The sequence below is a fragment of the Hydrogenophaga sp. FW305-3-2-15-A-LB1 genome (assembly GCF_058787875.1).
The window spans coordinates 1-54,720 of sequence record NZ_JBYTAE010000017.1 but is presented as its reverse complement, the minus strand read 5'-3'; the positions used below and the strand labels follow the sequence as shown (position 1 = coordinate 54,720).

At 61.8% G+C, this 54,720-nt stretch carries 59 protein-coding genes and 5 pseudogenes (1 of these 64 only partly in view); 22 read left to right on the top strand and 42 right to left on the bottom strand.

What is annotated here, in order from left to right:
- From AC3WPZ_RS07375 to AC3WPZ_RS07365, 3 genes and pseudogenes are all read left to right on the top strand, one after another.
- A protein-coding gene (locus tag AC3WPZ_RS07375) for a TolC family protein (protein ID WP_492438912.1) crosses the window boundary here: on the top strand, nt 1–1,230 show its 3' portion. It extends 207 nt beyond the left edge of the window; 1,230 of the gene's 1,437 nt are visible here — the last part of the coding sequence; its start codon lies off the left edge, out of view; its stop codon occupies nt 1,228–1,230.
- 17 nt (nt 1,231–1,247) lie between these two features.
- Complete coding sequence (locus tag AC3WPZ_RS07370) at nt 1,248–2,660, top strand: multicopper oxidase family protein (RefSeq protein ID WP_492438910.1); 1,413 nt, start codon at nt 1,248–1,250, stop codon at nt 2,658–2,660.
- A gap of 200 nt (nt 2,661–2,860) precedes the next feature.
- Nucleotides 2,861–3,001, top strand: a pseudogene (locus tag AC3WPZ_RS07365) (IS66 family transposase); the annotation flags it as partial.
- A 161-nt stretch (nt 3,002–3,162) separates the two neighbouring features.
- On the opposite strand, the gene AC3WPZ_RS07360 reads toward AC3WPZ_RS07365, so the two are convergent.
- The 9 genes from AC3WPZ_RS07360 to AC3WPZ_RS07320 form a co-directional block, all read right to left on the bottom strand.
- On the bottom strand, nt 3,163–3,498 hold the full coding sequence (locus AC3WPZ_RS07360) for a plasmid pRiA4b ORF-3 family protein (RefSeq protein WP_492438937.1): 336 nt from the start codon (nt 3,496–3,498) through the stop codon (nt 3,163–3,165).
- Nucleotides 3,499–3,901: 403 nt separating this feature from the next.
- A complete protein-coding gene (locus AC3WPZ_RS07355; protein WP_492438908.1) occupies nt 3,902–4,414 on the bottom strand; it encodes a DUF305 domain-containing protein in 513 nt (170 codons plus the stop codon).
- 392 nt (nt 4,415–4,806) lie between these two features.
- On the bottom strand, nt 4,807–7,926 hold the full coding sequence (locus AC3WPZ_RS07350; protein WP_492438906.1) for an efflux RND transporter permease subunit: 3,120 nt from the start codon (nt 7,924–7,926) through the stop codon (nt 4,807–4,809).
- Nucleotides 7,923–9,536, bottom strand: a complete 1,614-nt coding sequence (locus tag AC3WPZ_RS07345) for an efflux RND transporter periplasmic adaptor subunit (RefSeq protein ID WP_291121295.1) — start codon at nt 9,534–9,536, stop codon at nt 7,923–7,925. The genes AC3WPZ_RS07350 and AC3WPZ_RS07345 overlap by 4 nt, the downstream gene beginning before the upstream one ends.
- Nucleotides 9,533–10,825, bottom strand: coding sequence for a TolC family protein (locus AC3WPZ_RS07340; protein WP_291121297.1), 1,293 nt, complete (start codon nt 10,823–10,825; stop codon nt 9,533–9,535). Before AC3WPZ_RS07340 ends, AC3WPZ_RS07345 begins: the two co-directional genes overlap by 4 nt.
- Nucleotides 10,826–10,922: 97 nt before the next feature.
- The gene (locus tag AC3WPZ_RS07335) at nt 10,923–11,291 is read right to left on the bottom strand and encodes a hypothetical protein (RefSeq protein ID WP_291121298.1); all 369 of its coding nucleotides are present in this window, start codon (nt 11,289–11,291) and stop codon (nt 10,923–10,925) included.
- A gap of 40 nt (nt 11,292–11,331) precedes the next feature.
- Entirely contained in the window at nt 11,332–12,315 is a 984-nt protein-coding gene (gene dmeF, locus AC3WPZ_RS07330; RefSeq protein WP_291121299.1) for a CDF family Co(II)/Ni(II) efflux transporter DmeF, read from the bottom strand.
- A gap of 200 nt (nt 12,316–12,515) precedes the next feature.
- Nucleotides 12,516–13,169, bottom strand: a complete 654-nt coding sequence (locus AC3WPZ_RS07325; RefSeq protein ID WP_492438903.1) for a transmembrane anchor protein — start codon at nt 13,167–13,169, stop codon at nt 12,516–12,518.
- Between the two features lie 20 nt (nt 13,170–13,189).
- Entirely contained in the window at nt 13,190–13,927 is a 738-nt protein-coding gene (locus AC3WPZ_RS07320; RefSeq protein WP_492438901.1) for a HupE/UreJ family protein, read from the bottom strand.
- 546 nt (nt 13,928–14,473) lie between these two features.
- On the opposite strand from AC3WPZ_RS07320, the gene AC3WPZ_RS07315 reads away from it, so the two are divergent.
- The 3 genes and pseudogenes from AC3WPZ_RS07315 (at nt 14,474) to AC3WPZ_RS07305 (ending at nt 15,845) form a co-directional block, all read left to right on the top strand.
- Nucleotides 14,474–14,752: a metal-sensing transcriptional repressor gene (locus AC3WPZ_RS07315; protein ID WP_492438899.1), complete on the top strand. Its 279-nt coding sequence runs from the start codon at nt 14,474–14,476 to the stop codon at nt 14,750–14,752.
- Between the two features lie 46 nt (nt 14,753–14,798).
- Nucleotides 14,799–15,059 (top strand): annotated as a pseudogene (locus AC3WPZ_RS07310) (MFS transporter); the annotation flags it as partial.
- Nucleotides 15,060–15,443: 384 nt separating this feature from the next.
- Nucleotides 15,444–15,845: a DUF305 domain-containing protein gene (locus AC3WPZ_RS07305; protein WP_492438897.1), complete on the top strand. Its 402-nt coding sequence runs from the start codon at nt 15,444–15,446 to the stop codon at nt 15,843–15,845.
- A 52-nt stretch (nt 15,846–15,897) separates the two neighbouring features.
- Here the strand turns inward: AC3WPZ_RS07305 and AC3WPZ_RS07300 are convergent, their stop codons facing one another.
- The gene (locus tag AC3WPZ_RS07300; protein ID WP_492438895.1) at nt 15,898–17,286 is read right to left on the bottom strand and encodes a heavy metal sensor histidine kinase; all 1,389 of its coding nucleotides are present in this window, start codon (nt 17,284–17,286) and stop codon (nt 15,898–15,900) included.
- Nucleotides 17,286–17,969, bottom strand: coding sequence for a heavy metal response regulator transcription factor (locus AC3WPZ_RS07295; RefSeq protein WP_492438894.1), 684 nt, complete (start codon nt 17,967–17,969; stop codon nt 17,286–17,288). Before AC3WPZ_RS07295 ends, AC3WPZ_RS07300 begins: the two co-directional genes overlap by 1 nt.
- A gap of 542 nt (nt 17,970–18,511) precedes the next feature.
- Between AC3WPZ_RS07295 and AC3WPZ_RS07290 the strand changes: the two genes are divergently transcribed.
- The 4 genes from AC3WPZ_RS07290 (at nt 18,512) to AC3WPZ_RS07275 (ending at nt 20,927) form a co-directional block, all read left to right on the top strand.
- Nucleotides 18,512–19,003 carry a cupredoxin domain-containing protein gene (locus AC3WPZ_RS07290; RefSeq protein ID WP_492438893.1) on the top strand — a complete coding sequence of 164 codons (492 nt, stop codon included), beginning with the start codon at nt 18,512–18,514 and terminating at the stop codon, nt 19,001–19,003.
- Nucleotides 19,004–19,035: 32 nt separating this feature from the next.
- On the top strand, nt 19,036–19,398 hold the full coding sequence (locus tag AC3WPZ_RS07285) for a copper-binding protein (protein WP_492438892.1): 363 nt from the start codon (nt 19,036–19,038) through the stop codon (nt 19,396–19,398).
- 209 nt (nt 19,399–19,607) lie between these two features.
- Nucleotides 19,608–20,378, top strand: a complete 771-nt coding sequence (locus tag AC3WPZ_RS07280) for a MauE/DoxX family redox-associated membrane protein (RefSeq protein ID WP_492438891.1) — start codon at nt 19,608–19,610, stop codon at nt 20,376–20,378.
- A gap of 264 nt (nt 20,379–20,642) precedes the next feature.
- Entirely contained in the window at nt 20,643–20,927 is a 285-nt protein-coding gene (locus AC3WPZ_RS07275; RefSeq protein ID WP_492438889.1) for a CopK family periplasmic copper-binding protein, read from the top strand.
- A 393-nt stretch (nt 20,928–21,320) separates the two neighbouring features.
- Here AC3WPZ_RS07275 and AC3WPZ_RS07270 read toward each other — a convergent pair whose 3' ends face one another.
- From AC3WPZ_RS07270 to merR, 4 genes and pseudogenes are all read right to left on the bottom strand, one after another.
- A complete protein-coding gene (locus tag AC3WPZ_RS07270) occupies nt 21,321–21,770 on the bottom strand; it encodes a hypothetical protein (RefSeq protein WP_492438887.1) in 450 nt (149 codons plus the stop codon).
- 383 nt (nt 21,771–22,153) lie between these two features.
- On the bottom strand, nt 22,154–24,523 hold the full coding sequence (locus AC3WPZ_RS07265; protein WP_492438885.1) for a heavy metal translocating P-type ATPase: 2,370 nt from the start codon (nt 24,521–24,523) through the stop codon (nt 22,154–22,156).
- 317 nt (nt 24,524–24,840) lie between these two features.
- Nucleotides 24,841–26,040: pseudogene (locus AC3WPZ_RS07260) on the bottom strand (IS3 family transposase).
- Between the two features lie 124 nt (nt 26,041–26,164).
- Nucleotides 26,165–26,617: a mercury resistance transcriptional regulator MerR gene (merR, locus tag AC3WPZ_RS07255; RefSeq protein WP_492438883.1), complete on the bottom strand. Its 453-nt coding sequence runs from the start codon at nt 26,615–26,617 to the stop codon at nt 26,165–26,167.
- Nucleotides 26,618–26,659: 42 nt separating this feature from the next.
- Between merR and merT the strand changes: the two genes are divergently transcribed.
- The 3 genes from merT to AC3WPZ_RS07240 are packed head-to-tail and all read left to right on the top strand — an operon-like array spanning nt 26,660 to nt 27,551.
- Nucleotides 26,660–27,034, top strand: coding sequence for a mercuric ion transporter MerT (gene merT, locus AC3WPZ_RS07250; protein WP_492438881.1), 375 nt, complete (start codon nt 26,660–26,662; stop codon nt 27,032–27,034).
- Complete coding sequence (merP, locus tag AC3WPZ_RS07245; RefSeq protein ID WP_492438879.1) at nt 27,034–27,330, top strand: mercury resistance system periplasmic binding protein MerP; 297 nt, start codon at nt 27,034–27,036, stop codon at nt 27,328–27,330. The genes merT and merP overlap by 1 nt, the downstream gene beginning before the upstream one ends.
- Complete coding sequence (locus tag AC3WPZ_RS07240) at nt 27,327–27,551, top strand: GDCCVxC domain-containing (seleno)protein (protein WP_492438877.1); 225 nt, start codon at nt 27,327–27,329, stop codon at nt 27,549–27,551. Before merP ends, AC3WPZ_RS07240 begins: the two co-directional genes overlap by 4 nt.
- A gap of 226 nt (nt 27,552–27,777) precedes the next feature.
- Here the strand turns inward: AC3WPZ_RS07240 and AC3WPZ_RS07235 are convergent, their stop codons facing one another.
- The 23 genes from AC3WPZ_RS07235 to AC3WPZ_RS07125 form a co-directional block, all read right to left on the bottom strand.
- The gene (locus tag AC3WPZ_RS07235; RefSeq protein ID WP_492438875.1) at nt 27,778–28,410 is read right to left on the bottom strand and encodes an SCO family protein; all 633 of its coding nucleotides are present in this window, start codon (nt 28,408–28,410) and stop codon (nt 27,778–27,780) included.
- Nucleotides 28,407–29,063, bottom strand: coding sequence for a DsbA family protein (locus AC3WPZ_RS07230; protein WP_492438873.1), 657 nt, complete (start codon nt 29,061–29,063; stop codon nt 28,407–28,409). Before AC3WPZ_RS07230 ends, AC3WPZ_RS07235 begins: the two co-directional genes overlap by 4 nt.
- A complete protein-coding gene (locus tag AC3WPZ_RS07225) occupies nt 29,060–29,476 on the bottom strand; it encodes a disulfide bond formation protein B (protein WP_492438871.1) in 417 nt (138 codons plus the stop codon). Before AC3WPZ_RS07225 ends, AC3WPZ_RS07230 begins: the two co-directional genes overlap by 4 nt.
- Nucleotides 29,473–29,658, bottom strand: coding sequence for a signal peptidase II (locus AC3WPZ_RS07220; protein WP_492438869.1), 186 nt, complete (start codon nt 29,656–29,658; stop codon nt 29,473–29,475). Before AC3WPZ_RS07220 ends, AC3WPZ_RS07225 begins: the two co-directional genes overlap by 4 nt.
- A 270-nt stretch (nt 29,659–29,928) precedes the next feature.
- The gene (locus tag AC3WPZ_RS07215) at nt 29,929–30,417 is read right to left on the bottom strand and encodes a copper chaperone PCu(A)C (protein WP_492438867.1); all 489 of its coding nucleotides are present in this window, start codon (nt 30,415–30,417) and stop codon (nt 29,929–29,931) included.
- Between the two features lie 30 nt (nt 30,418–30,447).
- Complete coding sequence (locus AC3WPZ_RS07210) at nt 30,448–31,194, bottom strand: cytochrome c biogenesis CcdA family protein (protein ID WP_492438865.1); 747 nt, start codon at nt 31,192–31,194, stop codon at nt 30,448–30,450.
- Between the two features lie 38 nt (nt 31,195–31,232).
- Complete coding sequence (locus AC3WPZ_RS07205; protein WP_492438863.1) at nt 31,233–31,400, bottom strand: TlpA family protein disulfide reductase; 168 nt, start codon at nt 31,398–31,400, stop codon at nt 31,233–31,235.
- A 62-nt stretch (nt 31,401–31,462) separates the two neighbouring features.
- A complete protein-coding gene (locus AC3WPZ_RS07200) occupies nt 31,463–31,849 on the bottom strand; it encodes a TlpA family protein disulfide reductase (protein WP_492438861.1) in 387 nt (128 codons plus the stop codon).
- Nucleotides 31,850–31,871: 22 nt separating this feature from the next.
- Nucleotides 31,872–32,723, bottom strand: coding sequence for a c-type cytochrome biogenesis protein CcmI (gene ccmI, locus AC3WPZ_RS07195; RefSeq protein ID WP_492438859.1), 852 nt, complete (start codon nt 32,721–32,723; stop codon nt 31,872–31,874).
- Nucleotides 32,720–33,196: a cytochrome c-type biogenesis protein gene (locus AC3WPZ_RS07190; protein ID WP_492438857.1), complete on the bottom strand. Its 477-nt coding sequence runs from the start codon at nt 33,194–33,196 to the stop codon at nt 32,720–32,722. The genes ccmI and AC3WPZ_RS07190 overlap by 4 nt, the downstream gene beginning before the upstream one ends.
- The gene (locus AC3WPZ_RS07185) at nt 33,193–33,717 is read right to left on the bottom strand and encodes a DsbE family thiol:disulfide interchange protein (protein WP_492438854.1); all 525 of its coding nucleotides are present in this window, start codon (nt 33,715–33,717) and stop codon (nt 33,193–33,195) included. The genes AC3WPZ_RS07190 and AC3WPZ_RS07185 overlap by 4 nt, the downstream gene beginning before the upstream one ends.
- Nucleotides 33,714–35,675, bottom strand: coding sequence for a heme lyase CcmF/NrfE family subunit (locus AC3WPZ_RS07180; protein WP_492438852.1), 1,962 nt, complete (start codon nt 35,673–35,675; stop codon nt 33,714–33,716). Before AC3WPZ_RS07180 ends, AC3WPZ_RS07185 begins: the two co-directional genes overlap by 4 nt.
- Before the next feature lie 5 nt (nt 35,676–35,680).
- On the bottom strand, nt 35,681–36,127 hold the full coding sequence (gene ccmE / locus AC3WPZ_RS07175; RefSeq protein ID WP_492438850.1) for a cytochrome c maturation protein CcmE: 447 nt from the start codon (nt 36,125–36,127) through the stop codon (nt 35,681–35,683).
- Nucleotides 36,111–36,305, bottom strand: a complete 195-nt coding sequence (gene ccmD, locus AC3WPZ_RS07170; protein ID WP_492438848.1) for a heme exporter protein CcmD — start codon at nt 36,303–36,305, stop codon at nt 36,111–36,113. Before ccmD ends, ccmE begins: the two co-directional genes overlap by 17 nt.
- Nucleotides 36,302–37,039, bottom strand: coding sequence for a heme ABC transporter permease CcmC (gene ccmC / locus AC3WPZ_RS07165; protein ID WP_492438846.1), 738 nt, complete (start codon nt 37,037–37,039; stop codon nt 36,302–36,304). Before ccmC ends, ccmD begins: the two co-directional genes overlap by 4 nt.
- An 11-nt stretch (nt 37,040–37,050) precedes the next feature.
- Nucleotides 37,051–37,734, bottom strand: a complete 684-nt coding sequence (ccmB, locus tag AC3WPZ_RS07160; RefSeq protein ID WP_492438844.1) for a heme exporter protein CcmB — start codon at nt 37,732–37,734, stop codon at nt 37,051–37,053.
- Nucleotides 37,731–38,363 (bottom strand): cytochrome c biogenesis heme-transporting ATPase CcmA, encoded by a 633-nt coding sequence (gene ccmA / locus AC3WPZ_RS07155; protein WP_492438842.1) that lies wholly within the window; start codon nt 38,361–38,363, stop codon nt 37,731–37,733. The genes ccmB and ccmA overlap by 4 nt, the downstream gene beginning before the upstream one ends.
- Nucleotides 38,360–38,974, bottom strand: a complete 615-nt coding sequence (locus AC3WPZ_RS07150) for an SCO family protein (protein ID WP_492438840.1) — start codon at nt 38,972–38,974, stop codon at nt 38,360–38,362. Before AC3WPZ_RS07150 ends, ccmA begins: the two co-directional genes overlap by 4 nt.
- Nucleotides 38,971–39,255, bottom strand: a complete 285-nt coding sequence (locus tag AC3WPZ_RS07145; RefSeq protein ID WP_492438838.1) for a disulfide bond formation protein B — start codon at nt 39,253–39,255, stop codon at nt 38,971–38,973. Before AC3WPZ_RS07145 ends, AC3WPZ_RS07150 begins: the two co-directional genes overlap by 4 nt.
- A complete protein-coding gene (gene lspA, locus AC3WPZ_RS07140; RefSeq protein WP_492438836.1) occupies nt 39,252–39,776 on the bottom strand; it encodes a signal peptidase II in 525 nt (174 codons plus the stop codon). The genes AC3WPZ_RS07145 and lspA overlap by 4 nt, the downstream gene beginning before the upstream one ends.
- A 95-nt stretch (nt 39,777–39,871) precedes the next feature.
- Nucleotides 39,872–40,285 (bottom strand): hypothetical protein, encoded by a 414-nt coding sequence (locus AC3WPZ_RS07135; protein WP_492438834.1) that lies wholly within the window; start codon nt 40,283–40,285, stop codon nt 39,872–39,874.
- Nucleotides 40,269–40,640 (bottom strand): DUF3703 domain-containing protein, encoded by a 372-nt coding sequence (locus tag AC3WPZ_RS07130; RefSeq protein ID WP_492438935.1) that lies wholly within the window; start codon nt 40,638–40,640, stop codon nt 40,269–40,271. Before AC3WPZ_RS07130 ends, AC3WPZ_RS07135 begins: the two co-directional genes overlap by 17 nt.
- A 159-nt stretch (nt 40,641–40,799) precedes the next feature.
- Nucleotides 40,800–43,697: a heavy metal translocating P-type ATPase gene (locus AC3WPZ_RS07125; RefSeq protein ID WP_492438832.1), complete on the bottom strand. Its 2,898-nt coding sequence runs from the start codon at nt 43,695–43,697 to the stop codon at nt 40,800–40,802.
- A gap of 92 nt (nt 43,698–43,789) precedes the next feature.
- Between AC3WPZ_RS07125 and cadR the strand changes: the two genes are divergently transcribed.
- On the top strand, nt 43,790–44,188 hold the full coding sequence (gene cadR / locus AC3WPZ_RS07120; RefSeq protein WP_492438830.1) for a Cd(II)/Pb(II)-responsive transcriptional regulator: 399 nt from the start codon (nt 43,790–43,792) through the stop codon (nt 44,186–44,188).
- Nucleotides 44,189–44,191: 3 nt separating this feature from the next.
- On the opposite strand, the gene nadE is transcribed toward cadR, so the two are convergent.
- Nucleotides 44,192–45,025, bottom strand: coding sequence for an NAD(+) synthase (gene nadE / locus AC3WPZ_RS07115; RefSeq protein ID WP_492438828.1), 834 nt, complete (start codon nt 45,023–45,025; stop codon nt 44,192–44,194).
- A 10-nt stretch (nt 45,026–45,035) separates the two neighbouring features.
- Nucleotides 45,036–46,271, bottom strand: coding sequence for a sterol desaturase family protein (locus AC3WPZ_RS07110; RefSeq protein ID WP_492438826.1), 1,236 nt, complete (start codon nt 46,269–46,271; stop codon nt 45,036–45,038).
- 176 nt (nt 46,272–46,447) lie between these two features.
- Between AC3WPZ_RS07110 and AC3WPZ_RS07105 the strand changes: the two genes are divergently transcribed.
- The 6 genes and pseudogenes from AC3WPZ_RS07105 (at nt 46,448) to AC3WPZ_RS07080 (ending at nt 51,420) form a co-directional block, all read left to right on the top strand.
- The gene (locus AC3WPZ_RS07105; protein ID WP_492438824.1) at nt 46,448–48,616 is read left to right on the top strand and encodes a protein-disulfide reductase DsbD family protein; all 2,169 of its coding nucleotides are present in this window, start codon (nt 46,448–46,450) and stop codon (nt 48,614–48,616) included.
- 17 nt (nt 48,617–48,633) lie between these two features.
- Entirely contained in the window at nt 48,634–49,269 is a 636-nt protein-coding gene (locus tag AC3WPZ_RS07100) for a cation efflux transmembrane domain-containing protein (protein WP_492438822.1), read from the top strand.
- Nucleotides 49,270–49,772: 503 nt separating this feature from the next.
- Nucleotides 49,773–50,635: pseudogene (locus tag AC3WPZ_RS07095) on the top strand (IS3 family transposase); the annotation flags it as partial.
- Nucleotides 50,636–50,672: 37 nt separating this feature from the next.
- Nucleotides 50,673–50,786 carry a hypothetical protein gene (locus AC3WPZ_RS07090; RefSeq protein ID WP_492438820.1) on the top strand — a complete coding sequence of 38 codons (114 nt, stop codon included), beginning with the start codon at nt 50,673–50,675 and terminating at the stop codon, nt 50,784–50,786.
- Between the two features lie 3 nt (nt 50,787–50,789).
- Nucleotides 50,790–51,344, top strand: coding sequence for a DinB/UmuC family translesion DNA polymerase (locus AC3WPZ_RS07085; protein WP_492438818.1), 555 nt, complete (start codon nt 50,790–50,792; stop codon nt 51,342–51,344).
- Complete coding sequence (locus AC3WPZ_RS07080; protein WP_492438817.1) at nt 51,304–51,420, top strand: DUF4113 domain-containing protein; 117 nt, start codon at nt 51,304–51,306, stop codon at nt 51,418–51,420. The genes AC3WPZ_RS07085 and AC3WPZ_RS07080 overlap by 41 nt, the downstream gene beginning before the upstream one ends.
- A gap of 436 nt (nt 51,421–51,856) precedes the next feature.
- Here AC3WPZ_RS07080 and AC3WPZ_RS07075 read toward each other — a convergent pair whose 3' ends face one another.
- Complete coding sequence (locus AC3WPZ_RS07075; protein WP_492438816.1) at nt 51,857–52,225, bottom strand: hypothetical protein; 369 nt, start codon at nt 52,223–52,225, stop codon at nt 51,857–51,859.
- Between the two features lie 175 nt (nt 52,226–52,400).
- Here AC3WPZ_RS07075 and AC3WPZ_RS07070 point away from each other — a divergent pair, with 175 nt between their 5' ends.
- Nucleotides 52,401–53,102: a YkgJ family cysteine cluster protein gene (locus AC3WPZ_RS07070; protein ID WP_492438814.1), complete on the top strand. Its 702-nt coding sequence runs from the start codon at nt 52,401–52,403 to the stop codon at nt 53,100–53,102.
- A gap of 107 nt (nt 53,103–53,209) precedes the next feature.
- Nucleotides 53,210–54,301, top strand: coding sequence for an IS630 family transposase (locus AC3WPZ_RS07065; protein ID WP_492438812.1), 1,092 nt, complete (start codon nt 53,210–53,212; stop codon nt 54,299–54,301).
- Between the two features lie 194 nt (nt 54,302–54,495).
- Here AC3WPZ_RS07065 and AC3WPZ_RS07060 read toward each other — a convergent pair.
- A pseudogene (locus tag AC3WPZ_RS07060) lies at nt 54,496–54,720 on the bottom strand (copper-transporting ATPase); the annotation flags it as partial.

Below are 54,720 nucleotides of genomic sequence, written 5' to 3'. Positions count from 1 at the left end.
AGTAAGCCGCTGGAGCAGAAAGACGCCGTTCAGCTCGCGCTCGTCAACAGTCCGTCAATGCAGGCCATGGTGGCTCAAAGTTGGGCTGATGCTTCCATGGCAGCCCAAACCGGCCGCATTGCCAATCCAATTCTTAGCCTCGAGCGTATGCGCTTGGGAGACGAAACCGAAATTGGGCGACTTCTGTCCTTCGGCCTGCTGGACTTATTGATGTTGCCTGCGCGCAAAGGCATTGCAGAAGGGCGCATCAAGCAGGCCCAACTACGCCTGTGCAGCGACGTGGTCGATCAAGTCACTCAAGTTCGCCAAGCCTGGGTGCGTGCTGTCGCGGCCCAGCAGACTTTCTCGTACACCCAGCAAGTCTTTGCTAGTGCCCAAGCCAGTGCCGAATTGGCCAAGAGGCTGCAAGCAATCGGCAATTTTAACAAGCTCGACCGTGCACGCCAGCAAGCCTTCTATGCGGATACGGCGACCCAATTAGCCGGTGCTCAGCAACAGTCCACAGCAGCTCGTGAAGAGTTGATCAGGTTGCTGGGCCTTGATGACGACCAAGCAGTGATGCTTAAGCTGCCAGAGCGTTTGCCTATATTGCCCAAAGAGCCTTTTTCTCCTCAGGAAGCGGGCCGTCAAGCGTCCCAAGGTCGCTTGGACCTTCAGATCGCTAAGGCGGAATATGACGTTGCCGCCCGTGCGCAAGGCTGGAACACTGTGTCGACGTTCACAGACATTGAGTTAGGAATTCGAAAAGATTCCGTTTTTGACGCGGCAGACAATTCCAAGCAGACACGTCGCGGTTTTGAAATTAGCTTAGAGTTGCCGATTTTTGATTGGGGAGGCATGCGGCGCGACTCGATGAATGCACAGACGTTGGTCGCCGCTAACCGCTTGGAGGCGACGGCTCGCGCGGCTGGATCGAGTGTTCGAGAAAGCTATTCCGCCTACCGAACCGCTTATGACGTCGCTCGGCACTACCGCGATGAGGTGATCCCGCTTAGGAAAATCATCTCAGAAGAAAATCAGTTTCGTTACAACGGAATGCTTATTAGTGTCTTCGAGTTGCTGGCCGATTCTCGCGATCAAGTGAACTCTGTTATGGCGGCCCTAAACGCCGAGCAGCAGTTCTGGCAAGCGCACGCTGCACTCCAAGCCTCCCTCATCGGCAAGCCTACAAGCGCTGGAGCCTCGGGCGGCAATGCTGGAGTCGCCGCTGAATCTGGCGCAGCTCATTGATCCCAAAGGAAAACAAAATGACCTCGAGAAGAGATTTTTTTCGCGTTGCTAGTATTGCCGGAGGGGCCGTGGCCGCCGCGAGCGTGAGCCGTGTGGCGATGGCGGCGCTGCCTGAACCTGTCATTCAAACCAGTCCCGACACCATGGCCCCCTTAGTGCCGAATTCGGGCCGCCCCTACAACCCGGTGGTTACCCTCAACGGCTGGACGATGCCCTGGCGGATGAACCAAGGCGTTAAGGAGTTTCACTTGGTGGCTGAGCCCGTGGTGCGAGAAATGGCTCCTGGCTTCAAAGCCCATCTTTGGGGATACAACGGCCAGAGCCCCGGCCCCACCATCGAGGTTGTCGAGGGTGATCGCGTTCGGGTGTTTGTGACCAACAAGTTGTCTGAACACACCAGTATTCATTGGCATGGGCAACGACTCCCCAATGGAATGGATGGGGTGGCGGGGTTGAACCAGCCCGCCATTCAGCCCGGAAAGACTTTCGTCTACGAATTCGTGGCGCGCCGCCCCGGCACGTTTATGTATCACCCTCATGCGGATGAAATGACTCAAATGGCCATGGGAATGATGGGCTTTTGGATTACGCATCCCAAGACGAAAAACCCGCTGATTGACGAGGTGAATCGCGATTTTTGCTTCCTTCTCAACGCCTACGACATCGATCCTGGAAGTTACACGCCAAAAATCATGACGATGCTCGACTTCAATTTGTGGAGTTGGAACAGTCGCATCTTCCCCGGCATTGACTCTCTGAACGTACGTCTAAACGACAAGGTCCGCATTCGGATCGGCAACCTGACGATGACCAATCACCCGATGCACCTGCACGGCCACGAGTTTCTCGTGACTGGTACCGATGGAGGTCCCACGCCCAAGAGTACACGGCTTTATGAGGTCACCGCGGACGTGGCAGTCGGTCAGATGCGTCAGATCGAATTCTTGGCGGATGAGGAAGGTGACTGGGCCTTCCATTGCCATAAGAGCCACCACACGATGAACGCAATGGGTCATGACATTCCCACCATGATCGGCGTCGATCACCGTGGGGTGGCAAAGAAGATCAACAATCTCATTCCCGATTACATGGTGATGGGAGAGCGCGGCATGGCGGATATGACCGAGATGGAAATGCCTATTCCAGACAACACGATCCCTATGATGACGGGCGACGGCCCCTATGGATCGGTCGAGATGGGCGGCATGTTCAGCGTCGTGAAAGTTCGCCGGGACCAAAAGCCGGGGGACTACAAGAACCCCGGTTGGTACAGGCACCCCGAAGGCACGGTGGCTTATGAATATACTGGTCCGATGGCCGAACCAGCCCGCTTCAAGGCCGAGGGAGGACAGTCCATGCCTCGCAAGGAAAAGCCCTCAACGGATACCGTTGTGAAGATCAAGAAACCCTCTGTGCGTGGCAGCCACTGAAGTATCGTTTTGCCGGATTCACGCCCTGTCGATGTCTTGCGACAGCTTCGTAAGTAGCGCGTATGGCCCACCGGGGCGGGAGCAAGTGCCCGAAGGTGGCGGGCGGGTTAACCGTCCTCCTATCCCACGCTTGGCTGGCAGCGCGGCACGTGAACAGTGGCAAGTTCGTGTGGCCACGTGAGGCCGCCACCACTGCCAAGCCCGGAAACGGCAGAACACATCGAGCTTACCTCTGGGCCTACTGCGCCTTCGAGAACACCAAGTCGGTGGTCTATGACTTATGCGAAAGCCGTGCGAGCGAGCATGCCCGAACTTTCCTGGGCAAGTCAAAGGGCGGCCTGGCTCTTAGACGCCCTCATACCCCAAGCATTCGGGATGCAGTGCAATTGACCTGTACGGTACCAGGCGCGACGATACGCTTGGCGCACGGGACGCCTGACGACGTCGGCGGCTACTGGTTCATCTACTGTAAACGTCCGGTCATCCCATCTTTACGGACGCCCTACAGGCGCAGCTTATGCATCGCGGCGTTCACGGCATTGAGGTCGAAGCCAGCGGGATCGAAGAGTCCGCCATTCCACTCCCACATTGCCAGGTGCTCAGGATGCATCGGGTCGATAGCCTGCAAGAAGTCGCTGTAGCCCGGTGGCCCGCCCACATCTTCAGGAGGACAGGCGTTGGCTCCGGCTATGCAAAGCGGGCGAGTGTTCTTCGCGCCGGGCTCCAAGGCGCCCTCGACATGGATCCGGTGGCGCCATTCGTCGTCAAAAGTCGTAGGTGTAGACGAACTCGGTGGTGGCGTCGGCGAGCACCGCCGCCAGATCGAACACCCCTTCATCCCGCGTCTCGATTCTGGACCGCTAATCGGGGTGATCTCAATCTCGGTGCAGAAAACCGGGTTAGTAGCCGAGGGTTGACCAGCATTCAATCGCACCTTGTGGAACCAATGCGGAAAGGCTTAGAGCTGACCAGGCCATAGGGGGAACCAGCTTACCAAGCGTTTATCTGCGTTTTGTCGACTCCGACACCTTGGCCAAGTCTCTATCCAGGCGCGAGGTAGAAGCATGTTTTGGGAGGTACCAATCGAAGACTGCCCCTGTCCCTTCGTTTTGGGATGTGCCAAGCGAGAACTGATGCGATTAGCGGCGGTGCACAGCCGCCAGAACAGACTTCAGTACCACGGCATGTAGGCACACCACATTGATTGCGTGCACGACGAACTGATGTTGATCAGGACCAAACTACGAGTTCTGCGCCCTTAACTCCAGCCGAGCCCGGATTGCATTCATCTGCTCAATCTCCTTGCGCTGAGCATTTGCGATTTCCTCACACAGTTTAATAAGCTCCACGTCCTGGATGCGGGCTTCACGACACATCAGGATGGCGCCGGAGTGGTGCGGGATCATGGATGCAATGAACTGTCTGTCGCCAATCGCGCTTTGTTGACGTGTGGCGGCCAATGCGACGACGAAAATCAGGGCGAGGACGACATGAAGCGCCCAATTGAGCAGCTTTCTCTGATACATGCCGCGCATGGTCAAGAGCATGATGATGCCCATCGGGGCGACCATAGTCAGTGCCATGTAGAGCATGTTCAGGTTATTGCGGAAATCAGACCAGCCATCGATCATGGAAAACATGACGAAATACATGACTATTAGGCTGAGGACCATGTTGACCGCGAACAACGTGTAGTGACCCATGCTTTCATGTCGCATGGCCGAATCTGGGGAGCCGTGGTTGCCGTTTTTCATCATTTCTCCTTGCCGTGTGAAATACGGGCCAAAGGGCTGTCGCGATTTTTTGTAGCCCGTAATCCAAAAATTGGACCACCCTCCAAAGTCCAAGTCTGTAGGAGATTGCCGGCGAATGAAGTAGGCATCGACCGCACAAAATCAAACCGATATCTGCCGTCCACTCGCACCTCAAAAGCTTGCTTTCGGCAACCGCGTCACACTCCACATCGCACGCGCAGATTCAGTGAAAGCTTCGAAGAAGTGCTGCGCATCCAGACGGGGACCGACGCTAGTGCGCGCGCGGAGGATGCTCAAGAGGGATGGACAGCGTGCCCCTGCTGTCGGCCTCCGAAGCGCTTTGCGGCTGGCACGGTTGTAAGCAGCGGTCTACGGCCAAATCCGAGACAGCGTCAACGCGGCTTCCGCATCAGCCGGTAGGCCACCGGCACCACAAACAGCGAAAGCAGCGGCGCGCTGATCATGCCGCCGATCATGGGTGCCGCGATGCGCTGCATCACCTCGCTGCCGGTGCCCAGGCCCCAGAACAGCGGCAGCAACCCAGCCACGATGGTGGCCACCGTCATGGCTTTGGGGCGCACCCGCAGCACCGCGCCTTCCCGGATCGCGTCCAGCAGCGAGGCGTCGCCGTCCAGCCCGGCGTCCAGCCGTTCTCGCCAAGCCTGCTTGAGGTAGATCAGCATGATCACGCCGAACTCGGCCGCCACCCCCGCCAGTGCGATGAAGCCCACCATGCTCGCCACCGACAGGTTGTGCCCCAGCAGCCACAGGAACCACACACCGCCCACCAGCGCGAATGGCAGCGTGGCCATGATCAGCAGCGCCTCGTCGAAGCGGTGGAAGATCAGGTACAGCAGCACGAAGATGATCAGCAGCGTGACCGGCACCACCAGCTTGAGCTTGGCCGTGGCGCGTTCCAGGTATTCGAACTGCCCCGACCACGACACCGAGTACCCCGCAGGCAAAACCGCCTGCTGAGCCACCGCTCGCTGCATGTCCAGCACCGCGCCGCGCAGGTCGCGCCCGCGGATGTCCACATACACAAAGCCGGCCAGGCGCGCGTTCTCGCTGCGCAGCATGGGAGGCCCTTCAGTGATGCGCAGGTCGGCCACATCGGCCAGCACCAGGCGCTGGCCGCCGGGTGCCACGATGGGCAGTGCGCGCAGTTCGGGCAGCGAGTCGCGCAGCTCGCGCGGGTAGCGCAGGTTGATCGGGAAGCGCTGCAGGCCCTCCACCGTCTCGCCGATGTTCATGCCTCCCACGCTGCCGGCCACGATGTCCTGCACGTCGGCGATGTTCAGGCCGTAGCGCGCTGCGTCTGCGCGGCGGATATCCACGTCGATGTAGCGCCCACCCGTCAGGCGCTCGGCCAGCGCGCTGCTCACACCGGGCACGTTCTTCACCGCCTGCTCGATCTGGCGGGTCAGGCGGTCGATGGTGGCCAGGTCGGGCCCGGCCACCTTCACGCCCACCGGGCTCTTGATGCCGGTGGCCAGCATGTCGATGCGGTTGCGGATCGGTGGCACCCAGATGTTGGAGAGGCCCGGCACCCGCACGGTGCGGTCGAGTTCTTCAATGAGTGCCTCGGGGGTCAGGCCGGCGCGCCATTCGTTGCGCGGCTTGAGCTGGACCGTGGTCTCGAACATCTCCAGCGGCGCCGGGTCGGTGGCGGTCTCGGCGCGCCCGGCCTTGCCGTACACGCTCTGCACCTCGGGGATGGTCTTGATCAGGCGGTCGGTCTGCCGCAACAGCTCGGCCGCCTTGGCGGCCGACAGGCCGGGCAGCGCGGTGGGCATGTAGAGCAGATCGCCTTCGTCCATCGGCGGCATGAACTCGCTGCCGATGTGCTGGAGCGGCCACAGGCTGGCCAGCAGCACCAGGGCCGCTACCACCAGTGTGAGTTTGGGCATTTTCAGCACCGCGTCGAGCACCGGTCGGTACAGCGCGATCAGGGCACGGTTCAGCGGGTTGGCGGTCTCGGCCGGAATGCGCCCACGGATCAGGTAGCCCATCAGCACCGGAATCAGCGTGACAGCCAGGCCGGCGGAGGCCGCCATGGCATAGGTCTTGGTGAAGGCCAGCGGCGCGAACAGCCGGCCCTCCTGCGCCTCCAGCGTGAACACCGGTATGAAGCTCAGCGTGATGATGAGCAGCGAGAAGAACAGCGCCGGACCGACCTCGGCTGCGGCGTCACCGATCACGCGCCAGCGCGGCTCGCCCTGCAGCGTCTCACCCGGGTGCTGGTGGGCCCAGCGCTCCAGGTGCTTGTGGGCGTTCTCGATCATCACGATGGCCGCGTCCACCATCGCGCCGATGGCAATGGCGATGCCACCCAGCGACATCACGTTGGCGTTGATGCCCTGGTGTTGCATCACGATGAAGGCCATCAACACGCCCAGCGGCAGCGAGATACTGGCCACCAGCGCGCTGCGCAGATGGAACAGGAAGGCCAGACACACCAGCGCCACCACGATGAACTCCTCCAGCAGTTTTTCGCCCAGGTTCTTCACCGCGCGTTCGATCAGGCCCGAGCGGTCGTACACCGGCACGATCTCCACACCCGCCGGCAGGCTGCGCTGCAGTTCGGCCAGCCGGGTCTTCACCGCCGCGATGGTCTGCAGCGCGTTCTTGCCTGAGCGCATCACCACCACACCGCCGACGGCCTCGCCTTCGCCGTTGAACTCGCCGATGCCGCGCCGCATTTCGGGCCCGATCTGAACGCGCGCTACATCGCCCAGGCGCACCGACACACCGGCGCTGCTGGTGATGAGCGGGATGGCGCGGAAGTCGTCGAGCGTCTTCAGGTAACCGCTGGCGCGCACCGCGTACTCGGCCTCGCCCAGTTCCAGCACCGAGCCACCGGCCTCCTGGTTGCCGCGCGCCACCGCCTCGGCCACCATGGCCTGTGTCACGCGGTAGGCGGCCATCTTGTCGGGGTCGAGCACGATCTGGTGCTGCTTGACCATGCCGCCCACACTGGCCACCTCGGCCACGTCGGGCACGGTCTTGAGCTCGAAGCGCACGAACCAGTCCTGCAGCGCGCGCAGCTGCGCCACGTCTTGCTGGCCGGTCCTGTCCACCAGCGCGTACTGGTAGATCCAGCCCACGCCGGTCGCGTCGGGTCCCATCGACGAACTCGCGCCACGCGGCAGGCGTGCCTGCACCTGATTCAGGTACTCCAGCACGCGCGAGCGCGCCCAGTACGGATCCACCTCGTCTTCAAACAGCACGTAAACGAAGCTGTCGCCCAACATCGAAAAACCACGCACCGCGCGCGCGCCCGGCACCGAGAGCATGGTGGTGGTCAGTGGGTAGGTGACCTGGTTCTCCACGATCTGCGGCGCCTGTCCCGGCCAGGTGGTGCGGATGATGACCTGCGTGTCGGACAGGTCGGGCAGCGCGTCCAGCGGCGTGCGCTGCAGCGCCACCACGCCCCAGGCACTCAGCAGCGCAGTGGCCAGCAGAACCAGAAAGCGGTTGTTGATGCTCCAGCGGATCAGCCCGGCGATCATTTGCCGATCCCCGGTGCGACGCGCTGCAGGCTGGTGATGCGCGGCACCTGGCCATCCTGCATTTCAAACTCGATCTTTAACCGATCGCCTGCCTTGAGATCGCGTGGTTGTTCCGAGCGTGGCGGCAACTGAAAGCCCATCTGCATCTGCGGCCACTTCAGAGCGGGGATCGGTGGGTGGGTGAGCGTGACCGTGTCGCCGCTCAGCGCGTCGATCACCGCATCGGTGGTGTAGCGCTGTTGCGTGGGGGTGGGCGTGGTCGCGGGCTCCTGATTGAGCCGGGCCTCCAGCCCGCGCAGGCTGGCTTCGGAGTCGATCAGGAACTGCCCCGAGAGCACCACGCGCTGGCCCAGCTGCAGGCCGGCGCTGATCTCGGTCTGGCCTCCCACCTCCAGGCCCGCAGTCACCTCCACCGGGCGAAAGCGTCCCCCGTCTTCGGCCACCATCACCACGCTGCGCCGACCGGTGTGGATCACCGCGTCGCTGGGCACCAGCAAGCTTGCTGCTGTCTTCGGGAGGGCCAGCCGCATGCTCACCAGCATGCCCGGCACCAGCCGGCCCTGCGGGTTGGCCAGCTCGACCCGCGCGCGGATGGTGCGCGTGACCGCATCCACCTCGGGCAGCAGCGCCTGCACCTGGCCTTCAAACGTCTGGCCCGGCGCGCCCGGGCTGGTGGTGCGCACCCGCGCACCCGGTTGCAACAGCGCGGCCTGGCTTTCGGGCACCGCCCCCTCGGCCCACACCGTGCGGGTGCCCTGCAGCCGCATCAGCGTGGCACCGGGCATCACCGTGGCACCCTCGCGCACCAGGAGTTCGCTCACGATGCCGGCGATGGGCGCGGTGATTGTGAAGCGCGACTGCACCCTGCCCGAGGCCACCGCGCGCTCGATCTGGGCGGTCGTCATGCCGGCCTGGCGCATGCGCTGGCGCGCGGCATCCTGCAGCGCCTCAATGCCCGGGCCGCTCAGACGGGCCAGCGCCAGGTACTCCTCCTGCGCGGACACCCAGTCGGGCACATAGAGTTCGGCCAGGGGCGCACCGGCGGCCACGCGGTCGAGCGCGGCTTTCACATGCAACTTCTCCACGAAGCCCATGGCGCGTGAACTCAGCTCCACACGTTCGCGTTCGTTCCAGGCCACATTGCCCACCGCCGTCACTTCCGACACCAGCGCGCCTTCAACCACCGGCGCGGTGCGCAAGCCCAGGTTCTGCTGGATGCGCGGGCTCACCGAGACGCTGCTGGTATCCGCCGCGTTGCTGCCGACATAGCGCGGCACCAGCATCATGTCCATGAACGGCGACTTGGCGGGTGTGTCGAAGTTCTTGCCCGGCACCATGGGGTCGTGGTAATTCAGGATGCGCCGGCCGGTGACGGGGTCCACGTCACCAGCCTTGAGTGCATCCCGGATGTGCCGGCGCGTGGCCGCTTCGCCCTGCGGGATGGTCCACTGCGACGGGTCGTCGAGGGCGCTGGTGCTTACCGCCTGTTGCGCGGTGGCCGAAGTGGTGTCGCCCCTGCCTTGCTTCATGCCCAGCCACCAGGCGCCAACGCCCACGCCAGAGAGAGCGGCCACAGTGGCCAGTGCGATGAGGGATCTTGTCTTGTTCATGGCTTCACTCCAGTCGTGGTGTCGGGGAGCAGGTATTCGAGTTGCGCCCACAGGCCCGCGGTGTCGCGCTCCAGGGCCAGGCGTTCCAGGGCAAGGTTCAGTGAGTCGCGGCGCGCCTGCAGCACGGCGCCCAAGCCTTCACGACCGCCTCGGTACGCGGCCAGCGCAGCGTCAACACGTTGTGTGGCGAGCGGCTGGCGCTGCGCATCCAGGTAGGCCAGTCGATCCCGCCCTGCGCGCCAGTCCTGCTGCCAGCGCTGCACTTGCAGCGCTCGCTCGCGGGTCTTTTCTTCGCGCTCAGCCTCCAGTTCGTTCACACGGGCCAGGCGCGCAGCCAGTTCGCGTTGCTGGCGCTGAGGCTTGTCCCACTGCAGCGGGACGGAAATACCGATTGACACCATGTTGGAGAACTGCGAGCCGCGCTGGCTGAACATGACCTCGGCGCTCCAGTCGAGGTTGAGTTCTTGGCGGGCCACCTCGGCCTCGGCCCGGGCTACGGCTTCGCGGGCCTGCAGCACGGCAAGATCAGGCAAGAGGGCCATTTGAACGATCGTGGCCGTGCTGCGTTGCCATGGTGGGGGATCGGCGAGCGGTTGGTCGGGCGGGCCGCCGGTGAAGCGCGACAGCGTGAGGCGTGCGTTGGCGCGCTCGGCCTGTGCACCGATCAAGCCTTGCTCCAACTGAGCCAATGCCTCGCGCGCGCTCAGCGCATCGGCCGTGGAGCCTCGCCCGCCGCGCAGGGCAGCCTCGGTGGTCTGCACCAGCACACGCGCTTCGGTGATCTGCGACTGCAGCAACAACAAACGCTGCTCCTGCATGCGGCGCTCCAGCCAGGCTTGGGCCACTTCGGTTTGCAGCAGAGTGGCGCGCTGCGCGCGTTCGCTCAGCGCCGCATCGGCCTCGCGCTCGAAACGCTCACCGCGGGCGCGCCGCTTGTCTGCGTTGGGCAGCGTTTGCATGAGCGCGACCGAGCGCATGGTCATGAAGTCGCGCGTGGTGCTGAAGCGGTCCGGCCCGTTCACGGGCAGGTTGTCGAGCGAGAGGCGCAGCACGGGGTCGGGCCGCTGCGCGGCGGCCACCGCCATATCGCGCGCGCCCGCAGCGGCGGCATTGGAGGCCTGCAGGCCGCGCGAATGCGCCAGCGCCGAGCGCACCGCCGCGTCCAGGCTCAGTGGTTCGGACGGGTTCGCTGCGGCGGGCGTTGTTGCGATGGCCAGCCAGGCGATGGCGGCTGCCAGCGCGTGCCACAGGGCCCGCGAGCGGGTTGTCGAGAGAAGGTGTTGTTCCATATCTGAGCTCCAGAGCGTGCGCGCACGGGCAGCAGCCCGGTCCACGCGCGATAGCAGGAACCGCCCAGGTCGGGGCGGTCTGCGCTGTGCGGGGAGGTCAGATCAGAGAGGGCGGGCGCCAGAGACTGGCGGGCGCGCCGGGGGCCCGGGCGCGAAGGATCGGCGTCGGCGGGGCCGCGGCCGCAAGGGACTCGAACCGCGGCACGCCGACCGGTGGCATCCAGACGGCGGGTGCCGTGCAGGCCTGACCGGTCTTGCAGGCCTGGCCGGTGTGTTCGAAGGTAGCGAGGTCGTTGCAGCAGTCGGGCATGCCGTCCGCCTGGGCGGTGGCGTCGATTGCGTCACCGGCGTCCGCCTGCATCGCCATCATGGCTTGCATGGGGCACGGCAGGTCCTCGGTCTGCGGCGCAGCGAATCCCTGCAAGGGGATCAGCAGACACAGAACGAGGGCTAACAGACGGCGCATGAAGGGATTCTATGGTGAGAGAGCCGTGCCGGGACAGCTTTCAGATGCCATGAGGCGCCGCGACCCGTGTTTCGGTTCGGTGATGAATCTCGATCGTTGCGTGAACGATTTCTTCGTGAACACCCAATCGCTCGCGCAATTGTTGGGGGGAGAGGTCTTTGTCATCTGTCACAACACTGAGCGCACAGGCAAATGCCTGTTTCCCCACACGCCACACGTGCAGGTCCGTCAGGCGTGTCATGTATTCAGCTGACCCACCTTCGATGGCTTCGCGAATCTCGTCCACCACGAGATGGTCCATTTCTCGATCCAGCAGCACACGGCTGGTGTCGGCAATCAACCCCTTGGCCCAATAAGCCACGAGTCCGGCACCCACAATGCCCATCACCGGGTCCAGCCACGACCAGCCATACACCCAGCCGCCCACCAGAGCCACAATGGCCAGCACAGACGTGGTGGCGTCTGCGATCACATGCAGGTAGGCCGATTTGAGGTTGAGGTCCGTGCTGGCTTCGTGGGCGTGGCCACCGCCGTGGTCATGGTGACCATCATGGCCGTGTCCATGGTGATGGGCCTTTCCCAGGATCATCGCGCACACCACATTGACGATCAACCCAAGCACCGCCACGGCGATGGCCTCCTGATACTGGATAGGCTGGGGCGAAAACATCCGCTCCATGGAAGCTACCACCATGAAGACGGCCACCCCCAGCAAGAAAATGGCGCTGGCAAAGCCGCCGAGCACTTCGATCTTCCAGGTGCCGAAAGCAAAGCGGGGGTCTCGTGCATAACGACGGGCTGCTGCATAGGCGAAGGCGCTTACACCAATGGCCGCGGTGTGTGAGCTCATGTGCCAGCCGTCCGCGAGCAGCGCCATCGAGTTGAACCACCAGCCCGCCACGATCTCGACCACCATCGCCACGGCGGTGATCATCATCACGGCGCGGGTCCCGCGCTCGGCCATCGGGTTGCTCTGGTCGAAGACGTGGTGGTGCTGCCAGGGGGAAAGGTCATCGGTTTTCATGGTCGGGTGCGGGTTGTTCAACGAATCAGTTCCCTGTGAAGTTGGCGGCAATGAAGTTTTTCGCATGCTGCCAGTGCAGACAACAGGCAGGTGACCACAAGGGTTTTAACAAAGGAGCGTGGCGCTTTCAGCCTGATCCAGGAAGGTTTTGTGATTTGAATGGCGGGGCGCCGCACTGGTCAAATGAGGTGTCCCGGTCTTCACATGGCGCGTTTGATGTCGGTGTATTCGCCACGGGTGCGCAGTACGACCTTCACGTCGGATTTGCCGCGGTTGCGCCAGTACCAGCCGTGGTTGCCGGTGAAGGCCGCCACAAGCTGTCCGTCATCCGCAGGCACGTCACGCCCCTTCTCATAGCTGATGTTCTTTCCGCCGCCGTCGCCATGCGTGTCGAAGTTGACTCGGCCTCCTTGCACCTCCCAGGCGTATTCGGCCTTCCCACCCTCGGTCATGCGCATCTTGATCTCAAGTCCTTCGCCTGGGGTCAGGATGAACGTCATTTCATCTCGCCACGGGGCCTCTTGAACGGCCGGTTTGGTCGCTGAAGCAACGGCCTGCGCCGGCGCACTGCGTGCATCCACCGGGGGTTGCTGCGCTGCGGTTGATGTCACCGAGGAGTTGCCAGATGCGGCCGCTGTGTCGGCTGCAGCCTCCGCCGCTAACTGGGTCTTGATCTCGCCCATGTCGGTCAGGCGCAGAACGCGGCCCACACCTGTCGGGTCAATGCCGTACTCAGCTGGCAGCACGACGGCAACGAGGAGGACGACGGCCGAGACCGCGGCCAGAACGGTGGAGCGCAACAACTGCTTGGAGGAAGGCAGCTCAACGCGCAAAGGGGGTTCACTGTTGTACATGGTTCAGATTCCTTGGGTGTTCAGGACACGACGTAGCCAGTGAGCTGAATGCCCACAAGAATGAAGCCGGCGCTCATCATGGCGACATTGGCGGTGTAGGCGTTGCGAGCAAAACTGGGCGTGCGACGCCAGTAGCCCATGACGATCAGGATGACAGCCAGAGCCAGCAGCTGCCCGATCTCCACGCCCACGTTGAAAGCGAGCAGGTTGGGCACCAGTCCATCGGGCGAGATCTCGTACTCCAGAATCTTGGTGGACAGACCGAAGCCATGGAACAGGCCAAACACCAGGGTAGCGATTTTGGTGTTGGGCTGGAACCCCAACCAACGTTGGAACGCACCGATGTTGTCCAAGGACTTGTAGACCACGGACAAACCAATGATCGCGTCGATCAGGTAGCTGTTGATCCCGACATTAAAGTAAACGCCCAGGATCATGGTGGTGGAGTGACCCAACGCAAACAGGCTGACGTAAATGCCGATGTGCTTGATCCTGTAGAGGAAAAAGATGACCCCGAAGAGGAACAAGATGTGGTCGTACCCCGTCATCATGTGCTTGGCACCCAGGTACACGAACGGCAACAGGTTGACACCCGAAATTTCCTGGATATAGCCCTTGTCGCCCTCGGTCACCGCATGGGCCAGCGCCTCGGTGGTACCGAGGAGCAGCGAAAGAAAAAAAGCAGATAGAAGCAACAGGCTTGTTTGCCAGATCGCCCATGGCGAACGTGGCAGCCTGTCTTGAAGAAAGCCGTGCATGGAGACTCCGATGGTCTGAAAACAAGATGGCTGCACTCGGCAGCGACTGATTGTCAGGCGTGGGTCTGCGCCATCGGAGGCCGGTCAAGCCGTGATGGCACCATCCTCTCGACCCTGGGTGCGGCGATGGCCTGCCAGTGGGTGGGTCGGGGCATGGGGAGGCTCAGAGCGCCACGCAGCACATAGGCCTTGTCGTGCGCGTGGTCTGCGCTGTGTTGCGCATGCTCGGCGCTGGCGGAGTGGTGCACAACGTCTGTGGCCGTGTCGTCAGCCGCGTGCTCGTGTGAATGTTCGCAGGCCCCGGCCACGTCGCAATGAGTGCCGTGTTGAACCGAAGTGATCTCAGCCAGGCCGTGGGAGTTCAAGGTGCCCACCGGTGACAGCACGGCGCCGAGCACAAGCGCCATCGCCACGAGCCACCACACGGCAAGCGGCAGGCACGTTCTTGTGGGCAGGGCAGTTTCGCGATGCGTCATGCGGATTGAGGCGGGACCAGGAGTCGGTGAATCGGGATTATAGTATCCCCCCCAGGGGCATAGGATCATCATGACGGAACAGCACACACACGCCTCGCATCCCGCCATCATCAAGCGATTGAAGAGGGCAACGGGGCATCTCGCCAGCATCGTTGACATGATCGAACAGGGTCGCACCTGTCTGGACGTCGCCCAGCAGCTGCAGGCCGTGGAGAAGGCTGTTCAACAGGCCAAGAAGACACTGATCCAGGACCACCTGGACCATTGCCTGGAAGATCTTGTGGGGCCACTGCAGCGCGACCAACGTCACTCGATGGAACAGTTCAAGGAAATCACGCGCTACCTGTAGTGCGCGGCCAAGCGATCTTCCAAGCAGGACCACCGAGGCTTGCAGCATGATCGACGTCCTTGCGCATCGAACCTATCGGCATCTGTTCGCCGCTCAGATGATCGCCTTGGTGGGCACCGGTTTGGCCACCAAGGCGCTGGGCCTTCTGGCATACGACCTGGCGGGCGATGACGCCGGCGTCGTGTTGGGCACGGCGCTGGCCATCAAGATGGCGGCGTACGTGGGCGTGGCGCCGGTGGCGGCCGCTTTTGTGAACAGCTTTCCGCGCCGCGCTGTGCTGGTGTCTCTGGATCTTGTACGCGCGGCCCGCAGGGAACGGCCTGCGACACGCGCATCCCTATGTGGTGGAGACCACCTTCCCCGGTGGCCTGGACGAGGCGGTTGATGCCCACGCCTTGCAGCGGCCCTCCGCCATGCTGCTGGTCGCCTTGCCTGGCCTCCGTGCGAAAACGAGTCACGAATTCGACCTTGGAATGGGTCTTGTCGATGGGTGAGCGGGGCTCCTCACCCTTCAGCCGGCCCGACAAAATCAGCACGGCTCGCACCGCGACCACTGGCTGCGTTTGCGGCGCTGATGTCGCTTGCCGTCCGGTCTGAGATGCCTCGTTGCGCCGATTCACTGTGCGCTTCCGCACAGTCAGGCAGCGTCGCGTTGGCAATGATCAGTCTCACACAATCTCAGGAGATCGCGATGAAATGCATCAAGCTTGTTCCTTTGCACGCGTTGTGCTTCGCCTCGTTGACCGCTCTCGGTGGATTATCGGCTTCTGTACAAGCCCAATCTACACCTGCAGCGAGCCCTTCTGTGAGCGAGCCCATGGCGGGCATGCACAAAGGTGGAGCTGGTGCTGCAGACATGAAAGCTTCCATGATGATGGGCATGGAGGAAATGCAGAAGATGCCGATGACCGGCAACACTGACAAGGACTTCGCAATGATGATGAAAATTCACCATCAGCAAGCCTTGAACATGGCCGAGATGGAGCTGAAGCATGGCAAGTCTTCAGAAATGAAAACCATGGCCAAGCAAATCATCGCGGCGCAAAAGAAAGAGATCGCACAGTTCGACAAGTGGCTCGCCAAACAGAAGTGAGCAGCAGGTGCCTTTAACTAGGTCGCTCTAGAGGGAGAAGGAAGAACGACCCTCAGTGTTGACGCGGAAACCGCAAACAAAACGTCGTTTTTTCTATTGTCGAGGTGACGGATACGCCGCCGTCATGAGCGAGCATGATGGCCTTGGTGATGGCCAATCCCAACCCGGCGCCGTCCGATGAAGGATGGGTGCGCGACTTGTCCACCCGATAGAAGCGATCAAACAGCCGGGGCAGATCGATCGCTTCAATAAGGTCACCCGTATTGGACACACACAAGGCGGTGCTATCGTCTTGGTGGTGAAGGATGAGTTCGACATCAGAGCGCGGATGAGCATGCCGCAGTGCGTTTGAAAGCAGGTTGCTGATGGCCTGCCTGATCATCAGTCGGTCTCCCGCCACTGTGCCCGTTCCAACCACCCGCAGACGAACCTCTTTTTCTTCGGCGATCGCATCGTAGAAATCCAGCAGGCTGGCCACCTCGGCTTCCAGCTCGACATTTTCTCGATTCGGGAGTTGGATGCCATGGTCTGTTTTCGCGAGAAACAGCATATCGGACACCATGCGCGAAAGGCGCTGGAGCTCCTCGGCATTGGAGGCGAGGATGTCGCGATAGGTATCCGGATCACGGCGTTGCGAGAGAGATACCTGGGTCTGGGTCATCAAATTGGTGATGGGGGTGCGCAGTTCATGCGCGAGGTCGCTTGAGAAGTCCATCAGCTTTGAAAAATCCAGTTCCAGTCGCTCCAGCATCGTGTTGAGGCTGTTGGCCAGTTCTGCCATTTCCACGGGCACCGCCTCGATCGGCATACGCTGGTCTAACTTGTGGGCGGTCACCGAGAGTGCCTGTGCCTTCATGATCCGCAGCGGGGCCAGACCGCGGCGAGCAGCCCACCAACCCAGCAATCCGCTGAGCAGGGTTGCGACCACCGCGTAAACCGCCAACTGCTGGCGCAGCACCTGCATGAAATGGGCGTGGTGCTGCGTGTCCAGCGCCAGTGTCAATCGAACGCGATCACCTGGGTTTCCAACGGCGCGAAGCACATAGGCCAAAGGTAGCTCTTTGCTGATGCCGCGCAGCTGACGCTTCCCATCGGTCCAGTCGATCGGCTGGCCATCGGTACTTTGAACAGCAAGCTGGCTTGGGAAGGTATTGGTGTCCGGTCCATACATGCGCTCGTCACCGCGCGTGATCGCGACGACCAGGCCATGGTGGCTGTCCAGCAGCTCATCGAGCTTCGTGGAGAGCTTCGCTGCATCGGGCGTCTCTTCCACCATCTTCTGAATCAGGTGCACCTTGTCCTCAAGGTAGTGGCGGTCGAGGTCGATGAAGTGAACGTGGGTGGACCAGGCCACCATGACCCCCAGACCCAGGAGAACCGAGGCGGAAACCAGGGTGTATAGAAGAGTCAGGCGTGCTGTGAGGGTCAAGCGCCGGATCATCAGAGGGACTCCGGCCCTTCCAATACGTAGCCCATGCCTCGCACAGTCCGCAACAGGCGGTATTCGAACCCATCGTCCACCTTGGAACGCAGCCGGCGCATGGCCACCTCGATGACGTTGGTGTCGCTGTCGAAGTTGACGTCCCATACATGAGAAGCAATCAACGAACGAGGCAACACTTCACCGGCTCGGCGCATCAATAACTCCAGCAAACCGAACTCCTTGGCGGTCAAGTCGATGCGCTTACCTGCGCGAATAGCCCGGCGGCGCAGCAAGTCCAGCTTCAGATCCGCGACCTGCAGGGAGGTCGGTTCCATTCCAGAGCGCCCTCGGCGCAGAAGGGTGCGCACTCGGGCCAGAAGCTCGGAGAACGAAAACGGCTTGACCAGATAATCATCCGCACCCAGATCCAGCCCCTTGACGCGGTCATCGACATGATCCTTGGCGGTCAGCAACAGCACCGGCATCTCGCGGCCCTGCGCACGCAGACCCTTGAGAATTTTCCAGCCGTCCATTCCGGGAAGCATGACGTCCAGGATGACGAGGTCGTGGTCGCCCTCCAGAGCATGGTGCAGCCCGTCAACCCCATTAGTGAGCCATTCAACGGCGTGGCCGGCCTCGCGCAACCCCAGGCGGAGGTAGTCGCCAGTTTTGGGTTCGTCTTCGACAATCAGAATTTTCACGTGCACTCCGAGTCAACATTTTCGCTTCCATTGGCTGTCCAGAACCGTAACTGACAACTATGTAATGTGACAGAAAGGTTTGCGACGGGGGGCCTTTTGCAAACTGCGTGCAGCGTGAACCGGTTGAAAAGGAGCAAATCAGTGATTCATCGACTTTATCCCCCCCTCGGTACTGCGAGCCATTGCGCTGGGTGTGCTGGCCCTCCCCTTGTTCGTGTCTGCCCAGATTGCACCGGCACCCGCCGAGAAGAATTGGCGTGAAGCCAACGACGCCGTGGGGCAGTTCAAGCGAGGACATGCAGAAATTCTCAAATGGGAAAGAGAAACCTCACCCAATGTGCAACGTCCGGAACAGGCGGCCTGGTCTGAGCTTGTTGTGCTCAGAAGACTCTGTGCGCCAAGCTTGGCGGGCACACCGCGAACTGGTCAAGCCCATGGCCCGGCAAGTGCAGACACGGCGCCCGCCAATGGCGGTGCCACGAAGCACTGTTCAATTCTTCTACTCCCTCCATCAACCCAACCAGCCGATAGGAACCTCTGTCATGCGCATCACTCAAACCTTGATCATGGCCGCAATTCTTGCCGCCTCAACCGCCTCCTTCGCCCACGGCGATGAAAAGCACATCAAAGGAAATGCTCCTGTGAAAATGGAGCAAAAAGCATGGGGCATCGGCGGCCAGCCGAATGCCGTCAAACGTACCGTGGAGATCGGCATGACGGACAACATGCGCTTCACACCCGATTTCATCGAGGTCAAGCAAGATGAAACGATCAAGTTCGTGCATGTCAACAACGGCAAGGTGATGCACGAATTCGTCCTGGGAACCAAGAAGGTACTCGACGAGCACGCCGCGCTGATGAAGAAGTTCCCTGGCATGGAACACGACGAGCCCTACATGGCGCACGTGGCGGCTGGGAAAAAAGGGGAGATCATCTGGAACTTCAACAAGGCCGGTGAGTTTGACTTCGCCTGCCTGCTGCCTGGTCACTACGAGGCGGGCATGGTGGGCAAGATCAAGGTGGTTGCCAAGTAGTCCCTCGGACATCTCGATTAAGGATAGACATCATGAACAGATATACCCAAACCGTGGTGCAACTTCTCGCCGCCGCAGCGCTTTCACTGTCTTTGCCCGCAATGGCACAGATGACCATGGATCACAGCAAGATTGGCATGGATCAAGCCAAGACAGGCACGGTGGCTGCACCGGGGCTGACTGACGGCGAAGTTCGCAAGATTGACAAGGAAAACGGCAAGATCACGATCAAGCATGGCGAAATCAAGCACATGGACATGCCCCCCATGACCATGGTCTTCAATGCCAAGGACAAAGCCTTGCTGGACAAGGTTCAAGTGGGCGAGAAGATCCAGTTCATCGTCATCCAGGACGCCGGAAAGATGGTCGTCACCGACATCCAGCCTGGCAAGTGAGCTGACACGCGCACTCACCGGCTTCTCTCGTACAGGGCTCGGTTTTGCAACCGGGCCCTGTGCTATTTTTGATGTAAGGTCGCCCCCACATGCTGCGGTAGCTCGGGATGCCATGAGATTCGACACCGTGAGAGAAGATTTCTGCGATCAAGAGCTAGGCCCATCCAACAATGAGCTTGTACGTAGGCCCTATCACTCAGGAGACACATGTGACATCTGCAAGCCAGTCGCAAAGAGCAACGCTCTACCGCATGGTCATGGACAAGCACGTGTGCCCCTATGGGTTGAAAGCGAAGGATCTTTTGCGCCGCAAAGGGTTTGAGGTGGAAGACAAGTGGCTGACCACTGAGCAGGCGACAGACACATTCAAAGCCGAGCATGGCGTGAAAACCACGCCACAAATCTTCATTGATGGGTTTCGGGTCGGCGGATACGACGACCTTCGCCGCCACTTTGGTATGACTGTCGCCGACCCGAAGGCCACGACGTACCGTCCGGTCCTCGCGCTTTTCTGCATGACGGCGTTGATGGCCCTCGCGGTGAGCTACGCTGTATTCGATAACCCTTTCACTATCCGAGCAGCGGAGTGGTTTGTCGCCTTCAGCATGGCTGCGTTGGCACTGCTCAAGCTTCAGAACGTCGAGAGCTTCGCGACGATGTTCCTGAACTACGACTTGTTGGCTCGGCGGTGGGTGCCGTATTCATACATCTATCCGTTCGCGGAGGGCCTGGCCGGGGTCTTGATGATCGCGGGTGCGTTGAACTGGTTGTCGATCCCAGTGGCCTTCTTCATTGGGACAGTTGGCGCCGTCTCCGTTATCAAGGCCGTCTACATCGAACGACGCGAGTTGAAGTGCGCCTGCGTCGGCGGAGCCAGCAATGTTCCGCTGGGCTTCGTGTCTCTCACCGAAAACCTTTTGATGATCGGTATGGGCCTGTGGATGGCCTTCTATTCATCAAGAGCTGCTATTACCATGTAGGCCCCAGCAGTATGTATGTCTGGGTCTGAGCGATGCCGAGCTTGAGACTGAGAGTGACCTGCTGATACTGGTGCGGTGTAGGCGAATCTCAGAGCCAGATCCGTATGCGGCTGGAACTTTTCGTCGCCTCCTGACTTTGCCCTGACCAAGATGTAATGCACTCGCAAGCTGTGGGTCAGGGGCATATCAATACATTGAGTCCGTACGCAGTACCACATCGATTCAGTTGAACTGATGTGATTTTTGTTCTCAAAGGAGACCTCCATGATTCGCAAGCTCAGCATCCTCGTCCTTTCACTGGCCGCACTGGCCCCAGCATTCGCCATGGACGCAGCCCAGTCCGAGGCCAAGCAAGTCATCGCATTGCAAAACGGCGAAAAGCTCTATGTTTTCAAGGACGGCTTGATGGCCAAGGAAAGCAAGTTTGGACGTGTGGTTCACCTCAGCAAGGGTGAAGTCGTCCAGACGGCCGAGGGCAAAAGCATCACAACGACGGGCAACGAGGTCGCGCGTCTGTACGTCTTGCTGAACAAAGGCCACCAGAATTAAAGCTGGGCCACTTGCACTCGTGCGGTCAAGATTTCTCTGATTTTGAGACCGCCGTCCAAGAGCTTCTTGCCAGCAATGGCGAGAAGCTCTTTTCAATTGGTTGCCTGAGACTTCGTCAACCGTTCTTGAACATCGATGCTGAGCTCTGACTCATGGCTAACGCGGCGAAGACGGGTGATAGCATCCAGCTGGTGAAGGGGTGCAACAAGGCTGCGGCCTACGAAATGCCCACACTTCTGCTCCACTTTCGAAGAAGCAGCAGCTTAAAGCTAGACGTACAAGCAGACCGACTTTCCTAATCGCCCTTTGCTCGATGCGTGCGCCCGTCGCGAGGTCATCCTCCTGAGGTGACCGCCCGGTTATTGGTTGTACGAATCCTGGACGGTCGTCGCATCAATGAAGGTGGCGAGCAAGCTGAAGCCTTGCGAGCATGTGCACGTTCCACTCCGCGGGGCCTCCACTCTCCAATGCGAACTGGCGCGTGTGGTCGACGACAACATTGGGTCCTTGGGCGAATCCTGTCGGCGTGGCAAACAACGTCGACACCCGCCCACCGTCTTCCACGGCCTGCAGGACGTCGTTCACTTCGGCGACCTCCGGACCGGCGAGCCAATCGCACAGCCACTTGTCGATGATGCCCCACTCAACGTATGTAACGACGCCTACGGTGTCCTGGGCGACACGAGAGACGACACACAGGCAGCCGTTGTGCTTCCTCGCCTCCATCACACGCCGGAACCCCTCCGGCCATGCAACTCCGTCCTTACCTGCGACTACATCGCGCGAAGGCACCTCATTCCTCTTAGGATTCTTCATTTGTTGCTGCTCCTCAATCGCGGGCATCGACGTGAGGTCCGCCCCGACCAGGGGGCCATGGCGTCGGTGGATAGTCGACCGTTTACAACTACAGTTGCATGCAGTGCGTCAGTATGCCTGCTTCGGCGTGCGCGATGGCGGGCACCTACCCGTGGGAGCATGGTATCTCTCGGTGGGGATGGCGTCCACCCTTCGTGAGGCCTGTGGGCGGCCAGGGTGGTCTGCAAGCAAATCCCGGCCGCTGCTACGGTCAGTCAGTGAATCGGGTGTGGCTGCCGCAGCGTTGGTCTCCAGCCAACCTCAATTTGCTGACTTGCTGCACGAGGTCAACTTTTTGAGCGGCATCACGCGCTAGGAGCTTCCGAGGTATGCCGATGACATCGGCGGTGCGTTGACGTTGCGGTGTAACGTCATTGTTCCCGGATCGCTGCGCCGCGCAATCGCAACGCGTTGCCGATCACCGACGCCGAGCTCAGGCTCATGGCCAGCGCGGCGACCATCGGTGACAGCAGCCAGCCGGTGAACGGGTACAGCAAACCCGCGGCCAGCGGAATGCCCAGGGCGTTGTAGAAGAAGGCGAACGCCAGGTTTTGCTTCATGTTCGCCACCGTGGCCACCGAAAGCGCGCGGGCCGTGGCAATGCCACGCAGGTCGCCTTTGACCAGGGTGAGCTGTGCGCTGTTCATGGCCACGTCGGTGCCGGTGCCCATGGCAATGCCCACATCCGCGCGGGCCAGCGCCGGCGCGTCGTTGATGCCGTCGCCCGCCATCGCCACCACGCGGCCCTGCGCCTGCAGTTGCTCCACGAGCCGGAGCTTGTCGGCGGGTTTCACTTCACCGTGGATCTCGTCGATGCCCAGGCGCTGGCCGACGGCGCGTGCGGTGGTCACACCGTCGCCCGTGGCCATGACCACGCGGATGTTCGCCTGGCGCAGCGACGCCAGCGCGTCGGCCGTGGTGGCCTTGACCGGGTCGGACACGGCGAGCAGACCGGCCAGGGCCTTGTTCACCGCGAGATGCATGACACTGGCGCCCTGTGCGCGCAGCGCCTCGGCCTGGGTGGCCAGCGGCGCGACATCCACACCTTGCTGCTGCATCAGCGCCGTGTTGCCCAGGGCGAGGGCCTTGCCGCCCACCACGCCCTTCACGCCGATGCCGGACTCGGAGTCGAACTGCTCGGGCTTGTCCAGCGTGAGCCCTTGTTGTTTCGCGGCGGCCACGATGGCGGCGGCCAGCGGGTGTTCGCTGCCCTGGTCCAGGCTGGCGGCGAGGCGCAAGACCTCGTCTTCGGGGAAGCTCCCGTGGCCCACGGCGCGTTCGAAGGTCGGCCGGCCTTCGGTCAGCGTGCCGGTCTTGTCGACGATCAATGTGTCGACCTTGCGCAGGTTCTCGATGGCGGCGGCGTCGCGGAACAGGACCCCGTGGGTGGCGCCGCGCCCGGTCGCCACCATGATGGACATGGGCGTGGCCAGGCCCAGGGCACAGGGGCAGGCGATGATCAGCACCGCCACCGCGTTGATGAGGGCATAGACCCAGCTCGGCTCGGGCCCGAACAGGCCCCAGCCGAAGAAGGTGAGCAGCGCCGCCACCACCACACCCACCACGAAGTAGCCCGCCACCTGGTCGGCCATGCGTTGCATGGGCGCGCGCGAACGCTGTGCCATGGCGACCATCTGCACGATCTGCGCGAGCACGGTGTCCGAGCCCACGTGTTCGGAGCGCATCACCAGCGCGCCGCTGGTGTTGAGCGTGGCGCCGATCAGCTTGTCACCGACGCGCTTGGTCACCGGCAGCGGCTCACCGGTGAGCATGGATTCGTCGAGCGCGCTGCTGCCTTCGACCACGGTGCCGTCGGTGGGCACCTTCTCGCCGGGGCGCACGCGCAGCAGGTCGCCCACGTGCACGTGGGCCAGTGGCACGTCTTCTTCCTGGCCGTCGGCCGAGATGCGCCGCGCGGTCTTGGGCGCCAGGCCCAGCAGCGAGCGGATCGCCGCCGAGGTTTGTGAGCGCGCCTTGAGCTCCAGAAGTTGGCCGAGCAGGGTCAGCGAGATGATCACCGCCGCCGCTTCGAAGTACACCGCCACCCGCCCCATCGAGACAAAGGAGTCGGGGAACACCTGTGGCGCCACCGTGGCCACCAGGCTGTACACGAACGCCGCGCCCGTGCCCAGGCTGATCAGCGTCCACATGTTGGGGCTGCGGTTCGCGATCGACTGCGCGCCGCGCACGAAGAACGGCCAACCGGCCCACAGCACGATCGGCACGGTCAGCACCAGCTCCACCCAGCTCTGCGTGGCCATGTCGAACCAGCCGAGGTCGTGGCCGAACATCGCCAGCACGGTGACCACCACCGTGAGGGGCAAGGTCCACCAGAAGCGCCGCTGGAAATCCACCAGCTCCGGGTTCTCGTCGGCGCCCAGTTCGGGCATGACCGGTTCGAGCGACATGCCGCATTTGGGGCAGTTGCCCGGGTGGTCCTGCCGGATCTCCGGGTGCATGGGACAGGTGTAAACCGTGCCCGGCTTACCTGGCGGCGCGGGCGTTGGAGTCGCGTGATGCTTCGGATCGGTTTGAACGAACCGGGCCGGTTCGGCCGCAAACCGGATCTGGCACTTCGCACTGCAGAAGTAGTACGGTCGCCCTGCGTGCTCCAAGCGGTGTGGCGACTGCTCAGTGACGGCCATCCCGCACACGGGGTCTTTCGGTCCAGGGGACGGATGAGGCGGGTTGGACACGCCGTGGCGGTGGCCCGCATGGTCGTGTTGTCCTTGTGTGTCCATTTCTTTCCCTTCTTGGAAGTTACGTAACCCCTTGGTCCGCATAACCATCTTCCGCCAATTTGCGCGGGACTGTCTTGTCGCGATCGGCGGGGTATGGCTAAGTTGGGGAAAGGATGTGTCTTGACACCATGGTAAGGTCAAGGTCTGTGTACGGACTTTCTGTAAGTTCGCCTGGCCTAGGGGCAATGCGGGTTCGCTGAGCGTCGAGCCCGTCCTGCAGGACTTGTGGCGGTGCGTTGCAGTCGTCCTGACATAGCAATAGATCACCCTAGTCACGATGCTGACTTTGCCCCCGAGCCGCGAATCCCATAACCGATTCACATGTTCGCTGCTTTCGGGCGAGCCACGAGCCAGCGTTGCTCGAATTGCATCGGGCTGATGTAGCCCAGTGTTGAATGCAGCCTGCGCGCGTTGTACCAGAGCAGCCAGTCGATGGCCTCATCCTTGGCGCGGCGACGGGTCTCGAATCGCATGCCCTGCAGCCGCTCCACCTTGAGCGAGCCGAACAGCGTCGCGCTGCACGCGTTGTCCCAGCAGTTGCCCTTGCGGCTCATCGAACTGCGCATGCTCCAGCCTTCGAGCAGGCTCTGGACTCCCTGTTGCAGTATTGACTGCCCCTGCCCCTGCCCCTGCCCCTGTCGCTGTGGAAGATGAGGCCCGCCTCCTTGGCCGGGCGACGGCGGAACCATGCCATGCGCAGCGTCCATGATCCACTGGCGCGTCATGCGCTCGCTCAGGCTCCAGCCCACCGCTTGGCGGCTGAACAGCTCGATGACCACCGCCAGGTACAGCCAGCCTTCGTCGGTGGCGAATTGGTGATGTCGCCAGCCCAGGCCCGGTCGGGGCTGGCCACGTCGAAGCGCTGCCCCAGCAGGTTGGGTGCCACCGGCAACTGGTGCCGGCTGTCGGTGGTGGCCTTGAAGCGGCGCTTGCCGCGCGCCTTGATACCGTGCTGCTGCATAAGCTTGCGCACGCGCTCCTTGCCCACGCGGATGCCGTGTGCCAGCAGTTCCTTATGTACTCGGGGCCAGCCGTAGTTGCCCTTGCTTTGGGCGTGGATGGCCTTGATATGCACCAGCAGCGCGTCGTCACTCAGCCGTGCACGCTCGGGCCCTTGGGCTTTGCGCGTGAAGTTCTGGTGGTAGCCGCAGGGGCTCACCCCAGCACCTCGCACATCACCGAGACCAGCCAGCTCTGGCGATGTCGCTGCACGAAGGCGTACTTCACAGCGACTCCTTCGCGAAGTACATCGTGGCCTTTTTTAAGATGTCGCGCTCCATCTTCGCCCGCGCCAGCTCCGCGCGCAGCCGGCTGATTTCCTTCTGCTCGGCGCTCACCGCCTTGCCCTCGGCGCCCGTGAGCTTGCCCTCGCGATGGGCCTTGACCCAGTTGAACAGCGTCTCCTCAACCAGCCCAAGACTGCGTGCCGCCGCCGCGATGCTCTGTCCCGATTGCACTAGCCGCATCGCTTCCTGCTTGAACTCCAGCGTGTAGCGCGACCTCACCGTCTTCGTCATGCCTTCTACCCCTCGTCCGCTGAAAACTGCAATTGACCGTACGGCAATTGGGTGTGGACTGACTCCTTTTCTGCCACGCCCGATGCGCGGCGCAGAATATCTACTTGGCATGGCAAGTAGGGACTCACGATGTCCTTGACGCTGGGATCCTCAGCGAAGCATCGTCCTTCAAACCTGCGATCAGCGGACATCGCACCTTGCCCCTGGATGCGCCGCATAGACGGATCATTCCCTCCAGCACCCCTTCCATTCGGCGCAGGTCCTCCAGCTTGCTCCGAACGCCCGCAAGCTTGGCCTGAGCTTTGGCTCGAGCCTGGGCGCAATGGGAACCATCGTCGAGCTGGAGCAGTTCATCAATCTCGTCCAGGCTGAATCCAAGGCGCTGAGCCGATTTGATGATATGCAGTCGAGCACGATCCGCTTCCACGTAACGTCGGATTCCGCCAGATGGCCGCGGCGGCTCAGGCATCAATCCCTTGCGCTGGTAGAAGCGGATGGTCTCGACGTTGACGTCCGCTGCCTTGGCCAATCCGCCAATCGTCATGCCGGGCTCGGCGGGTGAGGGGCTGTCGTTCATGTCGCTTGACTCCGTACTTGGGTACGGCGTTAAGGTTATCCCATGCCAGCTCACACAACCACCTCCGATCCCGCAACCGAGCACGGCGGCAAGGCTCTGCTGGCCGGCGGTCTTGCCGCTCTGTTCGCATCGGCCTGCTGCCTCGTCCCCCTGCTGTTGATCATGGTGGGCATCTCGGGTGCGTGGATCAGCCATCTGGCGGCATTGCAGCCCTATCAGCCGCTGTTCATCGGTGCATCGCTGGTGGCGCTGTTCTTTGCTGCGAGAAAAATATGGAGGCCTGCGGCCGCGTGCGAACCGGGCCAGGTGTGCGCGACTCCCAGCATCAACCGCACATACAAACTGCTGTTCGGCGTCGTGGTGCTGCTGCTCGTCGCCGCGATGGGATTCCCGCTGATCGCCCACTGGTTCTATTGATGAAAGACTTGCTTGTGAAACGCATCTTGATCGCTGTCGGATTTGCGCTGAGTGCGCCTGTGTGGGCAGCGCAGAAGACCGCTACGCTTTCCGTCCAGGACATGTCCTGCGCCACCTGCCCCATCGCGGTCAAGATGGCTCTGATGAAATTGGGCGGCGTGGTCAACGTGACGTCCAACCTCGCGAAGAAACAGACCACGGTGGTTTACGACGATGCCCATATCTCACTTGAGTCATTGACCCAGGCGACCAAGGATGCCGGCTTCCCGTCAACCGTCACTGGAGTCAAACCGTGACCGAGGTGGTTCTGACTTCGGTGTTGACCTGTCCGCAATGCGGGCACGCCAGATCCGAAACCATGCCCACCGATGCCTGTCAGTGGTTTTATGAGTGCGAAAGCTGCCACGCGATCCTTAGGCCCAAGACGGGTGACTGCTGCGTGTTTTGTTCTTACGGAACGGTGCCGTGCCCGCCGATACAAGAGGGAAAGCAGTCGGGTTGCGGCAAGGCCACCTGACTCAAGTGGGTACTGGCCAGCTTGACACGAACGTCTACGTATGGGGCAAAGGCTGCCCTTCCGTCATGGCGCTTTCCCCGACACATTCTGGGGGGGCAGATGAAATCTTGGACTACCAAGAGGTAGTTCATGTATTCGCTCTGAAGCCCGCCTTCCAGCCGCGTAAGAAACAATGCGGCGGCGGTTCATGTTCGAGGCTGGTACGCAATGATCATCATGCCCGCCTTCAACCTTTCATTGAATTTAGCAAGGTCAGGATGTCTTCGGCGATCACGGCGGGCTCGGTGCCATAGCTGGAAAACAAGCGCACCCGACCTTCGGTGTCGAACACATATTTGCCCGCCGAGTGGTCCATCGTGTACGACGTCGGTGTGCTGCCTTCGGCCTTGCGATAGTAGATTTTGAAACTGTCCGCCACGGCCTTGAGTTCAGCCGGCTCGGGACGCAAGGCCAGAAACGTCGGATCGAAGTTGGTCATGTACTCCTTGAGGAGCGGCAGTGTGTCGCGCTCCGGGTCCACCGTGATGAAGAGCACCTGCAACTGCTTGCCTTGATCGCCCATGAGGCGCTTGACCTCGGCGAGGGTGGTCATGGAAGTGGGGCACACGTCGGGGCACTGCGTGAAGCCGAAGAACACCACGACGGCTTTGCCGCGGAAATCAGCCATGGTGCGAGATTGACCGGTGTGGTCGGTCAGTTTCAAGTCTTGTGCAAATGCGGCGCCGGTGATGTCGGTGCTCTTGAAAGTTGGCGCCTTGGGCGAACAACCGGCCAGGAAAGCGCTTCCAGCGAGCCACGCGGTGCTCAATGCCAGAACCGTGCGCCGGTTGAGCGGACGTGCGGGTGTCGTGTACTTCATTTCTTCGCCTTGGCCACTTCTTCGGCCACCAGCGCGGCCAGTTGTTCGGGGCCGAAGCTCGACAGGCTGCGGCCATTGACGAAGAAGGTGGGCGTCTTGGTGACCTGCAGCGCGGTGAGGTCTTCGATGTCTTGCTGCAGCAGGGACTGCATGCCGGGTTTTTCGATGTCCTGGCGCGCTTTGACGAGGTCCAGCCCGGCCTGCTCAGCCACCTTGAACGCGATCTCGATGTTGGGCTGGCCATGATCAGCCCATGCTGGCTGCGCGGCCAGCACGGCTTCAAGCACCGCCTGGTACTTGCCTTGGCCCTTGGCCGACTCCAGCAGCTTGACCACCCGGTCCGAGCCTTGGTGGAATGGCGCGTAGCGGATCACGAGGCGCACGTCGTTGGGGTACTGGGCCATCAGGTTCTTCACGAGGGGATAGAACGCGCGGCAGGTCTCGCAGGCCGGGTCAAAAAACTCGACGATGGTGACCGGCGCGCCTTGTGGGCCGAAAACTGGTGAGTGCATGCGCACCAGACGGGTCTGCTCGGCCTTGACCTGCACTTCCTGCGCGGTCTGCACGCGCTTCTGGTAGGCGTTCATGCCCAGGTAAAAGAACAGGGCAACGATGGCCACCAGGCCGATGACGGTGATTCTCTTGGCGTTCATGAACGGGTCTTTCTCAAGTAAACAAAAAGCAGGATGGCGATGGCGATGAAGGCCAGGAGGGACAACCAGGGAATCTGGATGCCATTGAGGATGTCCAGACGCTGTTCGCTGCACGAAGGCCCGGCGCCACAAGGCACCCACCATTTCGGCACCCAACCGGTCACCAGGGCGGTGTGGTAGCCGGCCATGGCTGCACCACCCAATGCCAGCGGCAGCGCATAGACAGCTCCACGCCGGTCTTCTGCGAACGCCGCCATGCCCAGGATGAGCGCCAGCGGGAACATGAAGATGCGCTGATACCAGCAAAGCAGACAGGGCGTCATGCCCATGACTTCTCCCATGAAAAGTGCGCCCAGCGTGGCGGCCAATGCAACACCCCAGGCGGCCATGAGCCAGAGCCAGCCATGCTTCATGAGGGCAACTCGTCGGGAGTTATGCGGGACGATGGGCACGGCGGTGATTTCAGCGATGCGAAGCACCAGACCAGCATGGAGCAGACGATGAAGGCATCGGCCAGGTTGAAGGCTGGCCAATGAATGCTGCGCCAGTGGAAATCGAGGAAGTACACGACGGTACCGATCTGGATGCGGTCCACGAGGTTGTAAGAAAGTCGGGTAGCGCACACGCGACATTTGGGACTGGAGCAGAAGTGGACCTTCGGAAGTGTTCGCGTGTTTGTCGCTTGTGATGTCGAGAAGCCAGCTTCTTCTTCAGAAGCAACACGACAGTTTTTCCATTCTTTGACCTTCGCGTTGTAGAGGTCAACTGTCTAAAGCTTGTGTCACCGCACTGAGCAAATTTTGCCTCGCTCAAGAGGCCCATGACTCCACGAAAGAGGTTTTTGTCTATTTCACGCTGCTCGGCTTCATTGCCCCAGCGGTCGGATCGGAACGTCGACGAAAACCACCGTCTCGACCATATCCGCACTGGCAAAGGTCAACTTCAGTCGCAGCGTTTCTCCGGCCTTTAGCGGTTTTTTCAAACCCAGCAACATAAAATGCGTTCTACCTGGCGCCAATTCGACCGTGGTCCCAGCCCCGATCTGGAGCGGTCCAAGCGCTCTCATACGCATCACGCCGTTCTGGTGGTCCATGCTATGCACTTCCACAGACTTTGCCACGATGGTTTCGGCCTTGAGCAAGGCGACGTCGGCGGAACTGTAAATTTTCATGTAGGCCGCTCCGACCTGCTGTCCCGGCACTGTCGCACGGGCCCACGCATCATTCACTTTCGGCATGCGTGCCGCGCGTGCCGACAAAGCTCCTGCCTCACCACTATCGTTCGCCGCCGAAACAAGTGCTGCGGACAACCCCAGCAGCAGTGCGACGGTCGTCATCCAGATTGCCTTCTTCACAAAATTCTCCTTTTCGTATGCGTGCGCCAATCAGCCGATGCCCCCGAGGACCGGGAACGTCTTGAGCAGCCAGATCGCAAAATGCATCAGCTGGCCGCTGGCGACCGCGGTGCCCATGACGACCAGGATTGCGCCGGTGGCGAGCTGCAGAAAACGGCCAGCCCGGCGTAGCGCGCCGAGGCGGCGGGTGAACGGCACCATGAAAAACGCGGCAAGCAAAAACGGCACACCAAGACCCAACGCATACACGCCCAGCAGCAGCGTGCCGCGCCCGACGCTGTCGCTGGTCGCACCGAGCGCCAGGATACCGCCGAGGACCGGCCCGATGCATGGCGTCCATCCAAAACCGAACGCCATGCCGAGCACCATCGCCGATAGCGGCCGTCCCCCCGCTGCGTTGGGATCGAAGCGGTAATATCGTTGCACCCACGCCGGGGACCGCACCACGCCCATGACCATCAAGCCCGCGAGCGCGATCGCGACGCCGGCGACGATATTCATTTCATAGCGATAGGCAAGGAAAAGGCGTCCGATCGCGGTCACGCTTGCACCCAGCGCAAGGAACACGATCGAGAATCCGAGCACGAAACATCCGCTCAGGCCAAGCGCGCGCCAGCGGTCGGCGCCATTGCCGATGCCCTGCGACGTCAACCCTGTCGAGCCCCCGGCAATGTAGGAAAGGTAGCCCGGCACCAGCGGCAAGACGCAGGGCGAAAGAAACGACGCAATGCCCCCGACAAATGCGGTCAGCAGGCCGGCTACGGTCAGTTCAAGCATGGCTCATCTTGAAAAACGAAATGTTCAAAATTGGGTTTTCACTTTGATTGGCTTGTGGCCGGGGACAATCCCAGGGCTTCATCGATCAATGCCTCGACAGCTGCACTGTCCCATTCGGCGGGCCCCAATGCGCGGCCGATCTCGCGGCCGTTCTGGTCGATCAACAGAGTCGCGGGAACGGCAAAAGCGCCGAGCGCGACCGACACGCGCGCATTCGGATCGAAGTAGCCGCGCAGGGTTTTGATGCCAGTCTCGCGATAGAACGGCTCTACTGTGCCGGGTCGTTATCGATCGATAGCGCGACCACTTCAAAAGTCGGACCACCGCGTTTTGCATTCAGGCGATCCAGCGAGGGCATTTCCTTGCGACAGGGTGGACACCAGGTTGCCCAGATATTTAGCAGCACCACGCGACCGCGGAAATCCTCCAGAGCTAGTGTCTTGCCGCTCTCATCCCGGAACGACAGCGCCGGCAACTCGCGCGTGGAGTGCCAGCGGAGAAAAGGTTGCCCGCCAATGTCAACTGTGACACTAGGCTCAAGGCCGCCCGATGCGGCAGGCCAAGCGCCAAAGTAGCCGGAGCCAACAATCACGCCGACAAGGGCGCTGATGAGCGCCGCCGCCATGAACAAGGCTACGGTGACGGATTTTTTCATCGTTCTCGCGCTCAATCAGGCCTTATAGAGGCGGTTTGGGCTGCCCATGTTGCGCACTGCGTGCCTTCTCGATGCGTTCCGCGATCGTACGGGCAGGCTCCGATTCGGGCAGCAATTGCGCATGCAGCGGCTGCCAATACTCGATCGCAGCAGCATAGTCAGCGCGTGCAAATGCAGCCGACCCCGCCAGAGCGAGCGCGAACGGATGTTGCGGATCTAGCTTGAGCGCACGCTCCAGCAAGTTGGTGGGTTCGCCGTTCAGATCGCCATTGCGGTTTATCGCCAGCGTTTCCGCATACTCGGCCAACAGTTGAGGTTCAATATCCACCACGGCGCCGGCGCGCTCAAATGCCTTTGCTGCATCCTCGTGGCGGGCAAACGCGCGATACGAGCGGGCCAGCATTGCCCATCCTTCTGGATCGTCGGGATTGCGCTTGAGCTTATTTTCGAGCGAGGCGACCATCGCCTCCACATCTGCCCGCGCTACCGGCGCTGAGCGCTCGGCTTGCGGGGACAGTGCCGCAGGATTGCCCAGGGCAAAGTAGGCAGTAAACGCGGCCAGCGGAAGCAATGTGGAAAGTGCGAGTGCGGCGCCTTTGCTGCCCTTGACCGCGTTGCTCGTTGCTACATCGACGGTCACCTCATCAAGCACGCGGCGCTGCAGTTCCTGCTTAGCCTGTTCCTGATGAACGGCAGACAAGGTACCACTGGCACGGTCGCGTTCCAATTCGACCAACTGATCGCGCAGAACCGCCGCGTTCACAGCGCCGTGCGCAACATGTTCAGCTTTCCAGCCGCGCCAGAGCACGGGCGCTAGCGCCAGAACCACGGCAACAGTGAGCGCCATCGCGCAGGCGATGAAAAGATAGTTCATGTTGATTTTCCGGTATCAGAGTTTTGCCGCAGCAGCGCTTCAGCGCGCTTGCTGTCCTCGTCGCTCAGCGGCGCCTTGTCGACCTTGCCGCTGCGACGGCGCAGATGCAGCGCCAGAGCGACCAGCCCGGCGGCAAGCAGCAGTGCCGGTCCGAACCACAGCAGTAGCGTGCTGCCTTTGAGCGGAGGTCGGTAGCGCACGAAATCGCCATAGCGGTCGACCATGTAGGTCATGATTTCCTGGTCGCTCTTGCCGGCTACGATCTGTTCGCGGATCTGACGCCGCAAGTCCACCGCGAGGTCCGCGCGCGAGCCGGCGATCGATTCGTTCTGGCATACCAGGCAGCGTAGTTCTGCTGCAATCGCCGTCATGCGTTGTTCAACATGAACGTTCGGCCCCGTCGGCGTTGCTTCGCCGGCCCAGGAGCTTGCTGCGAACACAGCGCACGATAGCGCCAGGGAAAAGCGTTTCATTTCTGCAGCTCCCGCACCAAGGGCAGAATCTTGTCGCTCAGCGCTTCGGCCGTTACTGGGCCGATGTACTTGTAGCGGATGATCCCGGCCTTGTCGATGACGAAGGTTTCAGGCACACCATAGACGCCATAGTCGATCCCGACGCGCCCCTGGGTATCGGCGACGGACAGCAAGTAGGGGTTGCCATGCCGGCGCAGCCAGTCGAGCGCGTCGTTGCGTGGGTCCTTGTAATTCAAGCCGATGATCGGCACCGCGCCGCTGTTCGCCAGGTCGAGCAGTACCGGATGCTCCTGCAGGCAGGCGGCGCACCAGGAAGCCCAAACATTGAGTAGCCATACCTTGCCTTGCATCGCTTCCGGAGACAATGTTTGCTCAGGCGTGGCGAGCTGCGGCAAGGTGAAACCGGGCGCTGGCTTGCCTATCAGCGGCGACGGCACTTCACTGGGCTTCAGCGTGAGGCCGACACCGAGGAACGACAGCAGCACGATAAAGCCGATCAAGGGCAACATGAAACGGTTCATGGCGCCACGCCTCCGGCGGCCAGCGCATCGCGCCGCGCGCGCAGCTTCAGCCGGTAGCGCCGGTCGCTGATGGCAAGCAAACCGCCTAAGGCCATCAGCAGACAGCCGCCCCAGACCCAATCGACGAAAGGCTTGTAATAAACCCGCACGCTCCAGGCGCCGTCCGGCAGCGGCTCACCAAGCGACACGTAGACATGGCGCAACCCGTTGGCATCGATCGCCGCTTCAGTCATCGGCATGGTGGAGGTCGCATAGCTGCGCTTTTCAGGGTGTAGCAAGCGCAAAACTTTGCCGTCCTGCGACAGCTCCACGTCGCCCACGGCGGCCACATAGTTGGGTCCCTGCGCCTGACGCACACCGAGCAGCCTGAAGTCGTATCCACCCGCGCTAATGATGTCCCCCGGTACCATCCGTACATCTTTTTCCGCTTCATATCCCATAACCAGCGTAACGCCGGCCACGAATACTCCAATTCCCAGGTGCGCGATGTGCATCCCGAGCCAACTGGGTGGCTGCGCAAGCAAGCCACTGCGCGTGGTGCGCACGCGTTCGGCGACGGCGGCAACCACACTCGCCATAATCCAAGAAGCAAGCGCCAGTCCCATCGCGGCCAGCGGCGACCAGCGGCCCAACGCAAAAGGCAGGCCCACACCAGCTAGCAAAGCGACGATTGCCGGCACTCGCAGGCGCTTGAGCATATTGCCGAGGTCCGCGGCTTTCCAGTGCGCTAGTGGCCCCAGTGCGATGAGCAGCAGCGCCGGCACCATCAACGGAACGAATACAGCATTGAAATACGGGGCGCCGACCGACAGCTTGCCCAAACCGAGCGCATCGACAAACAACGGGTAGAGTGTGCCGAGAAGCACCGAAGCGGCGGCGACAACCAGCAACACGTTGTTGACCAGCAGCAGCGATTCCCGCGACACCAGCTCGAAGCGTCCGCCCAGGCCGACCTTGGGCGAGCGCACGGCAAACAGGAATAGCGACGTTCCCACCACCAGCCCCAGCAGCATCAGGATGAATATCCCGCGGCGCGGATCGGTCGCGAACGCATGTACCGATGTCAACACGCCGGAGCGCACCAGGAAGGCGCCCAGCAGCGCGAGCGAAAACGTGCAGATGGCGAGCAATACGGTCCAGTTCTTGAAGCTGCCCCGCTTTTCTGTTACCGCCAGCGAATGGATCAGCGCCGTGCCGACCAGCCACGGAATGAAGGAAGAGTTCTCGACCGGATCCCAGAACCACCAGCCGCCCCAGCCTAGCTCGTAATAAGCCCACCAGCTTCCCAAGGCAATGCCGAGTGTCAGAAATATCCATGCGGCCGTTCCCCAAGGCCGCGACCAGCGCGCCCAGGCGGCATCCAATTGCCCCGCCAGTAACGCGGCGATGGCAAACGCGAACACCACTGAAAAGCCGACGTAGCCCATGTAGAGCATCGGCGGATGGAAGATCAGCCCGGGATCCTGCAACAAGGGATTCAAATCGCGCCCGTCCACAGCCGCCGGCAGCAGCCGCTCGAACGGATTCGACGCAAACAGGATAAAGAGCAGGAATCCTGCCGCCACGAGTCCCAGCACGCCCAGCACGCGCGCCACCATCGCGTCCGGCAATTGCCGCGACAGCAGGCTCACCGCGCACGCCCAGCCTGTCTGCATCAGCATCCACAGCAACAACGAGCCCTCATGACCGCCCCATACCGCCGCGATGCGGTAGACAACAGGCAGTTGCGTGTTGGAGTTTTGTGCGACGTACGCGACGGAGAAGTCCTTAGCGATGAACGCCCACGTCAGGCAGGCAAAACTGATCAGGATCAGCAGGAACTGCACGCGCGCGGCCGGCCGCGCAAAGGCGATCCACGCAGCTTTGCCGCGCGCCGCGCCTGTGAGCGCCAAGCTGCCCTGGGCGAGCGCGACGAACAGGGTGAGAATGAGAGAAAAATGGCCAAGTTCTGGAATCATGATCGCTAGGGTTTCACCGTCTGGGAAGATTTCTTTGCCTGTTCCAACGCATGTTTTGCTTCGGGCGGCATATAGTTTTCGTCATGCTTTGCGAGTACTTCATCGGCACGGAAGACGCCATCGCTGTCGAGTTTTCCTTGTGCCACCACGCCCTTCGCTTCCCGGAACAGGTCAGGAAGAATGCCGGTGTAAGTGACCGGCATCTCATTCGCCGTATCGGTGACAATGAATTTCACGGTGAGACCATCGCTCTGACGCTGTACGCTGCCGCTTTGCACCATGCCGCCGATCCGAAACGTGCGGCCCTTGGGCGCTTCGCCCGCGCTCACCTGCGTCGGCGTGAAAAAGAACACCAGATTGCTTTGGAATGCATTCAGCACCAATGCTGCGGCGATGCCCAATGCGGCGAGCCCGCCGACAATCAGGGCGGCACGCTTATGACGATTTTTCATTGAAGATTTCCTGCTCGAGCACGAGCTCGCGTTTCAGTTGTGTCAAGGCAGTGTTGCGCCGTTGACGCAGCAGCACCGGTTCCACGACCAGGCACGCAGCGGTGACGGCAAACGAACCCCACACGTACAAGCCATAGCCGCCCATGGCGAAAAATTCCGCCGGACTATTCCAGTTCATCGTTTCACCTCTTGCAATTCCTGGAGCCAGTCCGCGTGCCGTTCACGCTCCAGGATGATGCAGCGCACCCGGGCCAGCGCCGCCGCGACCGCATACATCCAGCACGCCAGCGCCATCAGCAGCATGCCTGTCAGCATGACCGCGGCCATGGACGGCGCCTTGGTTAGCGACACCGAGGCGCCCTGGTGCAGGGTGTTCCACCATTGCACCGAAAAGTAGATGATCGGAATGTTGATAACGCCCACCAGCGCCAGCACCGCGCCGGCCTTGTCCGCGCGGCGCGGATCGTCGATCGCCGATTGCAGCGCGACGAATCCGAGGTAGAGAAACAACAGGATCAGTTGCGACGTCAGCCGCGCATCCCACACCCACCACGTGCCCCACATCGGCTTGCCCCATAGCGCGCCGGTCCACAGCGACAGGAACGCGAACATCGCGCCGGTCGGCGCCAGCGCTGAGGCCATCATGCCGGACAGCCGACTGTTGAGCGCAAGCCCGAAACCCGCCCAGCCTGCCATGAGCACATAAATGAACATCGACATCCACGAGACGGGCACGTGGACGAAGATGATGCGGTAGCCCTCCCCTTGTTGGGCATCGGTTGGTGCGACAAAGAAGCCCATATACAAGCCGGCGATGGCGAATGCAGCCGCCGCGCCAGCGAACCAAGGGATCAGCTTCCCAGCCAGCGGGTAGAAAGTCGCGGGCGATGCAAATCTGAACAAGTTGATCATTCGTCTATTCATCATTCCAAGGCAATCCGTAGTGCCACCGTGGTCGCCCATGGCGCGAAAAAAACCGCCACCACCAACAACGCGGTCAGCAGCGACACATGGGAAGTAGCCGACAGCCCCGATGCCTGCGCTTCCACCGCGCCAGCGCCGAAGATCAGTACCGGCACATACAGCGGCAGTATTAACAGCGACACCAGCACGCTGCCGCCGCGCAAGCCCAATGTCAGCGCTGCACCGATGCCTCCGATGAGGCTCAGCACCGGCGTGCCGATCGCGAGCGACAGCACGAGCACCGCCAGCGACGGCGCCGGTACATCGAATTGCAACGCCAGCAGCGGAGCGAGCAGGGTCAGCGGCAGCCCCGACAACAGCCAGTGCGCGAACACCTTGCCCGTTACCAGCACACTCAGCGGCACCGGCGACAGGGCCAGCTGCTCCAGCGTACCGTCGGCATAGTCCTGTTCGAACAAGCGGCCAAGCGACAGCATGGTTGCCAGCAAGGCCGCTACCCACAGCACGCCGGGTGCAATCTGTCGCAAAGTGCCGATTTCCGGCCCGATGCCGAGCGGGAAAAGGCTGACCACGATGACAAAGAAAAACAGCGCGGTCAGCGCGTCAGTCTTGCGCCGCATGGCCAGCCGCAAATCGCGCCGGACCACGCCTGTCCAAGCAGACAAGGCAGACGTTGCGCTCACGCGCCCAACCGCATGCTGTGCACACGACTCGCAAGTGAAACATCCTGATGACTCGTTAGCACCGCCAACCCGCCTTGCACGAGGTGGCGGTCGAGCACGGCCGACAGCCAGGAAATCGCATTGACGTCCAGCGCCGTCAGCGGCTCATCCAGAATCCATATCGGCCGGTGATCCAGCAGCAGCCTCGCGAGGCTGGCACGCCGCCTCTGTCCTTGCGACAGGACACGCACAGGCAAGGCCTCGCGGCCCGCGAGGCCGGCTTGATGCAGCGCCTCGCGCACCGCTTCGGCATCAACCGGCCGCCCGGCCAACGCCGTCGCAGCCAGCAGGTTTTCTTCTGCCGTCAGCTCGTCCTTGAGCGCATTCTGGTGTCCGCAATACAGCAATGCATTGCTGTATTCGTCGCCCAACCGCTGAATTCGCTCGCCTTTCCATCGCACTTCTCCCGCCGCTGGAGGTGTTAGTCCGGTCAGTACGCGCAGCAGGCTGGTCTTGCCGCAGCCATTGGCGCCTTGCACAAGCAGGCATGAGCCGGCTTCCACCTTCAACGCGAGATCGTGGAACAAGCGGCGATCGCCGCGCACGAATGCCAGATTGCTAGCTTCCAGCACTGCCGGTGTGTTCATCATTCCCAACTCTTTCCATCTGCCTGCTTCAACACGGTCTTCAAATCGCGCGCGATGACGTCGGGTCCATGCTCATCGCTGATAAACAGCCTTTTTCGGCCCTGAGGATCAAAGACGAAAATGCCGCCACCATGGTCTACCGTGTAGAACCCGGTCGCGTCCGGCTTCCGGCGCTCGTAGAACACCTTGAACTCTTTTGCGATGTTGTCCGTGGCCTGCTCATCGCCATACAAGCCAAGGAAGGTCGGATGAAACGCCGGAACATACTGCCGTAGTATTTCCGGCGTATCGCGCCTGGGATCGAGCGTCACCAGTAGCACCTGCACGCGATTCGCGTCCGCACCAAGGGTATTGAGCGCCGCCGCCAGCTTGGTCATGGTTGTCGGGCAGACATCCGGGCAGTTCACGTAGCCGAAAAACAGTGCGACGACTTTTCCCTTGAAATCCGCGAGACTTCTTGCTTGCCCGTTATGGTCGGTCAACCGAAAATCCTCGCCCCAAGGTGCGCCGGTGATGTCCACCGTGGAGAACTTCGGCTGCGGAGCGTCTTTCACGCCGCAGGCGGACAACAAGAGCGACAGAACAAGCACCAATCCTGCTTTAACCAGCTTCACGTTGCAAACTCCAACCACTCTTCTCTTGTCAACGCTGCCGGCGATTCAACAGGCCGCTTGCCACGAGGCACCCACCACTTCGGCACCCAACCGGCCACCAGGACGGTGTGGTAGCCGGCCATGGCTGCGCCACCAAGGACCAACGGGAATATGAAGATGCGCAGGTACCAGCAAAGCAGACAGGGCGTCATGCCCATGACTTCTCCCATGAAAAGTGCGCCCAGCGTGGCGACCAATGCGACACCCCAGGCGGCCATGATCCAGAGCCAGCCATGCTTCATGAGGACAACTCCTCGGGGGTTTTACGGGTCGATGGGCGCGACGGTGATTTCAGCGATGCGAAGCACCAGACCAGCATGGAGCAGACAATGAAGACGTCGGCCAGGTTGAAGGCTGGCCAGTGAATGCTGCGCCAGTGGAAATCGAGGAAGTCCACCACGGCACCGATCTGGATGCGGTCCACGAGGTTGCCGCTCCCACCGCCCACCACGAAGGCGCCCACCCATCGATCCAATGGTTCGGCCTGCCGGAAAAGGCACCCGAAAGAAACGACACCGACCACCAGCACGGCCACGCCAATGAAGAGCCAGCGTTGCCAGCCACCCGCATCGGCCAGCAACGAAAAGGCCGCCCCCGCGTTGAGCAAATGCACAAAGTTGAACCACTCGGTCACCCGTACCGCTTCGCCAAGTGCCAGGGTGTTTGAGAAATACGACTTGCTGATCTGATCAACATGCAAGAGCGTTGCTACGGCTGCAAGCCACGTCCATCTTGGGTTTCGCTGAGTCCAGCGCGCGGTCATGAGGGGAATCCTTCCAGAACGATCCAGGGTCGACCGCCGTGCGAAACGGCGGTCACTGAAGGCCGTGGATCGGGGAAGGCGTGCGCGTCAGCGCATCAGGCGTCAGCGTTCAATCCCGAACCACTCGGGTGGAACCACCGTGGGCGGTAAGGTTGCCCAAGCCAGGGCTGCAAGAAGCGTTCAACGAGGTGCTCCGCCCGTTCGATGCCCCCAGGGGAGGCCATGGTCGCGGTGGTCGCGGTCACGGCTGCGGCGCAGTTTGCGTGGCAGTTTCCACTGTCGAGTTCAAGGCCCAGGCCGTTGATGGCCAGCTCTTCCGTGCCCGACCCGGACGTCATTTCGGTGGTCTGATCGGGTTGTTGCGGCCCTTGACTGACCGAAGCGTGGCCGCAACATTCAATCGTCGCTGCTGCAGGAAACTGCAGCAGCGACAGAGTGAACATCAACATGACCAAGAAGGCGCGCATGCGGTGCATTTTAAGCTGTGGGCATTCAATGGTCGCTTGCACGAGCGATCCGGTCAGCCAGTTCCGGGCGAACCGGCAACGGTACGAAGGCACTTACGGTGGATCGCCCGGGGTTGCCCAGCGGCAAGCGCCCGCTTACGTGTCCCAATGGCACCAACGCCAGCCTGAGCATCTGACCTGCAACCTCAGGCCAGTCTCGTGTGCGCAAGGACAGTTCAAGCATGTGTGCGTGCGTTTGTAGATGCGGCCACAGGTGAAGCTGTCCCACGATATGAGCGGCCTCCAGATACAACCAGGCCTGCTCGGTGGAGTCAGCAGCCTTCGCTTCATATATCAAGCGAGCATGTGTGGCGCCGCTGAACCGTCGACCGGCCGGCGAGTCAGTGCACGCAGCCATGATGGTCTCCTTCAACGTGACTCTTACCAACTTCCCCGTTCGTCTGCGGAAGAACCTCCCAACCACGGAGCAGAGCCCGCGCGGCCATCAGGCTGGTCACGTGATGCGGCGCACAGGCGCCAGCTGTTGCCCAGAAATAGAAAGCGTGGCACCTGAGCTTCATGCCGACTTGAGTTTCAGCAGGCGCAGACCGTTGAAGACGACCAGCAGGCTTGCCCCCATGTCCGCAAAAACGGCCATCCACATGGTGGCGTGCCCGGTGAACGTCAGCGCGAGGAATACGGCCTTGATGCCCAGCGCCAAGACGATGTTCTGCGTCAGGATAGCCGCCGTGCTGCGCGACAGCCGAATAAAGGTGGGAATCTTGCGGAGATCGTCGTCCATCAAGGCGACGTCGGCCGTTTCGATAGCGGTGTCGGTGCCGGCCGCACCCATCGCGAAGCCGATGTCGGCGCGCGCCAGGGCGGGTGAGTCGTTGATGCCATCGCCTACCATGCCGACCTGGCCTTCACCGCCGAGCAGCCCTTCGATGGTCTTGAGCTTGTCCTCTGGAAGCTGGGCGCCGCGCGCTTCTGTGATGCCGACCTGGGCGGCGATCGCTTGTGCGGTGTGCTGGTTGTCGCCGGTCAGCATGAGAGTGCGCACGCCCAGGGCCTGCAGGTCGGCAACCGCTTCACGGCTGGTTTCCTTCACAGTGTCGGCCACGGCGAACATGCCAAGGACTGCTGCATCATCCATCAGCAAGACAGCGGTCTTGCCCTGGCGCTCCAGTGCTTCGAGTTGGGACTGCAATGCCTCCTCGCTCAGGCCGCGCTCCTGGACCAGGCGATGGTTACCCATGTGCAGCATGCGGCCGGCCACACGGCCGCGCACCCCGCGACCGGGCAGGGCTGTGAAGTCGTCAACCTCCTGCAATGGCACACCGTCGCGATTCGCCTTGCGGGCGATCGCCTGCGACACGGGGTGATCTGAACGAGCGGCAAGGCTGGCAGCCCATGCGGCGATGTCTCCGCTGCCCAGCGGGACGAAGTCAGTTTGTTCAGGCTTGCCGTGGGTAAGTGTGCCGGTCTTGTCCAGGGCCAGGGCCTTGAGCTTGCGGCCGCCCTCAAGATAGACGCCGCCCTTGATCAGGATGCCGCGTCGTGCGGCAGCAGCCAGGCCGCTGACGATGGTTACTGGCGTGGAGATCACCAGTGCGCAGGGACAGGCGATGACCAGCAGCACGAGGGCCTTGTAGATCCAGTCGAACCAGGCGCCGCCGAATGCGAGCGGCGGGACGACCGCAACCAGCACCGCCACCGCGAAAACGGCAGGTGTGTAGACCCGGGCGAACTGGTCGACAAAGCGCTGCGTGGGCGCGCGGCTGCCTTGCGCAGACTCCACCGCGTGGATGATGCGGGCCAGCGTCGAATCGCTGGCACCTGCGGTCACGTGGTACTCGAAGGAGCCTGTCTCGTTGATGGTGCCCGCGAAAACCTGGTCGCCTTCGGCCTTCTCGACCGGCAGGCTTTCGCCCGTGATAGGCGCCTGGTTGATGGTCGAGCGCCCCGCAACAATCAGGCCGTCAAGCGCGATACGCTCGCCCGGGCGCACCCGGACCAAGGCCCCTTTGGCCACATGCTTGGCAGCGACCTCCTTCCACGAACCGTCGTCCTGCCGCACCGTTGCCGTCTCCGGTGCGAGATCCATCAGCCCTCGAATCGCATTGCGTGCGCGGTCCAGCGATTTGGCCTCGATGACCTCGGCCAGCGCGAACAGGAACATCACCATGGCAGCCTCGGGCCAGTGGCCGATCGCCATGCCGCCCGTGACCGCGATCGACATCAGGGCGTTCATGTTCAGGTTGAGGTTTTTCAGTGCGATCCAGCCCTTCTTATAGGTGCTGAGGCCACCCGTGAAGATGGAGACTAGTGCGAGCACCATCACCGCCCAGTGGTTGCCGTCGTTGACCCAGTACACGCCTTCGGCGAGTACCGCCGCAATGCCGGAAACCGCCATCGGCCACCAGGAGGTCTTAGGCGCGGGCGCCTGCGGATCGCGTGGTTCGTCCGTCTGCTGCACCTGGGCTTCCATGCCCAGCGACTCGATCGCTTCTACGGCGGGCTTGATCACATCCGGCGCATGCCGCAGGGTGAGTGTGCGTTGCATCAGGTTGAAATTCAGGTCCTGTACCCCGGCCATGCCTTGCAGCTTGCCGCGAATCAGGCTCTCTTCGGTCGGACAGTCCATCTTCGCGATGTGCAGTACCGTGGTCACCGTTTGCAGATTCTGCCGCTCGGCCCGCATTCCGATGGACTGCAGCGCTCTCTCGATGGGATCGGTGGACGATAGCGTGTGCTGCACGCCCAGCACGCGCTGCATCAGATTGAAGTCGAGCGCCGTGACGCCCGGCTCCTTGCCAAGACGGTCGCGTATCAGCGCCTCCTCGGTCGGGCAGTCCATGTTCTCAATGCGGTACGTCACGCGATTAGACGCTGCATCTGCAGGCGATTGTGGCTGCGATGGATGCACAGTCTGACCTGCGTACGCAGTCGCCACCGGCGCCACGTCCTGAGGGCGTTGCTCCTTGGCATGCATGCCGATGGTGGCAAAGACCTGTTCCATCTGCGCCCGTGCCTCGGCGAGATGCTTCACCCGCAGCGTGCGTTCGCGCAGGTCGAAGTCCAGGTTTTGAATTCCACGGAGCGGAGCCAGGTGCGCTCGAATGAGCATCTCCTCGCTCGGACAGTCCATGTTCTCAATGCGATAAGTGGTCAACGCCGCGGCTTCTCGCACGGCCTGCGCCTTCATGCCGACCGCGTTCAGGGCTTGCTCCAGGGTGTCCGGCGAGACGTTCCCATGCGAGACGGTCAGCTTGCGCTGCGGCAGGTCGAACTCCAGTCGTTCGACGCCGGACATGCCCTCCAGGGTGCGCCGCACCAGCGCTTCTTCGTTGCGGCAATCCATGTTGCTGACGTGGAAGATGGTCGTTTCGTGGGGAGTCTGCGTCTTGCCGCAGGCGGTCGCATCGATACTCGCGCCGGAACAGCCACAGGAATTCGCTTGGTCTTTGTTCATGGAATGGCTCTTTGGGAAGGGGGGTTTCCCCGCTTCTTCCCATTGGACACCCTCTAGTTGATATAGAGTCAAGACTTTTGCGGAGATCGACCATGCTGCGGATCGGGGAATTGGCCAAGAAGGCGGACTGCCTGGTGCAGACCGTCCGCTTCTATGAGTCTGAGGGTCTACTGTCCAAGCCGGCACGCAGCGAAGGCAACTTCCGTCTGTACGACGACGTGCATCTGCTACGGCTGCTGTTCATCCGCCGCTGCCGCGCCAAGGACATGACGCTGGAAGAGATTCGCCAATTGCTGAACTTCCGGGACCGCCCGGAGTTGGACTGTGGCGAGGTCAACACCTTGGTCGATTCTCACATCGCACAGGTGCGGACCAAGATCAAGGAGTTGCGAAAGCTGGAGAGCGAGTTGCTGGACCTGCGGCGTTCTTGCGACACCGCGCGCAGCGCCCGCGAGTGCGGCATTCTCAACAGCTTGGCCGAGTCCGCCTGATGCTCAGACGTCGCGGTGCGAGTCAGGGGCGGCCGGCAGAGCCCGCTTGTGGGCTGTCCGATTGAACGTCTCAATGATAATATTTTCTGCCGCCTGCTTGACGTCCTTCCCCTCCAGGAAGTCATCGACCGCGTCGTAGCTGACGCCCAGCGCCGCCTCATCGGGATGCAAGGGCCGCATGGACTCCAGATCTGCCGTGGGAACTTTGTTCGCCAGGGATTCATCAGCGCCAAGGGCCAGCGCGATGGCTCGGACGCGCCGCTTCGTCAGCCCGCTCAGCGGACTCAGGTCGAAGCCACCGTCGCCGAACTTGGTGAAGAAGCCCATGACGGCCTCTGCGGCGTGGTCGGTCCCAACCACCAGACCACCTGTTGCGCCTGCAACCGCGTACTGAGCAATCATGCGCTGGCGTGCCTTGATGTTGCCGTGCACGAAGTCTTGCTGCCAATGGTCATTAAATCCCAGCCCGCCGGCACTGAGTTGCAGCAGCATGGCATCGGCAGCAGGTTTGATGTCGACGGTGAGCACTTCGTCCGGATCGATGAACGCCAACGCGCGCTGAGCATCGGCGTGATCCGCCTGCACCCCATGAGGTAGGCGCATGGCGATGAACCGGGTCTGAAGTCCCGCTAATCGAAGTTGCTGTGCAGCGATTTGGCACAGGCGCCCCGCAGTGGTGGAATCGACACCACCACTGATGCCCAGCACCAGGGACTTCGCGGCCGCCGCACGCGCATAGTCCACGAGGAACCGAATGCGCCTGTCGATCTCGACCTGCACATCGAAGTGCTGGGGCACTCCGAATTCGTTCGCGATGCGGCGCTGGGCTTCGTTCATAGGAGCAATGTTATCGGCGCTGCAGCGACATAGGGTCCAACTCCGGCGGCCAGCTGCCACGTTCCATGACGCCGAATCGGGCTGTGCCGACATTCTGCAACGGCGTGCGGCCGAGTACGTGCCCGATGGGGGCCAGCACGAGCCGCACCAGCTGAGCCATGACTTCGGCACCATTGCGCGTCCGCCAGGCCAGGCCAAGCATGCTAGTGTGGCTGCGCATGTGCAGGCCTAGGTAAGGCTGCGACACGATGTGGCCAAGTTCCTGCGCACGCCACGCGGCGCGCATGTCGCCTTTGGTCTCGAACGAGGCCGACAGATTCACCTCCCGCAGAAATGCCGATACGGCGAGCACGCGCGCTGCGGAAGTGGTACTTGCTGCTGGAGCGCTCGTGCGGAATGGGTACACCAGCTGGGCACCGTAGGCCATCGGGAACTCGGTTTCCATCAGGCCCACTTCTTCGGCACCCAATTTGTGCTTCGGCAAACGGAAGGTGCCGAACAGGTGGTCCCACACCATCCAGAACTCCCCGAAGTTGACTTGGGCGTCTTCGTACTCGCGCTTGTGGTGCCAGCGATGCACCTCGGCCGCTCCAAGCACGAACCGAAGCGGTCCCACTCGGTAATCCAGGTTGGAGTGCTGGAACGCCAGATGCACGGCCAGCAGGCCCAGCCATGCGCCCACGGCCAAGGCCGGCGCGCCCATCAAGATCACGGCGACGAGGCCTGGTGCGGCCATCATCCCGGCGTGCAAGGGGTGGCGCCGCTCGCCGTTAAGCCAGTACAGCCGTTCGGAGCTGTGGTGGATCGCGTGGAAGCGCCAAAGCCACCTGACACGATGGCTGAGCCAGTGCACACCGTACAGGCTCAAGTCGAGGACCACGCCGACGGCAAGCGCCTGCGCCCACAAGGCCCACTGCTTCGGCCACCACGTGCCGGCCGACCACAGATGTGCCGAGGCCGCGATCAGACCGTGGACCGTCAGCAGCACCACCAAGTTCACGACCGCATGAATCGCGTCGCAAGCGCTGTCTCGGTGGTCCTCGTGCCAAGCCGCATGAAAGGGTAGTTGCCGCTCCAACAGCGCGACTGCGGCGAGCGCGGCGGCAACGGTCAGCGGCACGGTCGGGAAATACGGCCAGCCGCTCGCGAGACCACCGAATAGCACCAGCGCGGTCGCGCCAACGATCAGCGGATAACTGCCATAACGCATCGCAGCGCACATGAACGGCAATTCTCTTTTGCTCATTTTCTGTCCCTCAAAAGGCTCCGGCTGGCATTGGAAACCCTCTAGCCACAGTAGAGTCAAACTGGTCGTGCAGAGACCCCCAGCGGGATCGGGCTGCTGTCAATGTCGCTGCAGATTGCACCTATAGTCCCGGCCGACGGTGGGCATCCCGGCCACCGCAATGCCGTACTGCTTCGATGTTCACGCGCCTTGCCTCCTTCGCCGCCAATCTCCTCACCCTGCTGATGCTGTTGGGGGGCGGTGTGGCATGGGCCCAGGGGGCCGGTAAGAGCGTGGTGGTGACCGAGCGCACCCGCGCCGAACTGCTGGCCCACGCGCCGGAGGGTGTCGAGCCCGGCAAGCCAGTCTGGGTTGGCCTGCGGCTCGCGCATCAGCCCGAATGGCATTCCTACTGGAAAAATTCCGGCGACTCAGGCTTGCCCACGCGCCTGGAATGGAAGCTGCCAGATGGCGTGAGCGCCGGTGAGATTGCCTGGCCGATGCCACGGAAGTATCCAATCGGGACCTTGATCAACTACGGTTACGAGCACACGGTGCTCCTGCCGGTACCGCTGGCGATCACGCCCGACTTCAAGCCTTCGCCGCTTGGCGCGGCGCTGGAGGTCAAGCTCAAGGCGCACTGGCTGGTGTGCCGCAAGGAGTGCATCCCCGAGGAGGGCGAGTTCTCTCTTTCAATTCCCGTCATGAGCGCGACAGCCGCGCAAGGTTCTGCATTTCAGGCAAGCTTCGCAGCGCAGCCCAAGCCGCTAGCTGGACAGGCTACCGCAACCATCGAAGGCGCTGTCCTACACCTTCAGGTCCGTGGCCTGTCTGAAGGCCTTAGAGGAAAGTCGCTAGAGTTCTTTCCCGAGACCTCGGAGGTGATTGAAACTTCGGCCCAGTGGACTCAGGCATGGGAGGGCGAGGTCTGGACCGCGCGCGTGCCGCTCTCACCGTATCGCAGTCAGAGCCCTCAGGTGATGCCTATTGTGCTGACTCAAGGAAACGAAGGCTGGAGCATTGCCGCACGGGTGCAAGGTGCATGGCCTGCCGTCGCCGCGCCGGCCACACTCTCGCCGGCCTTGCAGCAAGCCCTGCGCGACAACACTGCTGCGGCTGCGGCGAATGGTGCCGGCCTGACGTTTTGGACGGCGTTGCTGGGCGCGTTGCTCGGCGGAATGATCCTCAACCTGATGCCTTGCGTCTTCCCGGTTCTGGCGTTAAAAGTGGTTGGCTTTACCCAGCATGCGGCGAACAAGAGGGTGCGTCGCATCAATGGGACAGCATATTCGGCCGGGGTCGTGGCTTCATTCGTGGTGCTGGGCCTTCTCGTCGCGGCGCTCCAAAGTGCCGGGCAGCAGCTCGGCTGGGGATTCCAGTTGCAGATCCCCGGCGTGGTTGCCGCGCTGGCCGTGCTGTTCACATTGATCGGCTTGAATCTGGCGGGCGTGTTCGAGTTTCGCCAACTGTTGCCTGCCCGCGTCGCATCGCTGCAGAGCAGCCATCCGGTGCTGAACTCGTTCCTCTCTGGCGTTGTGGCCGTAGTGGTGGCATCGCCGTGTACCGCGCCTTTCATGGGCGCGGCGCTGGGTTTCGCGATCGGGCTGCCCGCCGCGCAGGCACTGCTGATCTTCGCGGCACTTGGATTGGGCATGGCCCTCCCGTATCTCGTCGTCAGCTGGATACCGGCTACCGCGCGCATGCTGCCGCGGCCTGGCCCGTGGCTGGTCACGTTCCGCAAGCTGATGGCCTACCCAATGTTCGCGGCGGTGGTATGGCTTGCTTGGGTGTTGGCACAGCAAAGCGGGATCGATGCCGCAAGCGCGCTGTTGGTGTTGATGCTAGCCACGGCGATGCTCGCCTGGAGTCTTGGCTTGAGGGGACGCGCGCGCTTGGTCGTTGGCATGATCGCGCTGGCTTGGACCGTGGGCTTCGCTTGGGTGCTTGCTGGGCAGATCGACACGGGGCGGCCTGAGCGCGCTGCAGTTGCAACTGACGCAACTTGGCAAGCCTGGGAAGCAGGACGCGTGGAACAATTGTTGGCCACCGGGCGGCCAGTGTTTGTTGACTTCACCGCGGCATGGTGCGTCACCTGCCAGTACAACAAGAAGACGGTGCTGCAGGACGCTGCGGTGCTGGCCGATATGGCCAACAGGGGCGTCACGTTGCTGAGGGCTGACTGGACGCTGCGTGACCCTGCTATCACCGCTGCCCTGGCATCGCTCGGCCGCAATGGCGTGCCGCTTTACGTTCTTTACACTCGTGACGCAGCGCCGCAAATCCTGTCAGAAATCCTGGCTACGGCTGAACTGCGTGGGGCGCTCTCGGCCCTCCCCCTGGTTGTGTCGCGGCCCGTGTCGCCGTAAGTTGGAAGGAGTAGGCAATGGCTGAGACCGATGGTGACGACGAACTTGGCGGCCTCGACGCGAGCAACGCAACAGACCGCAAGATCCTACTGGCGGTGCTGCTCATCAACCTCGGGCAGTCGGCCGCCGGCATCGGACTTGGGATATGGGCTTCCTCCACAGCGCTGATGGGCGCTGGCTTGGACAACCTAGCCGACGCCTCGGTCTATGCTGTCAGCCTCTACGCGGTCGGTCGGGCGGCAATGGTCAAAGTGCGCGCGGCGCGCCTGTCGGGCGTGCTTTTGATCGGACTTGCCGTTTTGCTGCTGGTGGAGGTCCTGCGCCGCTTTGCCGGCGGTGAAGAGCCTGTGGGCCCCGCAATGATGGCGATGGCCGCCGCCAACGCAGCCTTGAACCTGGTGTGCCTTCGATTGCTGCGGCGCCACCGTGGAGAAGATGTGAACTTCAAGGCGTCGGCGATCTTCACGAGCAACGACTCAATCGTCAATGGTGCCATCGTGCTGTCCGGGGTACTGGTGATGTGGCTGGGGTCGAACGTCCCGGACCTTATGCTGGGCATCGTTGTGGCTGTCATCGCGGCGAATGGGGGACGTGAAATACTTCGAGAGGCATCGGAAACAGAACGGCGGACGAACTCGGAGCAAGGTGCGTGATCCATCCACAGAACCGGTGGACACTCTCCCGCCTTGCCCTTCGATCTTGAGCATGGCCTCCGCACTGGTGACGGTAATACGAGTCCCGCTGGGCACTTCATGACGCTTCCGGCGGCGTCGTTGCGACGCTGGGGAACCCAAACCTGACATTCTCAAAGGACGCAGACCTTGCGGTGCGCGATGCTTGAGATACGGTCGGACGATGACATCGCTGATGTGTTTTAAACGAGTCTCAGCTGGCCGCCTTTGACGCGAGTCGCGGGGGCGCAGACCTATCCCGCGGGTTCAGCTTTTTCAGGCCGCCATTTCAATGCAGGCCATTCGCACAAACTCGACAGACCCGGCGAGCCGTGCTCCAACCACGCCTTGCGCCCCATCGCCCATGGCCGCACTAGGCGCTCGATGTGGTTGTTCGCCGTCATGCAGGAAGCGGCCCAACGCACTCTGGGCTTCCCCCAGTTTCCCGGACACATCCAATGACATGATGTGTTCAGGAGATAGGCATGACAAGAACCCGAAGGAGCTTCACGGACGAGTTCAAACGTGAAGCGGTAAAGCTGTGCAAACAGCCAGGCGCCACCGTCACGCACATTGCGCGAGACCTCGGCATTGATGCTGGTGTGCTCAGGCGTTGGGTGACTCAGGAACGTGGTGGGGTTCTGGACCTCAGAGCGAACCGACCATTGCGCAGTGAGGCTGCCACGGAAGTGGAGCGGTTGCAACGCGAATTGCGCCGCGTGACCACGGAGCGCGACATCTTAAAAAAAGCGCTCGGCTACTATGCCAAGGACCCGCAGTGAAGTACGGCTTCATTGCGCGGCATCGTAGTGTCTGGCCCACCCGCACCATGTGCCGGGTTCTGGCGGTCTCCCACAGCGGCTTCTACGAATGGATGGACAGAGCGCCGAGTCAGCGCAGCCAAGACGATTCCAGGCTCACCCGCCTCATCCGAGAGAGCTTCGAGCTCAGCGACCGCACCTACGGTAGTCCACGCGTCTGGCACGACCTGCGAGCGCTGGGCGAGAGTTGCGGGATGAACCGGGTCATCCGGCTGATGCACCTGGCCAAGCTGCAAGCCCGCCACAAGCGACGCAGGCTACCCGGCGATACGGGCAGCAGACTTGAGAACCACATCGCCCCCAACCATCTGCAGCGCGACTTCGAGGCCAGTGGTCCGAACCAGAAGTGGGTGGCCGACTTCACCTACATCTGGACGGCAGAGGGCTGGCTGTATGCGGCAGCGGTGATGGACCTGTACTCACGCCGCATCGTGGGCTGGTTAATGAGCGACACCATGCAGGCCAAGATGGTGAGCGACGCCTTGTTGATGGCTCTTTGGCGGCGCGGCAAACCCAGCTCGCTGATGCCAGTCTGACCTTGACGCATTGCTAAGCACCACGGATGTGGGTGAGGTATGGGGCGTGGGCCCGCGCATCGCAAAGCAACTGAAGGAAGGCGACATTCAGATCGTCCTCGACTTTGTCCGCATGGACTCAGCCACAGTGCGGCGCCGTTGAAGCGTGACTCTGGAGCGCACGCTTCGCGAGCTGCAGGGGCAGCAGTGCATCGAGCTCGACGACGCACCTGGGCCCAAGAAACAGATCGCTTGCACTCGCTCCTTTGGGAAACCAGTTCACGAGTTGCGGCCGCTGATCGAAGCAGTGAGCGAGTTCGCGGGCAGAGCGGGAGAGAAACTGCGCGCACAGGACAGCATCGCGACCGAGATGCTCGTGTTCGTTCACACCTCGCCCCACAGAGCAGGCCCACAGCTGTCACGCAGCATCGTAGTGCAGCTTCCGAAGCCAACCGCAGATACTCTCGCACTCGTGCAGGCAGCGGCTGACGGCATGCGATGCATGTACGTGCCTGGCTATCGTTTCAGCAAGGCCGGTGTGATCCTTGTGGATCTTCTGCCAGCGACGATGCATCAGGGCAGCCTGGACTTCGATGCACCGACCGAACCTACATGCAATGGGGCGCGCGCGCCTCATGGAGGCAATGGATGCGATCAATGGGCGCTTTGGCAAGGGTACGGTGCACTCCGCCTCGACTGGGAAGACTGGTCCGCTGCGTGAATGGGACATGAAGCAAGAGCGGCGCACACCGCAGTACACCACGCGGTTTGAGGACATCCCTGTCGCGAGGGCCTGACTCAATTTAGTCCGAAGACGTTCAGATCAAGCTCGGTCTGCCTGCTCAGTCGCAAGCCTGCGAAGCGCCTCAACCTCTAGCGACGTCGGCGGCCTGTCTGTTCCCAAGGCGGCCAAGTCGCAAGAGACCTTGGCCAACAGGTGCGCGTGATACAGCGCAACACGCTCATGACCGTCGCAACACTCCGCAGCGAACAGTCCGCGCCTGCCTGATAGGAGCTGCAGGGCCGTGACCAGGGACCAGTTGGACCCATGAGCAGCCTTCAACTCAGCGATCGCTCTCTCTTGATCTTCGCTCTCCATCGCCCATGCCAGCACAACGTGAGCGCAATGCCGGACTAGAGGCAGATCAGCCGGAGCAGCAGCACGTGCCTTCGCAATTTTGTGGGCCAGTGCGAGGCTTTGGTTTCGCATGGGTGTGTGAGGGCCGATCCGCGTCATTCCACTGGGGACAGCGCCAGAACTATGCCGTCGCCGTAGAGGAGATTGAGCAACTGCGTTTCGTGCTCATCCTGGAACCTTGGCTCGTCAAGTATCGCGCTTCTGATGTAGACGATCGCGGGTACCACGACGTGGGCTTCGATCAGTGGAAACCCGGCAGCTGTGTACGAGCCGCCAGTGAACTCAAGGCCTGCTGTTTCATACGCGCGCCTGGTCACCACGTTGTCAGGGGTCTCGAGATGATCCTTGATGCGTCGACAGAGCTCGCGGGTCGTTTGAACTTGCGGGAGCCTGTCCAGGTATTCGGCAACCTGCTGGAGCAGGGCCAAGCTTTCGGCGTGCTGAGGGTCGATCGGTTGCGTCATCCGCTAAGTATGCCGTCCAGCGCCCTGCGGCCGAGGGAGACGAGTTCGCGATGCTTGCAACCCGGGTAGGGAAGTTGCCACAATTGAAATTCAGCCCACACCTTGCGACCAGCCTTTGCGCGTACCGACACTCTTTGGCACTGGAAAGTCGAACGAATCGTGAAAAGATCGGGGAATGAAGATGGACACACTACCCTCCCCCACCGGCGATAGCGAAGGCACGCTTGAAACCCGCATCGCAGATGCACTGCGTTCGTTTGTGGAGGGTGTTGCTCTCAATGCAAGCGAGGACTTTCCTGACGAAGTCAACGATCGGCTTGCGGGTGTCGCTGCAACCGCTGAAGCCGCCATGGCAAAAGTCTCCGGACGAGCCAGAGACGACGTCACGAGGCTCCTAAACGTATCCGTCCAGGCATCGACCAAGCCAAAGAAGGTGTTGTGGCTGCACAGAGCAGCTGACGCCTTTGCAGCGGCCATAGAACCGGTCGCAGCCTGCCGCTCCGGTTGCAGTCATTGCTGCCACATCCCGATCAAAATTTCCGCAACAGAAGCACGCGCGATAGGGAAAGCGATCGGACGCTCTCCCCAACCCTTGCATGAACATCATGAGCTGCCCACTATGGGTTACGACACGCCATGCACGTTCCTTAAGGACAGCAACTGCAGCATCAGAAACCACCGGCCTGCAGTCTGTCGAACGCATTTCAACGTGGATGTAGATGAACTTCTGTGCCAACTGTTCCCTGGTCAGGCGATCCCGGTTCCATACGTAGACACACGGCAGTTCGCCATGGTGAGTGTCCTGATCGAACAGGATTCAAGGGCGTGGGCGGACATCCGTCAGTGGTTCCCCGGGGAGCCGGCCCGCGGGTCCTAGGGAAGTCGCAGCATCAGAAATTTGCAGGGCTCCTAGTGTGATGTCCCGCAAATAACTGGCATTAATCCTGCATGCCCATGCGGTATCTTTGAAAAGGAGATATCGCGATGAGAACAGGTCGGCCAAAGGCAGAACTGGTGTTGAGTGATGACGAACGGGTTCAGTTGCAGTCGTTTGCGCGCAGCCGTTCGTTGCCTGCGGCGTTGTGCAATCGCGCGCGCCTTGTGCTTGCCAGCGCCCAGGGCGAGGCCAACAATGCGATTGCTCAGCGGCTGAAGATGACCAAGCAGACGGTGGGCAAATGGCGCTCGCGCTTCATCGAACGACGCATCGCCGGTCTGTACGACGATATGCGCCCGGGCAAGCCGCGCACGATCGACGATGAACGCGTGGCCCAGTTGATCAAGACCACGCTGCACACCAAGCCCGCCGACGGTTCGACGCACTGGAGCGTGCGAACGGTGGCCGCCGAGACCGGCATCTCCAAGACCAGTGTGCAGCGCTACTTCCAGCTCTTTGGCCTGCAGCCGCACCGCAGCGAGAGCTTCAAACTCTCCAACGATCCGTTCTTCATCGAGAAGCTGCGCGACGTGGTCGGCCTGTACCTGAGTCCCCCGGAAAACGCGCTGGTCCTGTGCGTGGACGAGAAGAGCCAGTGCCAGGCCCTGGAGCGTACGCAGCCGATGTTGCCCATGGGGTTCGGCTACGTTGAGGGTGTCACTCATGACTACAAGCGCCACGGCACGACCACGCTGTTCGCGGCGCTGAATGTGCTCAATGGTGCCGTGCTGGCAGCGTGCAAGCCGCGCCACCGGCATCAGGAGTTCCTGGCCTTCCTGCGCGAGATCGACAAGGCCGTACCAAGCGAGTTGAACATTCACTGCATCTGCGACAACTACGCCACCCACAGCCATCCGAAGATCAAGGCATGGCTGGCGAGCAGGCCGCGTTGGCACATGCACTTCATCCCAACCTACAGCTCCTGGCTCAACCAAGTCGAGCGCTTCTTCGCCCTGATCACGGACAAGACCATCCGTCGCGGCTCCTTCACCAGCGTCAAGCAGCTCGTGCAGCGCATCGATCACTTCGTCTGCGCCTACAACACGAACTGCCAGCCCTTCAAGTGGACTGCCACTGCAGATTCGATCCTCGAAAAGCTCCACCGACTTTGCTCACGTATCAGCGGGACAGCACACTAGGGTGGTCTGCAAATAGATCCTGGCCACTCTCCTGTCAGTTAGCGAATCGGGAGTGACTGCCGCATCGTTGGTCTCCAGCCAACTTCAATTTGCAGCCTTACAGAGTGAGGTGAACTTTTTAGGCGGCATCACGCGCTAAAAGCTTCCGGGGCATGCCGATGACATCAGAGGCGCGTTGATCCTGCGGTGCAACCTCATTCTTCCCGGATCGCCGCGCCTCGCAGCCGCAAGGCGTTGCCGATCACCGACGCCGAGCTCAGGCTCATGGCCAGCGCGGCGATCATGGGCGACAGCAGCCAGCCGGTGAATGGGTACAACAAGCCCGCGGCCAGCGGAATGCCTAGGGCGTTGTAGAGGAAGGCGAACGCCAGGTTCTGCTTCATGTTGGCCACGGTCGCGACCGAGAGCGAGCGGGCCGT

What these genes read in the sequence shown, in the direction of transcription:
- AC3WPZ_RS07370 (WP_492438910.1), top strand. Translation starts at nt 1,248, where the DNA reads ATGACCTCGAGAAGAGATTTTTTTCGCGTTGCTAGTATTGCCGGAGGG.
- AC3WPZ_RS07360 (WP_492438937.1), bottom strand. Translation starts at nt 3,498, where the DNA reads ATGAAGGGGTGTTCGATCTGGCGGCGGTGCTCGCCGACGCCACCACCG.
- AC3WPZ_RS07355 (WP_492438908.1), bottom strand. Translation starts at nt 4,414, where the DNA reads ATGAAAAACGGCAACCACGGCTCCCCAGATTCGGCCATGCGACATGAA.
- AC3WPZ_RS07350 (WP_492438906.1), bottom strand. Translation starts at nt 7,926, where the DNA reads ATGATCGCCGGGCTGATCCGCTGGAGCATCAACAACCGCTTTCTGGTT.
- AC3WPZ_RS07345 (WP_291121295.1), bottom strand. Translation starts at nt 9,536, where the DNA reads ATGAACAAGACAAGATCCCTCATCGCACTGGCCACTGTGGCCGCTCTC.
- AC3WPZ_RS07340 (WP_291121297.1), bottom strand. Translation starts at nt 10,825, where the DNA reads ATGGAACAACACCTTCTCTCGACAACCCGCTCGCGGGCCCTGTGGCAC.
- AC3WPZ_RS07335 (WP_291121298.1), bottom strand. Translation starts at nt 11,291, where the DNA reads ATGCGCCGTCTGTTAGCCCTCGTTCTGTGTCTGCTGATCCCCTTGCAG.
- dmeF (WP_291121299.1), bottom strand. Translation starts at nt 12,315, where the DNA reads ATGAAAACCGATGACCTTTCCCCCTGGCAGCACCACCACGTCTTCGAC.
- AC3WPZ_RS07325 (WP_492438903.1), bottom strand. Translation starts at nt 13,169, where the DNA reads ATGTACAACAGTGAACCCCCTTTGCGCGTTGAGCTGCCTTCCTCCAAG.
- AC3WPZ_RS07320 (WP_492438901.1), bottom strand. Translation starts at nt 13,927, where the DNA reads ATGCACGGCTTTCTTCAAGACAGGCTGCCACGTTCGCCATGGGCGATC.
- AC3WPZ_RS07315 (WP_492438899.1), top strand. Translation starts at nt 14,474, where the DNA reads ATGACGGAACAGCACACACACGCCTCGCATCCCGCCATCATCAAGCGA.
- AC3WPZ_RS07305 (WP_492438897.1), top strand. Translation starts at nt 15,444, where the DNA reads ATGAAATGCATCAAGCTTGTTCCTTTGCACGCGTTGTGCTTCGCCTCG.
- AC3WPZ_RS07300 (WP_492438895.1), bottom strand. Translation starts at nt 17,286, where the DNA reads ATGATCCGGCGCTTGACCCTCACAGCACGCCTGACTCTTCTATACACC.
- AC3WPZ_RS07290 (WP_492438893.1), top strand. Translation starts at nt 18,512, where the DNA reads ATGCGCATCACTCAAACCTTGATCATGGCCGCAATTCTTGCCGCCTCA.
- AC3WPZ_RS07285 (WP_492438892.1), top strand. Translation starts at nt 19,036, where the DNA reads ATGAACAGATATACCCAAACCGTGGTGCAACTTCTCGCCGCCGCAGCG.
- AC3WPZ_RS07275 (WP_492438889.1), top strand. Translation starts at nt 20,643, where the DNA reads ATGATTCGCAAGCTCAGCATCCTCGTCCTTTCACTGGCCGCACTGGCC.
- AC3WPZ_RS07270 (WP_492438887.1), bottom strand. Translation starts at nt 21,770, where the DNA reads ATGCCCGCGATTGAGGAGCAGCAACAAATGAAGAATCCTAAGAGGAAT.
- AC3WPZ_RS07265 (WP_492438885.1), bottom strand. Translation starts at nt 24,523, where the DNA reads ATGGACACACAAGGACAACACGACCATGCGGGCCACCGCCACGGCGTG.
- merR (WP_492438883.1), bottom strand. Translation starts at nt 26,617, where the DNA reads ATGAACGACAGCCCCTCACCCGCCGAGCCCGGCATGACGATTGGCGGA.
- merT (WP_492438881.1), top strand. Translation starts at nt 26,660, where the DNA reads ATGCCAGCTCACACAACCACCTCCGATCCCGCAACCGAGCACGGCGGC.
- merP (WP_492438879.1), top strand. Translation starts at nt 27,034, where the DNA reads ATGAAAGACTTGCTTGTGAAACGCATCTTGATCGCTGTCGGATTTGCG.
- AC3WPZ_RS07235 (WP_492438875.1), bottom strand. Translation starts at nt 28,410, where the DNA reads ATGAAGTACACGACACCCGCACGTCCGCTCAACCGGCGCACGGTTCTG.
- AC3WPZ_RS07230 (WP_492438873.1), bottom strand. Translation starts at nt 29,063, where the DNA reads ATGAACGCCAAGAGAATCACCGTCATCGGCCTGGTGGCCATCGTTGCC.
- AC3WPZ_RS07225 (WP_492438871.1), bottom strand. Translation starts at nt 29,476, where the DNA reads ATGAAGCATGGCTGGCTCTGGCTCATGGCCGCCTGGGGTGTTGCATTG.
- AC3WPZ_RS07210 (WP_492438865.1), bottom strand. Translation starts at nt 31,194, where the DNA reads ATGCTTGAACTGACCGTAGCCGGCCTGCTGACCGCATTTGTCGGGGGC.
- AC3WPZ_RS07200 (WP_492438861.1), bottom strand. Translation starts at nt 31,849, where the DNA reads ATGAAAAAATCCGTCACCGTAGCCTTGTTCATGGCGGCGGCGCTCATC.
- ccmI (WP_492438859.1), bottom strand. Translation starts at nt 32,723, where the DNA reads ATGAACTATCTTTTCATCGCCTGCGCGATGGCGCTCACTGTTGCCGTG.
- AC3WPZ_RS07190 (WP_492438857.1), bottom strand. Translation starts at nt 33,196, where the DNA reads ATGAAACGCTTTTCCCTGGCGCTATCGTGCGCTGTGTTCGCAGCAAGC.
- AC3WPZ_RS07185 (WP_492438854.1), bottom strand. Translation starts at nt 33,717, where the DNA reads ATGAACCGTTTCATGTTGCCCTTGATCGGCTTTATCGTGCTGCTGTCG.
- AC3WPZ_RS07180 (WP_492438852.1), bottom strand. Translation starts at nt 35,675, where the DNA reads ATGATTCCAGAACTTGGCCATTTTTCTCTCATTCTCACCCTGTTCGTC.
- ccmE (WP_492438850.1), bottom strand. Translation starts at nt 36,127, where the DNA reads ATGAAAAATCGTCATAAGCGTGCCGCCCTGATTGTCGGCGGGCTCGCC.
- ccmD (WP_492438848.1), bottom strand. Translation starts at nt 36,305, where the DNA reads ATGAACTGGAATAGTCCGGCGGAATTTTTCGCCATGGGCGGCTATGGC.
- ccmC (WP_492438846.1), bottom strand. Translation starts at nt 37,039, where the DNA reads ATGATCAACTTGTTCAGATTTGCATCGCCCGCGACTTTCTACCCGCTG.
- ccmA (WP_492438842.1), bottom strand. Translation starts at nt 38,363, where the DNA reads ATGATGAACACACCGGCAGTGCTGGAAGCTAGCAATCTGGCATTCGTG.
- AC3WPZ_RS07145 (WP_492438838.1), bottom strand. Translation starts at nt 39,255, where the DNA reads ATGAAGCATGGCTGGCTCTGGATCATGGCCGCCTGGGGTGTCGCATTG.
- lspA (WP_492438836.1), bottom strand. Translation starts at nt 39,776, where the DNA reads ATGACCGCGCGCTGGACTCAGCGAAACCCAAGATGGACGTGGCTTGCA.
- AC3WPZ_RS07130 (WP_492438935.1), bottom strand. Translation starts at nt 40,640, where the DNA reads ATGGCTGCGTGCACTGACTCGCCGGCCGGTCGACGGTTCAGCGGCGCC.
- AC3WPZ_RS07125 (WP_492438832.1), bottom strand. Translation starts at nt 43,697, where the DNA reads ATGAACAAAGACCAAGCGAATTCCTGTGGCTGTTCCGGCGCGAGTATC.
- cadR (WP_492438830.1), top strand. Translation starts at nt 43,790, where the DNA reads ATGCTGCGGATCGGGGAATTGGCCAAGAAGGCGGACTGCCTGGTGCAG.
- nadE (WP_492438828.1), bottom strand. Translation starts at nt 45,025, where the DNA reads ATGAACGAAGCCCAGCGCCGCATCGCGAACGAATTCGGAGTGCCCCAG.
- AC3WPZ_RS07110 (WP_492438826.1), bottom strand. Translation starts at nt 46,271, where the DNA reads ATGAGCAAAAGAGAATTGCCGTTCATGTGCGCTGCGATGCGTTATGGC.
- AC3WPZ_RS07105 (WP_492438824.1), top strand. Translation starts at nt 46,448, where the DNA reads ATGTTCACGCGCCTTGCCTCCTTCGCCGCCAATCTCCTCACCCTGCTG.
- AC3WPZ_RS07100 (WP_492438822.1), top strand. Translation starts at nt 48,634, where the DNA reads ATGGCTGAGACCGATGGTGACGACGAACTTGGCGGCCTCGACGCGAGC.
- AC3WPZ_RS07075 (WP_492438816.1), bottom strand. Translation starts at nt 52,225, where the DNA reads ATGACGCAACCGATCGACCCTCAGCACGCCGAAAGCTTGGCCCTGCTC.
- AC3WPZ_RS07070 (WP_492438814.1), top strand. Translation starts at nt 52,401, where the DNA reads ATGAAGATGGACACACTACCCTCCCCCACCGGCGATAGCGAAGGCACG.
- AC3WPZ_RS07065 (WP_492438812.1), top strand. Translation starts at nt 53,210, where the DNA reads ATGAGAACAGGTCGGCCAAAGGCAGAACTGGTGTTGAGTGATGACGAA.